This is a genomic window from Nocardioides plantarum, from assembly GCF_006346395.1.
GTDB lineage: Bacteria > Actinomycetota > Actinomycetes > Propionibacteriales > Nocardioidaceae > Nocardioides > Nocardioides plantarum.
Map to the genome: position 1 here is coordinate 799,298 of NZ_VDMS01000001.1, position 56,687 is coordinate 855,984.

The 56,687-nt window shown below is 72.6% G+C and carries 49 protein-coding genes (1 of these 49 cut by a window edge); 9 read left to right on the plus strand and 40 right to left on the minus strand.

Annotated elements, in window-relative coordinates; genetic code table 11:
• Positions 1-3: 3 nt before the first annotated feature.
• The 13 genes from FJQ56_RS03635 to FJQ56_RS03695 form a co-directional block, all read right to left on the minus strand.
• Positions 4-1,320, minus strand: a complete 1,317-nt coding sequence (locus FJQ56_RS03635) for a serpin family protein (RefSeq protein WP_140007824.1) — start codon at positions 1,318-1,320, stop codon at positions 4-6.
• 76 nt (positions 1,321-1,396) lie between these two features.
• Positions 1,397-2,230: a phosphate ABC transporter ATP-binding protein gene (locus tag FJQ56_RS03640; RefSeq protein ID WP_140007825.1), complete on the minus strand. Its 834-nt coding sequence runs from the start codon at positions 2,228-2,230 to the stop codon at positions 1,397-1,399.
• Between the two features lie 97 nt (positions 2,231-2,327).
• Entirely contained in the window at positions 2,328-3,896 is a 1,569-nt protein-coding gene (locus FJQ56_RS03645) for a substrate-binding domain-containing protein (protein WP_140007826.1), read from the minus strand.
• A 97-nt stretch (positions 3,897-3,993) separates the two neighbouring features.
• Complete coding sequence (locus tag FJQ56_RS03650) at positions 3,994-4,956, minus strand: sortase domain-containing protein (RefSeq protein ID WP_140007827.1); 963 nt, start codon at positions 4,954-4,956, stop codon at positions 3,994-3,996.
• Positions 4,957-4,958: 2 nt separating this feature from the next.
• Positions 4,959-7,616 (minus strand): hypothetical protein, encoded by a 2,658-nt coding sequence (locus FJQ56_RS03655; RefSeq protein ID WP_140007828.1) that lies wholly within the window; start codon positions 7,614-7,616, stop codon positions 4,959-4,961.
• Positions 7,616-9,310, minus strand: coding sequence for a phosphate ABC transporter substrate-binding protein PstS (locus FJQ56_RS03660; protein ID WP_140007829.1), 1,695 nt, complete (start codon positions 9,308-9,310; stop codon positions 7,616-7,618). Before FJQ56_RS03660 ends, FJQ56_RS03655 begins: the two co-directional genes overlap by 1 nt.
• Positions 9,307-10,479, minus strand: a complete 1,173-nt coding sequence (gene pstA / locus FJQ56_RS03665; RefSeq protein WP_140007830.1) for a phosphate ABC transporter permease PstA — start codon at positions 10,477-10,479, stop codon at positions 9,307-9,309. Before pstA ends, FJQ56_RS03660 begins: the two co-directional genes overlap by 4 nt.
• Positions 10,479-11,501, minus strand: coding sequence for a phosphate ABC transporter permease subunit PstC (pstC, locus tag FJQ56_RS03670; protein ID WP_140007831.1), 1,023 nt, complete (start codon positions 11,499-11,501; stop codon positions 10,479-10,481). The genes pstA and pstC overlap by 1 nt, the downstream gene beginning before the upstream one ends.
• 228 nt (positions 11,502-11,729) lie before the next feature.
• Positions 11,730-12,473, minus strand: a complete 744-nt coding sequence (locus FJQ56_RS03675) for an ECF transporter S component (RefSeq protein ID WP_140009678.1) — start codon at positions 12,471-12,473, stop codon at positions 11,730-11,732.
• Positions 12,474-12,568: 95 nt separating this feature from the next.
• Positions 12,569-14,143: an ABC transporter ATP-binding protein gene (locus FJQ56_RS03680; RefSeq protein ID WP_140007832.1), complete on the minus strand. Its 1,575-nt coding sequence runs from the start codon at positions 14,141-14,143 to the stop codon at positions 12,569-12,571.
• The gene (locus tag FJQ56_RS03685) at positions 14,140-15,243 is read right to left on the minus strand and encodes an energy-coupling factor transporter transmembrane component T (RefSeq protein ID WP_140007833.1); all 1,104 of its coding nucleotides are present in this window, start codon (positions 15,241-15,243) and stop codon (positions 14,140-14,142) included. The genes FJQ56_RS03680 and FJQ56_RS03685 overlap by 4 nt, the downstream gene beginning before the upstream one ends.
• Positions 15,244-15,250: 7 nt before the next feature.
• Positions 15,251-16,174 carry a hypothetical protein gene (locus FJQ56_RS03690; RefSeq protein WP_140007834.1) on the minus strand — a complete coding sequence of 308 codons (924 nt, stop codon included), beginning with the start codon at positions 16,172-16,174 and terminating at the stop codon, positions 15,251-15,253.
• Complete coding sequence (locus tag FJQ56_RS03695; protein ID WP_140007835.1) at positions 16,171-17,832, minus strand: hypothetical protein; 1,662 nt, start codon at positions 17,830-17,832, stop codon at positions 16,171-16,173. Before FJQ56_RS03695 ends, FJQ56_RS03690 begins: the two co-directional genes overlap by 4 nt.
• 300 nt (positions 17,833-18,132) lie before the next feature.
• On the opposite strand from FJQ56_RS03695, the gene FJQ56_RS03700 reads away from it, so the two are divergent.
• Positions 18,133-19,482: an AMP-binding protein gene (locus FJQ56_RS03700; RefSeq protein ID WP_211350737.1), complete on the plus strand. Its 1,350-nt coding sequence runs from the start codon at positions 18,133-18,135 to the stop codon at positions 19,480-19,482.
• 214 nt (positions 19,483-19,696) lie between these two features.
• Here FJQ56_RS03700 and gatB read toward each other — a convergent pair whose 3' ends face one another.
• The 3 genes from gatB to gatC are packed head-to-tail and all read right to left on the minus strand — an operon-like array spanning position 19,697 to position 23,009.
• Positions 19,697-21,190 carry an Asp-tRNA(Asn)/Glu-tRNA(Gln) amidotransferase subunit GatB gene (gene gatB / locus FJQ56_RS03705; protein WP_140007836.1) on the minus strand — a complete coding sequence of 498 codons (1,494 nt, stop codon included), beginning with the start codon at positions 21,188-21,190 and terminating at the stop codon, positions 19,697-19,699.
• On the minus strand, positions 21,190-22,677 hold the full coding sequence (gatA, locus tag FJQ56_RS03710; protein WP_211350869.1) for an Asp-tRNA(Asn)/Glu-tRNA(Gln) amidotransferase subunit GatA: 1,488 nt from the start codon (positions 22,675-22,677) through the stop codon (positions 21,190-21,192). Before gatA ends, gatB begins: the two co-directional genes overlap by 1 nt.
• 32 nt (positions 22,678-22,709) lie before the next feature.
• Entirely contained in the window at positions 22,710-23,009 is a 300-nt protein-coding gene (gene gatC / locus FJQ56_RS03715) for an Asp-tRNA(Asn)/Glu-tRNA(Gln) amidotransferase subunit GatC (RefSeq protein WP_140007838.1), read from the minus strand.
• 167 nt (positions 23,010-23,176) lie between these two features.
• Here gatC and FJQ56_RS03720 point away from each other — a divergent pair, with 167 nt between their 5' ends.
• Together FJQ56_RS03720 and FJQ56_RS03725 are read left to right on the plus strand one after the other, a co-directional pair.
• On the plus strand, positions 23,177-23,797 hold the full coding sequence (locus FJQ56_RS03720) for a sulfite oxidase-like oxidoreductase (protein WP_140007839.1): 621 nt from the start codon (positions 23,177-23,179) through the stop codon (positions 23,795-23,797).
• On the plus strand, positions 23,797-24,501 hold the full coding sequence (locus FJQ56_RS03725; RefSeq protein ID WP_211350738.1) for an FAD-binding oxidoreductase: 705 nt from the start codon (positions 23,797-23,799) through the stop codon (positions 24,499-24,501). The genes FJQ56_RS03720 and FJQ56_RS03725 overlap by 1 nt, the downstream gene beginning before the upstream one ends.
• 9 nt (positions 24,502-24,510) lie before the next feature.
• Here the strand turns inward: FJQ56_RS03725 and FJQ56_RS03730 are convergent, their stop codons facing one another.
• Both FJQ56_RS03730 and FJQ56_RS03735 read right to left on the minus strand, forming a co-directional pair.
• Complete coding sequence (locus tag FJQ56_RS03730) at positions 24,511-25,377, minus strand: hypothetical protein (protein ID WP_211350739.1); 867 nt, start codon at positions 25,375-25,377, stop codon at positions 24,511-24,513.
• Between the two features lie 25 nt (positions 25,378-25,402).
• A complete protein-coding gene (locus FJQ56_RS03735; protein ID WP_140007841.1) occupies positions 25,403-25,783 on the minus strand; it encodes a glyoxalase superfamily protein in 381 nt (126 codons plus the stop codon).
• 211 nt (positions 25,784-25,994) lie between these two features.
• On the opposite strand from FJQ56_RS03735, the gene wrbA reads away from it, so the two are divergent.
• The gene (gene wrbA / locus FJQ56_RS03740; RefSeq protein WP_140007842.1) at positions 25,995-26,588 is read left to right on the plus strand and encodes an NAD(P)H:quinone oxidoreductase; all 594 of its coding nucleotides are present in this window, start codon (positions 25,995-25,997) and stop codon (positions 26,586-26,588) included.
• A 13-nt stretch (positions 26,589-26,601) separates the two neighbouring features.
• On the opposite strand, the gene FJQ56_RS03745 is transcribed toward wrbA, so the two are convergent.
• Positions 26,602-27,285 (minus strand): TetR/AcrR family transcriptional regulator, encoded by a 684-nt coding sequence (locus FJQ56_RS03745; protein ID WP_140007843.1) that lies wholly within the window; start codon positions 27,283-27,285, stop codon positions 26,602-26,604.
• A gap of 69 nt (positions 27,286-27,354) precedes the next feature.
• On the opposite strand from FJQ56_RS03745, the gene FJQ56_RS03750 reads away from it, so the two are divergent.
• The gene (locus FJQ56_RS03750) at positions 27,355-28,515 is read left to right on the plus strand and encodes an acyl-CoA dehydrogenase family protein (RefSeq protein ID WP_140007844.1); all 1,161 of its coding nucleotides are present in this window, start codon (positions 27,355-27,357) and stop codon (positions 28,513-28,515) included.
• Positions 28,516-28,614: 99 nt separating this feature from the next.
• Here the strand turns inward: FJQ56_RS03750 and FJQ56_RS03755 are convergent, their stop codons facing one another.
• Entirely contained in the window at positions 28,615-29,133 is a 519-nt protein-coding gene (locus FJQ56_RS03755; protein ID WP_246083968.1) for a MarR family winged helix-turn-helix transcriptional regulator, read from the minus strand.
• A gap of 29 nt (positions 29,134-29,162) precedes the next feature.
• Positions 29,163-31,313 (minus strand): NAD-dependent DNA ligase LigA, encoded by a 2,151-nt coding sequence (gene ligA / locus FJQ56_RS03760; protein ID WP_140009682.1) that lies wholly within the window; start codon positions 31,311-31,313, stop codon positions 29,163-29,165.
• Between the two features lie 150 nt (positions 31,314-31,463).
• Here ligA and FJQ56_RS03765 point away from each other — a divergent pair, with 150 nt between their 5' ends.
• Together FJQ56_RS03765 and FJQ56_RS03770 are read left to right on the plus strand one after the other, a co-directional pair.
• Complete coding sequence (locus FJQ56_RS03765; RefSeq protein ID WP_246083970.1) at positions 31,464-32,129, plus strand: TetR/AcrR family transcriptional regulator; 666 nt, start codon at positions 31,464-31,466, stop codon at positions 32,127-32,129.
• Positions 32,126-33,739: an MFS transporter gene (locus FJQ56_RS03770; RefSeq protein ID WP_140007845.1), complete on the plus strand. Its 1,614-nt coding sequence runs from the start codon at positions 32,126-32,128 to the stop codon at positions 33,737-33,739. The genes FJQ56_RS03765 and FJQ56_RS03770 overlap by 4 nt, the downstream gene beginning before the upstream one ends.
• Before the next feature lie 71 nt (positions 33,740-33,810).
• Here the strand turns inward: FJQ56_RS03770 and FJQ56_RS03775 are convergent, their stop codons facing one another.
• From FJQ56_RS03775 to rplU, 8 genes are all read right to left on the minus strand, one after another.
• Positions 33,811-34,800 (minus strand): uroporphyrinogen decarboxylase/cobalamine-independent methonine synthase family protein, encoded by a 990-nt coding sequence (locus FJQ56_RS03775; RefSeq protein ID WP_140007846.1) that lies wholly within the window; start codon positions 34,798-34,800, stop codon positions 33,811-33,813.
• 7 nt (positions 34,801-34,807) lie between these two features.
• On the minus strand, positions 34,808-35,950 hold the full coding sequence (mnmA, locus tag FJQ56_RS03780) for a tRNA 2-thiouridine(34) synthase MnmA (protein ID WP_281284652.1): 1,143 nt from the start codon (positions 35,948-35,950) through the stop codon (positions 34,808-34,810).
• 13 nt (positions 35,951-35,963) lie between these two features.
• The gene (locus tag FJQ56_RS03785; RefSeq protein WP_211350740.1) at positions 35,964-37,175 is read right to left on the minus strand and encodes a cysteine desulfurase family protein; all 1,212 of its coding nucleotides are present in this window, start codon (positions 37,173-37,175) and stop codon (positions 35,964-35,966) included.
• A gap of 249 nt (positions 37,176-37,424) precedes the next feature.
• Positions 37,425-38,021, minus strand: coding sequence for a GNAT family N-acetyltransferase (locus FJQ56_RS03790; RefSeq protein ID WP_246083971.1), 597 nt, complete (start codon positions 38,019-38,021; stop codon positions 37,425-37,427).
• Between the two features lie 75 nt (positions 38,022-38,096).
• Positions 38,097-39,176, minus strand: coding sequence for a glutamate 5-kinase (proB, locus tag FJQ56_RS03795; protein ID WP_140007848.1), 1,080 nt, complete (start codon positions 39,174-39,176; stop codon positions 38,097-38,099).
• Positions 39,163-40,704, minus strand: coding sequence for a GTPase ObgE (gene obgE / locus FJQ56_RS03800; protein ID WP_140007849.1), 1,542 nt, complete (start codon positions 40,702-40,704; stop codon positions 39,163-39,165). Before obgE ends, proB begins: the two co-directional genes overlap by 14 nt.
• Before the next feature lie 95 nt (positions 40,705-40,799).
• Positions 40,800-41,054 carry a 50S ribosomal protein L27 gene (gene rpmA / locus FJQ56_RS03805; protein WP_140007850.1) on the minus strand — a complete coding sequence of 85 codons (255 nt, stop codon included), beginning with the start codon at positions 41,052-41,054 and terminating at the stop codon, positions 40,800-40,802.
• Positions 41,055-41,088: 34 nt separating this feature from the next.
• Positions 41,089-41,391 (minus strand): 50S ribosomal protein L21, encoded by a 303-nt coding sequence (gene rplU / locus FJQ56_RS03810; RefSeq protein WP_140007851.1) that lies wholly within the window; start codon positions 41,389-41,391, stop codon positions 41,089-41,091.
• A 193-nt stretch (positions 41,392-41,584) separates the two neighbouring features.
• Between rplU and FJQ56_RS03815 the strand changes: the two genes are divergently transcribed.
• Complete coding sequence (locus FJQ56_RS03815; RefSeq protein ID WP_140007852.1) at positions 41,585-41,938, plus strand: hypothetical protein; 354 nt, start codon at positions 41,585-41,587, stop codon at positions 41,936-41,938.
• Positions 41,939-41,954: 16 nt separating this feature from the next.
• Here the strand turns inward: FJQ56_RS03815 and FJQ56_RS03820 are convergent, their stop codons facing one another.
• From FJQ56_RS03820 to FJQ56_RS03830, 3 genes are all read right to left on the minus strand, one after another.
• A complete protein-coding gene (locus tag FJQ56_RS03820; protein ID WP_140007853.1) occupies positions 41,955-45,251 on the minus strand; it encodes an Rne/Rng family ribonuclease in 3,297 nt (1,098 codons plus the stop codon).
• A gap of 297 nt (positions 45,252-45,548) precedes the next feature.
• Complete coding sequence (locus FJQ56_RS03825) at positions 45,549-46,283, minus strand: TIGR03936 family radical SAM-associated protein (RefSeq protein WP_211350741.1); 735 nt, start codon at positions 46,281-46,283, stop codon at positions 45,549-45,551.
• Positions 46,284-46,294: 11 nt separating this feature from the next.
• Entirely contained in the window at positions 46,295-47,467 is a 1,173-nt protein-coding gene (locus tag FJQ56_RS03830) for a winged helix DNA-binding domain-containing protein (RefSeq protein WP_140007854.1), read from the minus strand.
• A 105-nt stretch (positions 47,468-47,572) separates the two neighbouring features.
• On the opposite strand from FJQ56_RS03830, the gene FJQ56_RS03835 reads away from it, so the two are divergent.
• Positions 47,573-48,310 (plus strand): DUF4190 domain-containing protein, encoded by a 738-nt coding sequence (locus FJQ56_RS03835; protein WP_140007855.1) that lies wholly within the window; start codon positions 47,573-47,575, stop codon positions 48,308-48,310.
• A 359-nt stretch (positions 48,311-48,669) separates the two neighbouring features.
• Here the strand turns inward: FJQ56_RS03835 and FJQ56_RS03840 are convergent, their stop codons facing one another.
• The 8 genes in view from FJQ56_RS03840 to FJQ56_RS03875 are tightly spaced (at most 28 nt apart) and all read right to left on the minus strand, a layout consistent with a single transcriptional unit that may run on beyond the window.
• Positions 48,670-50,655, minus strand: coding sequence for a TIGR03960 family B12-binding radical SAM protein (locus FJQ56_RS03840; RefSeq protein ID WP_140007856.1), 1,986 nt, complete (start codon positions 50,653-50,655; stop codon positions 48,670-48,672).
• 10 nt (positions 50,656-50,665) lie between these two features.
• The gene (locus FJQ56_RS03845; RefSeq protein WP_140007857.1) at positions 50,666-52,330 is read right to left on the minus strand and encodes an MDR family MFS transporter; all 1,665 of its coding nucleotides are present in this window, start codon (positions 52,328-52,330) and stop codon (positions 50,666-50,668) included.
• 28 nt (positions 52,331-52,358) lie between these two features.
• Complete coding sequence (gene mnhG / locus FJQ56_RS03850; RefSeq protein WP_140007858.1) at positions 52,359-52,745, minus strand: monovalent cation/H(+) antiporter subunit G; 387 nt, start codon at positions 52,743-52,745, stop codon at positions 52,359-52,361.
• The gene (locus tag FJQ56_RS03855) at positions 52,742-53,062 is read right to left on the minus strand and encodes an MrpF/PhaF family protein (protein WP_140007859.1); all 321 of its coding nucleotides are present in this window, start codon (positions 53,060-53,062) and stop codon (positions 52,742-52,744) included. Before FJQ56_RS03855 ends, mnhG begins: the two co-directional genes overlap by 4 nt.
• Positions 53,059-53,661, minus strand: a complete 603-nt coding sequence (locus FJQ56_RS03860; protein ID WP_170215246.1) for a Na+/H+ antiporter subunit E — start codon at positions 53,659-53,661, stop codon at positions 53,059-53,061. The genes FJQ56_RS03855 and FJQ56_RS03860 overlap by 4 nt, the downstream gene beginning before the upstream one ends.
• Positions 53,658-55,349 (minus strand): Na+/H+ antiporter subunit D, encoded by a 1,692-nt coding sequence (locus FJQ56_RS03865; RefSeq protein ID WP_246083972.1) that lies wholly within the window; start codon positions 55,347-55,349, stop codon positions 53,658-53,660. Before FJQ56_RS03865 ends, FJQ56_RS03860 begins: the two co-directional genes overlap by 4 nt.
• Entirely contained in the window at positions 55,346-55,777 is a 432-nt protein-coding gene (locus FJQ56_RS03870; protein WP_140007861.1) for a Na(+)/H(+) antiporter subunit C, read from the minus strand. Before FJQ56_RS03870 ends, FJQ56_RS03865 begins: the two co-directional genes overlap by 4 nt.
• Positions 55,777-56,687 carry the 3' end of a Na+/H+ antiporter subunit A gene (locus tag FJQ56_RS03875; protein ID WP_342776441.1) on the minus strand. Its footprint extends 2,008 nt past the window's final position, so the window shows 911 of its 2,919 coding nt (coding positions 2,009-2,919); its start codon lies beyond the right edge, outside the window; the stop codon is at positions 55,777-55,779. Before FJQ56_RS03875 ends, FJQ56_RS03870 begins: the two co-directional genes overlap by 1 nt.

Sequence of the window (56,687 nt, forward strand, 5' to 3'; positions counted from 1 at the left end):
CGCTCACCCGCGCGGATCGACGACCCGTCCGAGGAACAGCGGGATGCCGTGCTCGACGTCGTGGACGACGAACAGGAACGGCCGGTCGACGACCAGCGTGGTGTAAGCCGGCGGCGCCGAGGTCACCCCGGCGACGACCGCGGTCGCCGCGGTGGCCTCGGTGCCCTGCTCGTCGACGGCGATGAACACCTCGTGCTCGACGGCGCCGATCGACAGCGTGTCGTCCCCGGTCATGGCGGAGAGGTCGGCGGCGGGGGTGAAGGGAACGACGACCCCGAGGTCCCGGAGGGGCCCGACGAGCGGGCTGTGGCTGCGGAACGTCCACGACGGCAGGGTGACCACGACCTGCTCGGGCCGGAGCGCGTCGAGGTAGGTGCCCGCCTGTCCGCTCACGACGTCCTGCTCGACCTGCTCGAAGCGACCCGGGTCGGGCACCACGATCGTCATCGCCACCTCGCCGCCGGCATACGCGAGGCGGGCCGCCGTCCAGCCCGCGCCCGCGGCGTACGCGTCACCGACCGGGTCGCTGCTCGTCATCAGGGGAACGTCGACCTCGGTGTCGTCGAGCAGCGTGAAGGCGCCGTCCTTCGTGCGCCCCCGGTCGAAGGGCCGGTCCCACGGGGCCTTGAGGTAGAGCGTGTTGACCAGGACCAGCCGCGTGTCGGGACCGACGGAGTCGGGCGCCAGGATCTCGGGGATCTTGTCGCGGGTCTGCTCCGCCGTCCACGCGTTGACGGCCTGACGCGCGGCCTCGGTGGCGCCGGACCAGTCGACGACGTGGACGCCCGCGCCGTACGACGCCGCGAGGGTCTCGAGGAACGGCGCGCCCCAGGCGAACCCGCGCTGCCCGAAGAGCGCGTTGGCCGCGTCGAGGACGAGCTCGGTCGTGGTGCCCTCGGACTTCGTCACCTCCCCGGCGAGCGACTCCAGGTGGGTGGTCAGCGCGTTGAGCCCGCCGTTGACCGTCTCGATGTCGGTGCCGCCGAAGACCAGCTCGAGCTGGTCGAGGGTCGTGCCCTTCGCGCCGTTGGCGGCCAGGGCGAGGGCGGCGCTGACGGAGTACGGCGAGATCGTGAGGTTGCCGGGCTCCTCGGCCAGGCTGCCGTAGAGGGCTCCCCCGGTGGCGTGCATCGCAGCGACCACGCTCGGCACCGCCGCGGGGTCGCCGGTGCTGCGCGCGACGTCGGCCGCCACCAGCTCGACGTCTCCCCCGCTGGGCGTGCGTCCACCGGGTCCGGACCCGCAGGCGGCCAGCAGCGGGGCCGCGGTCACGGCGAGCGTCGAGAGGGACAGCAGCTTGAGCAGGTCGCGTCGATGCATGTCAGAGAGGACGGCTCGGGGACGGGTTCGGTTCCGCCGGTCCCCGTCCCGGCCTGGCGAGGCGGCGGAGGCGAGCTCAGCCGAAGCGGCCGTTGACGTAGTCGGCCGTGCGCTGGTCGCGCGGGTTGCCGAACATCGCCGTGGTGTCGCCGTGCTCGACGATGACGCCGGGGGTGCCCTGGGAGGCGAGGAAGAAGGCGCACTGCCCGGAGACGCGGGCGGCCTGCTGCATGTTGTGGGTGACGATGACGATGGTGACCTCGCGGGCCAGGTCGAGCATCGTCTCCTCGATCACCCGGGTGGAGGTGGGGTCGAGGGCCGAGCAGGGCTCGTCCATGAGCAGCACGCGCGGCTTGATGGCCAGCGAGCGGGCGATGCAGAGCCGCTGCTGCTGACCGCCGGAGAGGCCGCCGCCGGGGGCGTCGAGGCGGTCCTTGACCTCGTTCCAGAGCCCGCCCTTGACCAGGCAGGACTCGACGAGGTCGGCACGCTCGGACTTCGAGGCCTTGGTGCCGGTGAGCTTGAGACCGGCCAGGACGTTCTCCTGGATCGACATCGCCGGGAACGGGTTGGGCTTCTGGAACACCATCCCGATCTGGCGGCGGGCGTCCATCAGGCGTCGCGACGGGTCGTAGACGTCCTCGCCGTCGAGCAGCACCTCACCGGCCAGCGACGCCGAGGGCACCAGCTCGTGCATCCGGTTGAGGATGCGCAGGAACGTCGACTTGCCGCAGCCCGACGGGCCGATCAGGGCGGTGATGCCGCCGGCTGGCATGACCAGCGAGACCCGGTCGAGGACCTTGCGCTCGCCGAACCAGGCGGTGATCTGGCGCGCCTCGATCTCGGCCAGGGACGAGGTTCCCGGGTACGCCGGGGGCGGGGCGACGGGGTCGGGCAGGACGGCGGTCATCGATTCTCCGATCGGGTACGCCGGGCGGCCGCTCTGGGAGCGACCGCCCGGCGCCGGTGGGGCTGGGTTCGAGCAGGTGGAGCAGGTCGAGCAGGTGCTACTTGTTGAACGTGATGTAGAACGAGCGCGTCGAGCCGAAGCCGACGGTGTTGCCGGGGTAGCTGATCGTGAGCTTGCTCTTGCCGGTGCCGACCTTGGACTTGCTCAGCGTGACCGAGACCTTGCCGAGCGAGTTCAGGGTGCCGGAGCCGACGAGCTTGGAGCCCTCCTTGATGGAGACCTTGCCGGAGGGCTTGTTGGTGACGCCGGAGAAGACGACCGTGACGGTGCCCTTGGCCGAGGTGGCCTTGCGGGAGATCGTCGAGGCGAACGACTCGCTGACCGACGAGGAGGTCTTGACGCGCACGGTGCGCGCGGCGCTGGACGGCTCGAACGCCGTGTCGGCGGTGGGCTGGTACGACGCGGTGATGCTGTAGAGGCCGGGGGCCTTGCCGGTCAGGTTGAGCGTCGCCTGGCCGCCGATGAGGCTGGCCGTGCCGAGGGTGACGTCCTTCGCGGAGTCGATGAAGGCGACCTTGCCGGTCGGGGTCGGCGTGCCGGCCACCGTGGCGGTCAGGCGCAGGCCCTTGGCCGCCGGGCTGGTGCCGACGACGGTCGTGGTGGTCTCGATCGGGGCGACCGGCTCGTTGAGCTTGAAGTTGCTCGTGGCGCTCTGGGTGGCCTGGCCGCAGACGCCGCCGTCGGCGACGCTGTCGAGCTGCTCGAAGCCGGCGGCCTTGATCTCGTCGGCCGCGTCGTCGGAGCACACGAACCCGTTGGCCCCGAACAGCCCCTGGATCGTCGCGTTGCCGAGGTCGGTGGTGCGCACGACGTTGTAGAGCGCACGGTCGGCCTTGAAGCCGCCCTCGACGCGCAGCGCGGAGCCGGAGAGGCCAGCGCGGCCGGCCGAGTAGGGGGCGATCGCGTTGGGGTTGCTCTGGATCGAGGCCGGGTCGTTCTCCTGGACCTCCTTGACCTCCGTGCCCAGCGTGACGTCGACGTTGCCGTTGGCGGCCTTGAGCTGCGCGACGAAGAACGACCGCGTGCCGGAGCCGGCCTGCGGGATCTTGGGCTCGATCGCGCCGGCAGTCCCGCCGATCTCGCTCCAGTTCTTGATGTTGCCGCTGTAGATCCCGACCAGCTGGGCGGGGGTGATCGTGGCGGGCGCGTTCGACGCGACCGAGCCGGACACGACGGTCGCGAGCGTGTCGAGGGCGAACGGGAACTGCTGCAGACCGGCGTTGATCTCCGCCGTCGACAGCGAGGAGGACGAGCGGGCGTAGTCGACGTCGGGGTTGCTCGGGTTGTAGAGCGTGGTCTTGCCGGCACCGGAGCCGTTGGGGCGCGTGACCGCGGCGGTGGGCAGTGCGATGGTGCCGCCGCCGGTGGCCGCGAAGGTGGCGAGCTTGGGCGCGCCCGAGGCCACGGTGGCGTTGTAGGAGTTGGCCAGCAGGAAGAGCGCGTGCTGACTCGTGTCCGAGCCGACGCCGATGACATCGGAGGTGGTGGGCGTGAACGTCGTGTCGTCGGGGTCGACGGCCGCGTGGGCAGCGCCCGTGGTGAGGGCGAGGACCGACCCGGTCACGGCGAGCGTGACGGCGCCGGCAAGGGACTTGCGTACGAACATCTCGGAGGTGCTCCTTGGTTGGAATTACTGCGGGATGGTGCAGAGAGGTGGTGCGGGTGGTGCGGTGCCTCGGCGCGCCCGAGGGCGCCGCGACGGGTCAGAGGAGGTTGGGGAGCAGACGCATCGCGGTGTCGGTGGTCTGCCAGGCGAGGGTGATCGCGACCGGGCCGGCGACGATCCAGACGAGGGTGGCGGTCCAGCGCTGCCGGGCCAGGACGATCGCGACGCTCAGGCCGACGAGCAGCGCGAGCCACAGGGCCAGCAGCGGCAGCGCGGTGTCGTCGCTCTTCATCGGCTTCTCCGAGGCCGGCACCTTGCCGCCGTAGCCGCTCGGGGTCGCGAAGGCCTCGGCGGCGACGGCATCGACGTAGACGGTCGTGTCGGGGGTCAGCGCCGAGAGCAGGCCGTGGCCCTCGGCGGAGACCAGGGTGAGCACGGCCGGGTCGGTGAACACCGGGATCGGGTCGCCCTCGCGGCGTACGCCGAGCACGTCGAGGGTCTTGCGGCCCTGGGCGGTCAGCACCTCGATGTCGTCGCCCGGCCTGAGGTCGCCGATGTCGCCGAACGGGCCGCCGTAGGTGGCAGCGCGACCCATCAGGACCGAGGTGCCGCGCTGGCCGGGCAGCGGGGTCGCGCGCTGGTGTCCGGGACCGGCGAGCGTGTCGCCGGAGGCGGTGCCCTCGACGACGACCTCCTCGACGCCGATCGCGGGGATCGTCACGATGGCGACGGGGTCGCCGACCTCGACCGTCGGACCGAGCGGGGCCGTGGTCTCGGCCAGCTGGACCCGGAACTGGTCGTAGAGCAGGGTCTGCTGCCGGTCGTGGCTCAGCCCGCCGAGCAGCAGCAGCTGCAGCACCGCCCACAACGACACGAGCATGACCATGGTGCCGGCGGTGCCGAGGACGGCGCCGGCACCCTGCGGGGCCGGGCGGGGCGGACGGGGAGCCCGCGGGGCGCGCTGCGGTGGCGGCATCGGGGCGGGTACCGGCGGCGGGGCGTAGCCCGGGACCGGCACGGCCGGCTGGACCGAGGTCTGGTCGGACCGGGGGTCGGTCATCGTCACGTCAGCCTCCGCGGGGGACGGACGAAGAAGCGCATGCCGAGCTGGACGGCGCCACCGATGAGGCCGGCCAGCAGCAGCAGCGGAAGCAGCTTGCCGGCCAGGCCGGACTGCTGCACCGAGGTGGCGCTGGTGGGCGCCGGGTCGGCGGACTCGAGCACCGGGGGTGCCGTGGTCGGCACGGCGCTGGGCACGGTGTCGTCCGGGACGGTGGAGTCCGGCGGGGTGACGGCGCCGGGGTCGTCGAAGCCGGGGTCGTCGGAGGCCGGGGGCGTGTCGGTGCTCGGGTCCGCGGTCGGCTCGGCGGTCTCCGGGTCGGCCGGCAGGGGCGTCTGCGCCTGGATCGCGTCGGCCACGTCCTGGGCGGAGCGGAAGAGCTTGGCGGTGGTCCCGGTCTTGAGGATCGGCAGGTAGCCGGCGGGGAGCTCGCCGTTGCCGCTCCCGCGGCGCTGACCCTCCGTCGTGGCGATCCGGACGAACTGCGCGACCTTGTCGGCCGTCTCCTGATCCAGGTTGCGCAGCCGCGCGGCCGTGTAGACGACCATCGTGCCGGGGTAGGCGCGCCCGTCACGGGCCACGTCGGCCTGGTCGAGCACGAACGGCTTGCGCTTCGAGCGCTGCTCGGTCAGCGCGACGGCGCGGGCCAACGAGGTGTCGGACGGGGCGACGTAGGTGCCCTTCCTGGTCTGCAGGGCCGCGGTCTTGATGCCGTAGCGGGCGGCGTCCCCCAGGCTGACCACGCCCAGCACGAAGCGGGCGCCGTAGGACTGCCGGTCGACCCGGCCGAGCTTGAACAGCTTGGTGTTGGGGTCGTAGTCGCACTTCGTCTGCACGTTGGGCCAGGCGTCGAGGAGCGCCTCGGAGATCTTGCGCAGCGTCGTGACCGGCGCGGCCAGCTGGCTGAAGTAGACGGAGGGGTTCTGCTTGCGGCAGTCGTTCTCGGTCTTGGGGATGTAGGTGTCGAGCAGCGGCCACTCGGGCCGGGGCAGCGTGATGTTCTTGTACGCCGGGTTGACCTTCATGCCCCACGGGTCGGGCTTGCCCGCGAGGAACGCCGAGGCGTCCTTGTCCTGCGCGAGGTACTCGGTCAGCTGCTCGATGACGTCGGAGTCGTTGGACAGCGACAGCAGGGCCGCGCCCGCCTCCTGGGTGATCTCGCTGAGGTTCTTGTTGAGCTTCTGGAACTCGGGGTCGTTCATCATCGCGAGCGGGTTCTTGCCGATGCCGCCCGGGTGGTTGCGACCCAGGTCGGACCCCAGGTAGCTCTGGCTGAGCAGCTTGGCGATCAGGCGCGGGTTGAGCCGCAGCCGACCGAACTCCCCGGCGTTGTTCGGTCGGTCGATCTCGTAGCCGATCGCGAACCCGGTCACGGCGGTCGGTGCGTAGCCGATCGGGTCGGTGCCGGTCGAGTCCTGCTCGGAGGAGACGACCGCGGCCGGTCCCTGGCCGTTCTGCATCAGGTTGAAGCCGGCGATGTCGGAGGTCTGGTTGAGCTGGAACTTGAAGCGCTTCTGGTTCAGGCAGTACGCCGGGGACCACTGCAGGCCCGCCTGGGCGAGCAGCTCGGAGCCGTAGAACCCGGTCGGCGGCCGGGAGTCGAGCACGTCGCAGGTGTCGGGGGGCAGACCGAAGGTGACCGGGATGGTGATCCGGTTGCGCCAGTTGGACGCCGACCACCACAGCGCCGGGCCGACCGCGAGATCGATGCCCTCGCCGGCGGCGTTGCTGTCGCCCGGCCGGAAGCGACCGGTCTTGCGGCACGCGGTGTCGTCCGACGTCGGCGGCGACGCGGGCTGCTGGCAGCTGATCCCGGCGATCGGGATGACCACGATCGAGCAGGCGACCTTGTTGTTGCAGCCCAGGGACTCGTTCTCCACGTCGCTGCGCAGCTCGTAGTTGACCGAGCCGTCGCCGTTCGCGTCGGTGAACGCGGCGATCTCGGCCGGCGGGAACGCCGAGTCGACCGCCGCCTCGGGTGGCATCGTGGTCGAGCTGCACGCGTCGAAGACGGTGCCGGCGCGGGTGACGAACGGCGTCAGCGCGGTGCTGTACGACGGCACGTCGAGCGTCGGGCACTCCTTGGGCTTGACGCCCTCGGTGCCGGTGACGGCCTGCTTGTCGGCGTCGGTCGCGTAGACGTCGCGGCGCCAGAGCGCCTCACCCTGCGAGCGCAGGATCTGGGAGCGCTGGGCGACCGAGGCGGTCCAGCAGGTCTCGGGTCGCAGTCGCTGCGCGGCGGGCACGCCGGCACCGTCGCGACCGCGGCACTGCATGACGACGACGGGGTACTCCTGGGTCAGGCCCTTCTCGCCGTAGGGGTTGCTGGCGCGGCCACCGCTGGGCTGCGCCCCGCTCCAGGAGATCCGGATGCGCTGGCGACCGCGCAGGTTCGTGGTCTGGTCGGCCTTGACCGTGACCCGGTAGTCGGACACGGTCTCCTTCGCGCCGTCGGCGTCGACGAAGGTGCGGGTGACCTCCTTGGTCGCCGAGAAGCCGTCGGGGGCCTTGGCGGCGCGGGCGGGCGGCGTCGCGGCGGTGCCGCTGGTCGGGAAGGCCAGGCCGATCAGCACCACGGCGAGGGCGGCGGCCAGTCCAGCCCAACGGCGCGGGCTGTGCCGGGTGTGCCGGGTGCGCCGGGTGCGGTCGGGCGCGCTCATCAGCGGCCACCGCGGCGACGGGCCCGGGCGGTGATCAGCCCGGGCAGCAGCACGAGCGCCGCGAGGAGCAGTACCGCGGCGTAGGCGAAGGTCTTGGAGTCGAGCGGGCGGTCGTCGACCGTCGTGGCGTTGGCGTAGACGGCCTCGTCACCGGCTCCGGGCACCTCGGACCCCGGCACCGCCTCGCCAGCTCCGGGCACCTCGGCCCCGGGGACGTTGCTGGTGCCGGGCGGCGGGCTCGCCGTACCTCCTGGGTCGGTCGTGCCGCCGGGGTCGGCCGTCGCCGAGGGATCGGGACCGCCCGTGGGGTCGGCGCCGCCCGTCGGGGCGGTCGGGTCGGACTTGCCGCCGCCGTTGGGGTTGTTCTTGCCGGTGTCGGAGCCGCACGGCGCCGAGGTGGCCTTGTCGCAGGCGGGCGGGAAGGGCGCCTTCTCGGCCAGCACGTTCTTGCTGGGGTTCTTGCCGTCGAACGTCGGGTTGTTGCAGCTCTTGACGTCGCGGTTGGTGAGGTTGACCTTGGGGTCGGCCTTCTTGAGCTCGGCGATCTGCTGGAACCCGGCGGTCACCAGGTTGACCGGCAGCGGCGAGTAGCCGAAGGGCCCGGCCTTGGTCTGTCCGGCGCACAGCGAGTAGTAGACGAAGTCGGCGATCGACTGGCGCTTGGCGGTCGTCATCCGCTTGTCGTCCTTGGCCGTCGGGATGATCATGTAGGAGTACGACGAGATCGGGTAGGCCCGCGGGTCGGGGTTGCTGTAGACGCCGTCGAGGATCTGCGTGAGGTACTTCGTCGGGTCGGACTTGTTGTTGTTGATCTTGGCCCGCGTCAGCGCCACCGCGGTGTTGTACTGCGTCGGCTCGACGTAGTAGCCGCCCTTGTTGAGCACCTTGACGACGGGGTAGCCCTTGTCGAGCGGGTAGGAGTACTCGACGTAGCCGATCGAGCCGTCGCCGGCGAAGCCCGACACGGTGTTCATCACCTGGTCCGAGCCCGACTGCGCGATCATCGTCTGCCCCTTCTTGGGGTAGTACGACGTGAGGCCCGCACGGCCCGAGAACGAGCGCCAGATCGACGGGTAGGCCTTGTCGAGCCAGGCCGTGAACTGCGCCGTCGTGCCCGAGCCGTCGGAGCGCACGACCGGCACGATCTTCTTGTCGGGGAAGGTGCGTCCGCCGTTGTCCTTGGTGATCGCCGGGTCGCTCCAGCTGGTGATCTTGTTGGTGAAGATCTTGGCCAGGGTCTCGCCCGACAGCCGGAGGTTCTTGACCAGCTTGTTGCCGACCTTGAGCTGGTAGGTGAACGCCGTGCCGCCGGCGACCAGGGGCAGGTAGCGGTAGTCGCGACCGTTGCTGGTGTCGGCCTGGCCCTTCTCGTCCGAGCCCTGGTAGGGGATCTCGGAGATGGCGAAGTCGGTGGTGTTCTGGGCGAAGTCCTTGCGGCCCTTGGACGAACCGCCGCCGGTGTAGACGACCTTGATGCCGTTGGCGTCGACGTCGGAGATCCACTGCTTGACGATCAGCTCGGACCAGGTCGACCCGGTCCCCTCGATCGTGGCGTACGCCGCCCGCTGGGTCGGCGCTGCGGGGCTCTTCTCGTCGGCGGTCGCCGGGGCTCCTGTCGCGGCGGCGAGGGCGGCGACGGCGAGCGCCAGGACGGCGGCGACGAGGCGGGTGCGGCGGACGGGGCGGGTGGTCATGAGTCTGCTCTCCGGGTACGGCGTGAGGTGGTCTTGCGCGGGCGGGCCAGGAGCCGGGCCACGACGAAGAGGACGAGGACGAGGAGCAGCAGCACGAGGGCGGCTCCGTAGGCGCGCTGGATGGCGACGTCGGCACCGCTGCGGACGTTGCCGTAGATGAACAGGGGCAGGGAGTTCATCGCGCCGTCGAACGGGTTGGCCTTGGTGAAGTCGGCCGCGCCGCTGGTCAGCAGCACCGGGCTGGTCTCGCCGATGCCGCGGGCGACACCCAGGATCAGGGCGGTGGCCAGGCCCGGGCGCGCCGTCGGCAGCACGACGTGCCACACGGTGCGCCACCGGCTGGCCCCGAGCGCCAGGCTCGCCTCGCGCAGCCCGCCGGGCACGACGCGCAGGACGACGTCGGCGGCGCGGGCGATGATCGGCAGCATCATCACCGACAGGGCGAGCGCGGCCGCGAACCCCGACTTGGGCTGGCCGAGGGCGATGACCCAGACGGTGTAGATGAACAGGCCGGCGACGATCGACGGCAGGGCGGTCATCGCCTCGACCAGCGTGCGGACGACCCGGGCGAACCTCCCCCCGACCTCGGTCATGAAGACCGCGGTGCCGACCCCGAGCGGGAGCGTGATGGCCACGGCGATGCTGATCTCGATCAGCGAGCCGACGATGGCGTGGCGGATGCCGCCCTCGTCGAAGGGGTCCTTGGGGCCGACCCCGGACATGTCGTCGAACCAGAAGTTGAGGTTGAGCACGGGCTTGTAGCCCTTCACCGCGACGTAGACGACGACCGCGACGAGCGACGCGCCCACGAACAGCGCGCAGCCGGTGATGACCGAGGCGGCGACCCGGTCCTTGACGTCGACCCGGGTGCCGGTGGCCGCCGTGGAGACCGCGGTCACCGCGACGCCGCAGACGAACCACATGATCAGGAACCACGGCACGCCCGGCATCGCCAGCAGCCGCTGGGTGATCACCCAGGCCAGTCCGAACCCGGCGAACCAGGAGCCCGCGCGCACGAAGAGCTCGTCTGGCGACATCCTGCCCAGGGACGCGCGCGGCACCGGGGGCGCCGCGTCGGCGTCGTACGACGGGAGGAAGGTCCTGACGCCCTGCGGGTCGGCAGGGGTGCCGGGCAGTCCGGCGTCGGGGCGCTTGTCGAGGGTCGTCATCAGTCGGTGTCCGCCCCGGAGCGGCTGCGGTTGACCACGATCGCGGCCATCGTGTTGATGCCGAGCGTGATCAGGAACAGCACGAGACCGGCGGCGAGCAGGGCCGAGAGCTGGGTGCTCGTGGCGTCACCGAAGCGGTTGGCGATCAGCGAGCTGATCGTGCTGCCGCCCTTCTCGGTCAGGCTGGCCTTGATCTCGAAGGACGGCGAGAGGATCAGGGCGACGGCGATGGTCTCGCCGAGGGCCCGGCCCATCGCGAGCATCGTCCCGCCGATGATGCCGCCGCGACCGAAGGGCAGCACGACGGTGCGCACCATCCCCCAGGTGGAGGCGCCGAGCGCGAGCGCGGCCTCCTTCTCCCCCGGCGGGGTCTGCGAGAACACCTGGCGCATCACGGCGCAGGCCATCGGCATCACCATCATCGACACCGCGATGCCGGCGACGAAGGCGCTGAAGCCGTACTGGCTCAGGGCCGGCAGCGGTGAGTCGGCCTCGCCGCCGGGGACCGAGAAGATGGGCAGCCAACCGAGGTTGCGGTCGAACCAGATCGACAGGTCGGCGGCGTGCGGCATGATCAGCAGGAAGACGAACAGCCCGTAGATGATCGACGGCACCGCGGCCATCAGGTCGACCATCGAGACCAGGGTGGCCTTGAGCTTCACCGGCGCGTACTCGCTGATGTAGAGCGCGGTGGCCAGGGCCAGCGGGAACGCGATCACCATGGCGACCAGGGCGACCTGGAAGGTGCCGACCAGCACCGCGGCGATGCCGATGGTGTCGGTGTCGGGCGACCACTGCTGCTCGGTGAAGAAGCCGAAGCCGTAGCGCTTGAAGGTCGGGATCGCCTGGTAGCCCAGGAACAGCCCGACGCCGCCGGTGATGACGAGCACCGAGGCGCCGACCACCCGCGCGCTGTTCGCGAAGACCGCGTCGGCGCCGGTGCTGCGTCGCGAGATCGGACGCGCCTTGACGTCGACCTCGTCCGGCTGTGGCCGGTCGAGGTCGGAGAGAGTGGTGGTCACCTGTGCTTGCTGCCCCGTCGTCGCGTGTGTGCTGCGCCTGTCCCTGGCGGTCTCCGGTGGGAGCCGAGACGAGTGTCAGGAGCACGACGTAACGACCGGGGCGTCGATCGTGAACGGGAGCAGAACAGCCACCCCGGGTTGGGACAACTCGTCCGCCACCTGTGGACGGGCATGGCCCGAGATGACTAGGCGGATGACCCTGACGGGCCATCCGATGACTACCTGAGGTCAGGCGGTGGTCTGGACCACCACGGCACGGCGCGAGGCACGACGCAACGTCGTCAGCACCGCCGGACCCAGGACGACCACCGCGACCGCGGTGGTGATCGCGCGGCCGGTGTCGAAGCTGCCGGTCGAGGTGATCAGCGTGTAGGCCGCGAACGTGCGCAGGTTGTGCAGCGGTCCGGCCGTCGGGTCGAAGGTCAGGTCACCGCTGGCACCGGGCACGGCGACGCCGAGCAGGAACGGCCAGCCGGACAGGTTCATCAGCGCCCCGAACAGGTAGGCCGCCACGACGCCGTACGCCGCCAGCAGGGCGATCTCCCAGCGGCCGCTGATCGCCCGTCCGAAGGCACGGCGCGGCAGCAGGCCGGCGCCCAGGCCGACCCAGGCGGCGCACAGCATCTGGAAGGGCAGCCACGGCCCGACCCCGGCCGTCATCAGCGCCGAGGCGAACAGCGACGTCACGCCCAGCACGAAGCCGAAGCCGGCACCGAAGACCCGCCCGGCGAGGATCAGCAGGAAGAACACCAGCTCGACGCCCGCCGTACCGGCCGAGACCACGCGCATCAGCGCGTTGGCGGCCGAGAGCACCCCGAGGATCGCGAGCACCCGCGCGTCCATGCCGCCCTCGCTCATCTCGGCGACCACGACCGCGATCACCACGGGCAGCAGCAGGAGGAAGAGGAACGGCGGGTCGATGCGCGAGACGCCGTCGTCGACGCGCACCAGCAGCGGCCAGCAGAGCGTCATCAGGCCGAGCAGGGACGCGACGGCGAGCGTCGCCCGCGAGCGCGGGCTGAGCGGGATCGCCCGGGTGTCGAGGGCCGGCGTGCTCGTGGGGGCGCTCACGGCGCCACCACCTCGTCGACGCGCAGCCAGGGGGCGCCGAGCACCTTCATCACCTGGGGCGCGAACGCCGGCGACTCGGCCACGACCCGCCGGGTGGGTCCCGCGGAGACGACCTCGCCCTCGGCGAGCACGACCACCTCGTCGGCGACCGTCGCCACGAACTCGACGTCGTGGGTGGCGACGAGCACGGCGTGGCCCTCAGCGGCCAGGTCGCGCAGGATGGCGGCGAGGGCGGCCTTGGCGTTGTAGTCGAGGCCGCGGGTGGGCTCGTCGAGGAGCACGACCCGCGGGGCCGGTGCGAGCACCAGGGCCAGGGCCAGCGCGAGCCGTTGTCCCTCGGACAGGTCGCGCGGATGGGTGGTGTCGTCGATGCCGGGCACCAGGCGGTCGAGGATGGTCCGGGTGCCCGGGCCGCCGGCGGCACACTCGTCGGCGACGGTCTCGAGGTAGAGCAGGTCGGAGGCGGTCTGCGGCAGGAGCGCCACCCGGCCCCGGCGACCGGCCGGGTCGAGAGCCGCGGTGTCGTCGCCGCCGAGGTCGACCGCGCCCGTACGGCGCTTGCGCGACCCCTGCAGGGCCCACAGCAGCGTGGACTTGCCGGCGCCGTTGCGTCCCATCAACGCGGTCACCCGACCGGCGTGCAGGGTGACGTCGACCTCGCGCAGGGCGACGGTGCTGCCGTGCACGACCCCGAGCCCCGCGGCGCGGAGGAGCGGCTCGTCGTGCAGGGGCGCCGCCACCGGCAGGGCGGGCAACGCCAGGCCGCGCGCCGCGCGCCGGGCGTCACGGACGGTCAGCGGGAGCGGCGTCCAGCCGGCCCGGCGCCCCAGCTCGACGATGGGGGGTACGACGGGCGAGCGGCCGAGCAGGTCGGCGGGCTCCCCCACCTCGCAGGTGCCGTCGCCCCGCATCAGCACCATCCGGTCGGCGAAGGGCACCACGCGCTCGAGGCGGTGCTCGGCCAGCAGCACGCTGACACCCACGTCGTGCACGAGCCGGGTCAGCGTCGCCAGGACGTCCTCGGCGGCGGTCGGGTCGAGCGCCGAGGTGGGCTCGTCGAGCACCAGCAGCCGCGGGTGCATGGTGAGGACCGACCCGATCGCGACCCGCTGCTGCTCGCCCCCGGAGAGCGTGTGGAGGTCGCGGTCACGCAGGTGCGCGATGCCGAGCAGGTCGAGGGTCTCCTCGACGCGGCGCCGCATCGTCTCGCCGGGCAGTCCCAGCTGCTCCATGCCGTAGGCCAGCTCGTCCTCGGCGGTGTCGGTCACGAACGCCGCGGCCGGGTCCTGACCGACGTAGCCGATCGCGTGCGCGCGCTCGCGGGGCGGGGCGTCGATGATGCTGACGCCGTCGAGCAGCACGTCGCCGCTCAGCACTCCCCCGCTGAACCGAGGCACCAGCCCGGTGACGACGCCGAGCAGGGTCGACTTGCCGACGCCGGTCGGGCCCGAGACGAGCACCAGCTCGCCCTCCTCGATCGTGAGGTCGACGGCGTCGAGGACCGCGGTCTCGTCGTAGGCCAGGGTGACCCGGCGCAGGTCGAGCAGCGGGGTGGTCGTCGGGGTGGTCATCGGGGCGTCCCGGCGACGCGCGGAGGTGGGGTGACGGCGACGGCGGCCAGGCCGAGCAGCCCGACGAGGAGCGCCAGGACGCTGACCTCCGGGACCGTGGTGACCGCCGGGTAGGCGATCCCCACCTCGTGCTGGTTGAGCCACCAGCCCAGCCCGCCGACGACGAGGCCGACGACGACCACGGCCAGCTCGGCGGCGCGCCACCGGTCGGGGCGGTAGCGGGTGCGCTGCACCCGGCGTCCGGCGTTGACCAGCCCGGCGACCGCGACGAGCGTGCCGACCACGAGCATCGGCCCGGCCAGCAGCCGGGGGGCGGTCTGGTCGAGCAGGGCGTAGACGCCGACCACGACGCCGCAGAGCCCGGCGAGCACGAGGGCCCCCGTCGTACGCCGCTCGGCGGCGGTCGCCGTGCCCGCGCGGCCGTAGCCGCGGGTGTCCATGCCGGCGGCCAGGGCCAGCGAGCGGTCGAAGGTGTCCTCGAGCACGGGCACCAGGAGGCGCCGCAGCCGCTTGACCCGGCCGGTGTCGCCGGCGCGCAGGGCCTGGGCGGCGCGGACCCGCTGGAAGCTCAGCGTGAGCTGGGGCAGCACGGTCACCGCGACGACCAGCGCGGTGCCGATCTCGTAGAGCGCCGGCGGCAGGCTGCGCAGCAGGCGCTTGGGGTTGGCCAGCGAGTTGGCGGCGCCGACGCAGATCACCAGCGTGGCCAGGCGCAGGCCGTCGTACAGCCCGGAGACCAGCGCCTCCCGCGTGACCGGCCCGAGCAGCGTGACGCCCAGCACGAAGTCGGGCAGCGGTACCTCGGGCAGGTCGAGCACCACCTCGCCCGGGTAGCCGCCGCCCAGGACGACGCGCCACAGCACCCGCAGCACGATCGCCGCGACGCCGAGCCAGACGTAGAAGCGGAACGAGCGCGCCCACGGGTGGTCGGTGCGCCGTGCGGTCACCACGACCGCCACGACACCCACGATCATCAGCAGGAGCAGGGGGTTGGTCGTCAACGACGCCGCAGTCGCGAGACCGATCGCCCACAGCCACCAGGCGACGGGGTGCAGGTCCCGCGGCAGGTGACCGGGCAGGTGACCGGGCAGGACGCTCATCGCGCCGTCACGGGGCCGTCCGCCGCCGTTGGAGGAGCAGGAACCCCCCGGCGAGTCCGAAGAGCAGCACGATCATCAGCGGCGCGAGCCACCCGGGCAGGCCGCCGTCGTCGCCGTCGGTGTCGGCCGAGGTCGGCGCGACCGGGTCGGCGAGGTCGGTCACGGCGTCGGTGGGCGTGGCTCCCGGCGTGGGTGCCTCGGGGTCGGTCGGCGTGGGGGTGCCGGTCGGCGTCCCGGTCGGGGTGCCGCTCGGCGTGCTGGGCTGCGAGGTGGACGCGCTCGACGGTGCGCCCGGGCCGGCCGTGGACGGCGTGGCCGGGGCGCCCGACGGCGGCGTGCTCGGGTCCGGCTGCCGGGTGGGCTGGCTCGAGGGCGAGGCCGGCTGCTTCGTCGGCTGCTGGGTCGGCTGAGCGCTGGGCGACGAGCTCGGGCTCGGCGCGGGACTCGTCGGGGCCGCGTGCGCTGCCGGCGTGTACGACGGGAGCTCGCTGCCCGGGACCTGGTCCCAGGCGAACGCGACGTAGCCGCCGTCGGGCACCTTCAGCGACCCGGCCCCGAGACTGGAGTAGGTCCACAGGCCCTTGCTGGACGGCTTGCCGTCGGACCACCACAGGCCCCAGTAGCGGTCGCTGTCGGGCGGTGTGCAGCCGGCCGGCCTGCCGCTGACCTGGCAGACGTAGCCGGGGTTGCCGGGCGCGTTGGCGTTGAGCGGGAACCCCGCCGCCGCGAACAGCGATGACGCGGTGTCGCCACCGCCCCCGGTGACGCATGCGCCCTGCACGGCACCGCCGAGCTCGTTGGGGTCGACGACGACCGTGACGCCGGTGCGGCCGGTGCACCCCGCGGCCTGGGCGGGTGCGGCGGGCAGCCCGACCCAGGCCGCCGCGACCAGGAGCATCGCGACGACCGGGCGGGCGGCCCGTCGGGTCACTTGACGACCGTGAACTTCGCCGAGGCCTTGCGGTCGGCGAACTGCCCGACGACGGTGACGGTCTTGGTACCGGTGATCGTCGAGGCCTTGAACGTCACGTTGAAGACGCCCTTGGCGTCGGCGACGCCCGACTTGGTCGTCGCGCCGGAGCGCACGGAGACCTTCTCGCCCACGGCGAGGCCGGTGACGATGGCCCGCTGGGTGGCGCCGCGGGAGACCTTGGCGCGGACCCGGAGGCCGAGCGTCTTGGCGCCCAGCGACTTGACGACCGCGGTCGCCGGCGAGCCGTCGACCCCGGTGAAGGTGAACGTCGTCGTCGCGGTCTTGGCCGGGGCCTTGACGGAGAACGCGACGCTGCCCGTGATCGAGCTGTACTTCTGGACCTTGCCGGTGCTCAGGCAGACCGCGGAGCCGGGGGTCGCGCCGGTGACCCGGACGGTGCTGGTCGAGCCGTCGGCGACGTACGTCGTGGGGCCGGCCGCCTCGAGGACGGTCGGGTCGGTGGGTGCCGACAGCAGGCCCTCGGCGGACTGGGCGGTGGCCTTGATGAACTGGCCCTCGCTGGCGGTGGTGATGCCGTCGGTCACCGCGTCGTCACGGGCGGCGTCGTCGAAGGCGACGGCCCCGAGCTCGGCGGCGGCGTACGGCGTGCAGGAGCCGACGTTGTCGAGCTGGTGGGCGCGCAGCCAGGCGGCACCCTTGACCGCCAGCGGCGTCGCGTAGTGGTCGAACGTCGGGTTGACCGTCGCGAGCTGGCGCAGCGCGGCGGTGGCCAGGCCGGTGCTGTTGGCGTTGGGCGCGCCACCGGTCGTCGTGCCGAAGCCGCCGTTGCCGCGCTGGGCGTTCTGCAGGAAGCCGACCGCCTTGGTGAGCACGTACGCCGCGCCGCCGCCGCTCGAGTCGTCGGTGTAGAGCGGGACGAAGGCGCTCACGGCGAGCGCGGTCGCGTCGACCGACGCGGCCGCGGGGTCGGCGCAGGCCGCGCTGGGGACGACGAAGTCCTGGGTGAAGGAGCCCGTGTCGGCGCACTGCTGCTGCGCCAGGTAGGCGGCGGCGGCCGGTGCCTTGCTGCTCCCGGCCGTGCTCAGCGCCGTCACGGCGAAGGACTGGCCGAAGTTGTTGGCGAAGTCGCCCTCGGGGTAGGCGGCGCCACCGCGGGTGACCTGGTCGGCGATCCGGCCCTCGGCGGACACGAGGCCCTCGAGGCGGGTGACGAGGTTGCCGTCGGGGTGCGTGGTCGGGTCGAGCCCGGCGGTCTGCAGGCCGACGATCGCCTTCGCCGTACCGCCGGCGGAGCGGCCCTCGACGAGGGGACCCGGGGTCGGGGGGTTCGTCGAGTAGTCGTCGTCGTTGTACTGGTAGTCGGTGTAGTCGCTCAGCCGCGAGGAGATCGCGTTGCCGATCGCGTCGACGTCGGCCGAGTGGCCGCCGATCGTGGCGAGCGCGACCTCGGCGTCGATGCTGCCGCCGAAGTCGGTGTAGGGGCCGAAGTTGTCGTAGCTCAGCAGCCCGCCGTCGAGCTGGCTGGACAGGTAGGCGGCGGCGTCGTCGGCCTGCGCCTGGCCGCGCTGCGGCGCCGGGGCGGCCTGCGCCGGGAGTGCTCCGAGGACGAGGGCCGGGACCGCGACGAGCGCGCCGGCACGGAGGAGACGTGACATGGGGTTCCTTCCCGCTGCACACAACGGGAGTCCCAGGGGGCCACCCGCTGCTTTTCCGCGACAGCGATGGTGAGGACGCGTCGCGTTGGGTGCTCCGGCTCGCGGCCGCCGTCCCTGGTTGCTGGACGGGCGGACACCTACGGTTGCGGGTCAGCGCCGGACTTCGACCGGCTTCCCCCGCCACGGGCGTGATGAATGATTCGCCGGAGCGTAACCCGACCCGATGGCACCCGGTTAGTCGTGACCGTGGTGTGCCCGTGGTCGTCACCGGCGTCGTGACCGGCGTGCAAGGCTTCCCCGGTGCTGACCGCCCTCCTCGCCCCCTCCGCTGACGACGCGGCCGCGGCGGTGACGGTCGGCGGCTCGGTGCTGACCCGCGGCGCCCTGCTCGAGGCGGTGTCGGCGATCGCCGGCGGGCTCCGCGCGGCCGGCGGACCGGTCGCGGTGCACGCCACCGCCTCGGTCGAGACGGTCGTGGCCGTGGTCGGCGGCCTGCTGACCGGGGTGGCCGTCGTCCCCGTGCCGCCCGACAGCGGGCCGGTCGAGCGCGAGCACGTGCTGCGCGACTCCGGCGCCACCGCCTGGGTGGGACCGGCCGAGCTGGCCGGCGGGCTGCCTCCGGTCGCCCGGCGCGCGGGCGACCTGGCGCCGTACGACCCCGACGCGACGGCGCTGGTGCTCTACACCTCCGGCACGACCGGGCTGCCCAAGGGCGTGCCGTCGACGGGACGTCGGCTGACCGCGTGCCTCGACGGGCTCGCCGAGGCGTGGGCCTGGACGCCGGACGACACCCTCGTGCACGGGTTGCCGCTGTTCCACCTGCACGGCCTGGTGCTCGGGCTGCTCGGCCCACTGCGGGTCGGGTCACCGCTGGTCCACACGGTGCGCCCCTCCCCCGCCGCGTACGCCGCCGCGCCCGGCACCGTCTACTTCGGCGTCCCCACGGTGTGGCACCGCGTGGTCGGCTCGCCGGCCGACGCGGCGGCCCTGCGGGGCGCGCGGCTGCTCGTGTCGGGCAGCGCTCCCCTGCCGGTCTCGACGTTCACCGCCCTCCAGGAGCTGACCGGGCTCGCGCCGCTCGAGCGCTACGGCATGACCGAGACCGCCATCACCCTGGCCGCCCGGGCCGACGAGCCACCGCGGGCGGGGTGGGTCGGGCGACCCGTGGGCGTGACCGAGACCCGCATCGTCGCGGCCGATGACGAGGGCATGGGCCGCCTGCAGGTGCGCGGCCCGTCGGTGTTCACCGGCTACCTGGGCAGGGCGTCCGACGACCTGGGCGACGACGGCTGGTTCGCCACCGGAGACCTCGCCGTCCGTGACCCCGACGGCTGGCACCGCCTCGTCGGGCGCGAGTCGACCGACCTGATCAAGACCGGCGGCTACCGCGTCGGCTCCGGCGAGGTCGAGGCGGTGCTCCTGGACCACCCGGCCGTCGAGGAGGCCGCGGTCGTCGGCGTACCCGACGACGACCTGGGCCAGCGGATCGTCGCCTACGTCGTCGGCTCCGGCGCCACCGGGCGCGAGGCCGAGCTCGTCTCCCTCGTCGCCGAGCGGCTCTCGTGGCACAAGCGCCCCCGCGACGTCGTCGTGGTCGACGAGCTGCCGCGCAACGCGATGGGCAAGGTCCAGAAGACCCTGCTCGGCTGACGTCGTCGGACCGAGGTCGCCCGGTGGCGGTGGCGGCGGCGGTGGCGGTGCGGCGGTGGCGGTGGCGGTGGCCAACTCGTTCAATCGAACGAGTTGGAGGCCGACGGGCCGCCCTCAGGCCCCGAACTCGTTCGATTGAACGAGTCGGAGGCCGTCAGCGCCCCGAGAGACCAGCAACTCGTGCGATTGAACGAGTGAGGTCCGGGGACCAACCTCAGCTGAGCCGCTCGAGCACCAGCTCGCGCACCCGACCGGCGTCGGCCTGGCCGCGCATCTCCTTCATGACCGCACCGATCAGCGCGCCGGCCGCGGCGTGCTTGCCGTCGCGGATCTTCTGCGCGACGTCGGGGTTGGCCTCGATGGCCTTGTCGACAGCCGCGCCGAGGGCGCCCTCGTCGGAGACGATGGCGAGGCCGCGGGCGGCCACGATCTCCTCGGGGGTGCCCTCGCCGGCCAGCAGCCCGTCGAAGACCTGGCGGGCCAGCTTGTCGTTGACGGTGCCGGCGTCGACCAGCGCCTGGACGGCGGCCACCTGGGCCGGGGAGACCCCGAGGTCGGCGATGTCGACGCCCGACTCGTTGGCGCGGCGGGCCAGCTCGGTCAGCCACCACTTGCGGGCGGCCTGCGGCGCGCAGCCCTCGGCCACGGTCGCCTCGACGAGCCCGAAGGCGCCGGCCCCGACGGTGTCGCGCATCTCGAGGTCGGTGAAGCCCCACTCGGCCTGCAGCCGGGCGCGCTTGACGGTGGGGTTCTCGGGGAGCGTGCCGCGCAGCTCGTCGACCCACTCGCGCGAGGGGGCGACGGGCACCAGGTCGGGCTCGGGGAAGTAGCGGTAGTCGTCGGCGTCGGACTTCTCGCGACCCGAGGTCGTCGTACCGGAGCCCTCCTGCCAGTGCCGGGTCTCCTGCAGGATCGAGCCGCCATCGTTGAGGATCGCGGCGTGGCGGCGCATCTCGTAGTGGGCCGCGCGCTCGACGGAGCGGTAGGAGTTGACGTTCTTGGTCTCGGTGCGGGTGCCGAGCACGCCGGAGCCCTTGGGCGAGAGCGACAGGTTGACGTCGGCGCGCAGGTTGCCCTGGTCCATCCGGGCCTCGGAGACGCCCAGGGCGACGATCAGCTCGCGCAGCTGGGCGACGTAGGCCCGCGCGACGTCGGGCGCCTTGGCGCCGGCACCGAGAATCGGCCGGGTGACGATCTCGATGAGGGGGATGCCGGCGCGGTTGTAGTCGACCAGCGAGTAGTCGGCGCCCTGGATGCGCCCGGTGGAGCCGCCGACGTGCAGCGACTTGCCGGTGTCCTCCTCCATGTGGGCGCGCTCGATCTCGACCCGCACGATCTCACCGTCGACGTCGACGTCCATGTAGCCGTCGAAGGCGATGGGCTCGTCGTACTGGGAGGTCTGGAAGTTCTTCGGCATGTCGGGGTAGAAGTAGTTCTTGCGCGCGAAGCGGCACCACTCGGCGATGTCGCAGTTGAGCGCCAGCCCGATCCGGATCGCCGACTCGACGGCCTTGCCGTTGACGACCGGCATCGCGCCGGGCAGGCCCAGGCAGGTGGGGCAGGTCTGCGTGTTGGGCTCGCCGCCGAAGACGGCGGGGCAGCCGCAGAACATCTTGGTGTGGGTGTTGAGCTCGACGTGGACCTCGAGCCCGAGGGCCGGGTCGTACGCCGCCAGCACGTCGTCGTAGTCGACCAGAGCGTCGGCCATCACAGGGTTCCTTCCAGGTCGGGCGCCTTGTCGAGCAGCGGTCCGCCCCACGCGTCGAGCAGCGCGGCCTCGAGCGCCGCGCCCACGCGGTAGACCCGGTCGTCGGCGAGGGCCGGCGCCAGGATCTGGATGCCGGCGGGGAGGCCGTCCTCGTCGGCGAGGCCGCTGGGCACCGAGATGCCAGGGACGCCGGAGAGGTTGGCGGGGATGGTCGCGAGGTCGTTGAGGTACATCGAGAGCGGGTCGTCGAGCTTCTCGCCGAGCTTGAACGCCGTGGTCGGCGCCGTCGGCGACAGCAGCACGTCGGCCTGCGCGAAGGCGGCCTCGAAGTCGCGGGTGATGAGCGTGCGGACCTTCTGGGCCTGCCCGTAGTAGGCGTCGTAGTAGCCGCTGGACAGCGCGTAGGTGCCGAGGATGATGCGGCGCTTGACCTCGTCGCCGAACCCGGCGTCGCGGGTGGCGCGCATGACGTCCTCGGCCGACGGCGACGCGACGCCCTCGGGCAGCACCCGCAGGCCGTAGCGCATCGCGTCGAACTTGGCGAGGTTGCTCGACGCCTCCGCCGGCAGGATCAGGTAGTAGGTCGCCAGCGCGTGCACGAACGTCGGGCACGACACCTCGACGACCTCGGCGCCCATGCCGACCAGCAGGTCGACCGACTCGGTGAACCGGGCCATCACGCCCGGCTGCCAGCCGTCGCCGGCCAGCTCGCGGATGACGCCGACCTTGAGGCCCGACAGGTCGCCGTCGGCACCCCGGCGCGCGGCGCCGACGAGGTCGGGCAGCGGCACGTCGGCCGAGGTGGAGTCGCGCGGGTCGTGGCCGCCGATGAGCTCGTGCAGCAACGCGGAGTCGAGCACCGTGCGGGTGACCGGGCCGACCTGGTCGAGCGAGTTGGCCAGCGCCACCAGCCCGTAGCGCGAGACACCGCCGTACGTCGGCTTGACGCCCACGGTGCCGGTGACCGCCCCGGGCTGGCGGATCGAGCCGCCGGTGTCGGTGCCGAGCGCGAGCGGCGCCTCGTAGGAGGCCACCGCGGCCGCGGAGCCACCGCCGGAGCCGCCGGGGATGCGGTCGAGGTCCCACGGGTTGTGGGTCGGTCCGTAGGCGGAGTGCTCGGTGGAGGACCCCATCGCGAACTCGTCCATGTTGGTCTTGCCGAGGATCGGCAGCCCCGCGGCCTTGAGGCGCGCGACCACCGTGGCGTCGTACGGCGGGATCCAGCCCTCGAGGATCTTGGAGCCGCAGGTGGTCGGCAGGCCCTCGGTCACCAGCACGTCCTTGACCGCGATCGGGACGCCGTCGAGCAGGTGGAGCGGGGAGCCGGCGGAGCGGCGCTCGTCGGAGGCCGCCGCCTGCGCCAGGGCGCCCTCGGCATCGACGTGCAGGAAGGCGTGGACCGCGCCGTCGACCGCGGCGATCCGGTCGAGGTGGGCCTGGGTGAGCGCGACGGAGGTGGTGGTGCCGTCGGCGAGCGCGCCGGCCATCTGCGCCGCGGTCTGCTTGATTACGGGGTCGCTCACTGCTCGTCCCCCAGGATCCGCGGGACGGCGAAGCGCTGCTGCTCCTGCTCGGGCGCACCCGACAGCGCCTGCGCGGCGGTGAGGCCGGGCACGACGACGTCGTCGCGGAAGACGTTGGTCAGCGGCAGCGGGTGCGAGGTCGGCGGTACGTCGGCACCGGCCACCGCGCTGATGGAGGCGACGGACTCGAGGATGACCGACAGCTGCGGCGCGAGGTGGTCGAGCTCCGCGTCGTCCAGGTCGATCCGGGCGAGCGTCGCCAGGTGGGCGACCTCGTCACGGGTGATCTCAGGCATGGCACGAGCCTAGTGGCGCCGGCCTTCCCCGCGTCGGTCGAGGTGCGACGAGCGCTGGCGACGAGCCTCGAGACCACCGCAGGTGCGGCGCGAGTCGCCGTGGTGCTGCGGAGGCCTCGAGGCTCGCTGCGCTCGCACCTCGACCGACGTGTGGGCAGACTGGACCCATGCCCGTCACCCGCGGATTCACCGGCAAGCGCCGCGGCGAGGCCGCCGGGCGCTCCGACCGCCTCCCGCCCGGCCAGTACGACGTCGGGCGCGAGTGGCCCACGCTGACCGCCGAGGCCACGCCCCATCTCGACCCCGAGCACTGGTCGATCACCGTCGACGGCCTCGTCGAGAAGCCGGTGACCTGGTCGTGGCGCGAGCTGCACGCGCTGCCCGGCGACGCCTACTTCGGCGACATCCACTGCGTCACGACGTGGAGCCGCTTCGACGTGACCTTCGCCGGCGTCAGCGTCGACGTGCTCCTCGAGGCGGCGGGCCCCCTGCCCGAGGCGGCGTACGTGATGGCGCACTCGACGACCGGCTACACGACCAACCTGCCGATCGCCGACCTCACCGGCGGCAAGGCGTGGGTGGTGTGGGAGGCCGACGGCAAGCCGCTGAGCGACGAGCACGGCGGGCCGGTGCGGCTCCTGGTGCCGCACCTCTACTTCTGGAAGTCGGCCAAGTGGGTCACCCGGCTCGAGCTAATGGCGCGCGACCGGCCGGGGTTCTGGGAGCAGAACGGCTACCACGACCGCGGGGACCCGTGGCTCGAGCAGCGCTACCAGGGCGACCCGTAGTGGCGACCTCGACGAGCTGGTCGACAGCCACCGTCGCCGAGGTCGACCGCCCCGACGGCCGCCTCGCGCGCGTTCGCCTCGACGTCGCCGACCGCGTCGCGCACCGCCCGGGCCAGCACTACGTCGTCCGCCTGCGCGCCCCTGACGACTACACCGCCCAGCGCTCCTACTCGATCGCCTCCGACCCGGCCGACCCGCTGGTCGAGCTGATGGTCGAGCGGCTCCCCGACGGCGAGGTCTCGGGCCACCTGCACGACGTCCTCGAGCCCGGCGACCAGCTCGAGGTCCGCGGGCCCCTCGGCGGCGACTGGTTCACCTGGGCCGGCGAGACCACCGCGGTGGCCGTCGGCGGCGGCAGCGGGATCGTGCCGATCGTCTCGATGCTGCGGTACGCCGCGCGCACCGGTCAGGCCGACCGGCTGCGGGTGATCGCGGTCGGGCGCAGCCTCGACGAGCTGCCCTACGCCGAGGAGCTGCTGGCCGCCGGCGCCTTCGTCGCGCTGACCCGCGAGAACCTCGGCAGCCGGGTCGCGGCGCCGCCGTACCCCGAGGAGGTCCGCGACCTCGTCGACCTGCCGACCCCCGCCGAGCGGGCCTACGTCTGCGGGTCGGTCGGCTTCGCCTCGTTCGCGACGCGGGTGCTGGGCGAGGCGGGCATGCGGGTGAGCGAGATCCGGGTCGAGCAGTTCGGCGCCAGCGGCTGATCCACCGACCTACTCGCGGACCAAGGTGACGGTGCGCTCCCCCGGCTCGAAGCCGAGGCCCCGGTAGAGCACCCTGGGCACGGGGTAGTCCTGGTCGCCGCGAGGGCACACCAGCGCCTCGGTGGCTCCGGCCGCGCGAGCGGCGTGCATCGCGGCCAGGCTGACGGCCGCTGCCAGCCCGCGCCTGCGGTGGCCCGGCGCGCACCCGACCGGCTCGATCAAGGCGACCCCGGTGGCGACGTCGAGCCACACCAGGCAGGACGCCACCCAGGCGCCGTCGGGCCCGATCGCCACCCAGTCGAGGTCGGCCCGGTAGGGCTCGGTCCCCATCAGGGCGTCGTACGCCACCGTCGAGACGCGCGAAGTCCCGCCGGGCGGCGTCCAGGCGGCGCGGTGGCAGGCCGACCGCGGCGCGGCCTCGCCCTCCCGCACCGCGCGCAGGCGGTATCCCGGCACGTCGGGCACCGGCCGCAGCCTGGCCAGGTCGGCCGGGCCGAGGTGGTGGTGGGTGAACCACGGCGCCTTCTCGGGCACGAACCCCGCCTCGCCCAGCACGGTCAGCGCCAGGTGGTCGGACGCCATCACCATCGTGCGGGTCGGACCCTCCGGCGCCCGGTCGACGAACCACGCGACGATCTCGCGCGCGACGTCGGTGGCGTAGACGTGGGCACCGTCCACGCAGAGCTCCAGCCAGTCGGGCTCCTCCGCCCAGCCCCAGCCGACGACCTCGCCGCCCTCGACCCAGGTCCGCACCACGTCCGAGGTCGCCTCGGCGTACCGCGAGCTCCACGCGAGCTGGCCCGGGTGATGTCGAGCCGTGCGCGACCACGTCCGCGACGCGAGGGCCTGCATGGCGTGGAGGTCGTCGTCACGCATGGCGTGACCCTAGTGGCGGCGAGCGCTACGAGGGCTCGCCCACGTCGATCCGGTTGCCGTCGGGATCGGCCATCACGAAGGTGCGCAGCCCGAAGTCGGCGTCGCGCAGTCCCTTGACGATCCGGACGCCGTGCGCGGTGCAGTGATCGTGGAACGCCGACACGTGCTCGACCATCAGGTGCGCCACGTTGGCGGCGCTCCCCCGGTGCCCGGTCCGGAGCGTCAGGTGCAGCTCGGCCGCGTCGCGCTCGAGGATCACGAAGCCGACCGGATCGCCGTTGCAGAAGACGACCTCGAAGCCGAGCACGTCGACGTAGAAGGCCAGGGCGCGGGGCAGGTCGGACACCGAGATCGTCGGTGCGACCCGACCGAAGGCGAACGCGGGGGTGACGGGACGGTGGGTCATGGGCGCTCCTCGTGGTGAGGACCGGCGTCGCTCCGAGAGCGGGACGGTGCCCACCCCGGTGCTCGGTCCCAGGGAGCGGAGCGGTGTCCGCGCGATGGACCGATCATAGGACGGTTCGGTGACGTGTCACCTCCCGACGGGTGGTTGAAGATTCACCCTTGCCCTCCCCAAGGGTGAGTAGGGCGTAGGTCGGCGTCGATAGCGTCGGGGCATGACGAAGCTCGCGATCATCTACTACTCCAGCTACGGCACCGGCCACGCGATGGCCACCCGCCTGGCCGCCACCGCCGAGGCCCAGGGCGCCGAGGTGCGCCTGCGGCACGTGCGCGAGACGGCTCCCGACGAGGCCGTGCAGAGCCAGGAGCCCTGGGCCGCCCACGTCGCCGAGATGAAGGACAAGCCCGTCGCCCAGCCCGACGACCTCGACTGGGCCGACGCGGTGATCATGGGGTCGGGCACGCGCTACGGCCACATCACCAGCCAGCTGCAGTCGTTCATCGACACCCTCGGACCGCTCTGGGGCCAGGGCAAGCTCGCCGACAAGGTCTACGCCGCGTTCACCTCCAGCCAGACCAAGCACGGCGGCCAGGAGACGACGCTCGAGGCGATGAACACGACGTTCGCCCACTTCGGCGGCATCATCGTGCCCCCCGGCTACACCGACCAGGTCAAGTTCAACGACGGCAACCCCTACGGCGTCGGCAAGGTCACCGGCGAGTCGCCGGAGCTCAACGACACCGACAACGCCGCGCTCGACCACCTGGTCACCCGGGTGCTGACGATCGCCGGCAAGCTCAACGCCTGACCCACCGCAGCGGTCAGGGCTCCAGCGCTCGACGCACCGCCTGCACGACCTCCTCGACGGGCCGGTCGCCGCGCAGCACCACCACCGTGGTGTCCTGCGCAGCGGCCGGCCCGCCCGTCGTGTCGCCCGCCGCCGCCAGGACGCTGGACATCGCGTCGTCGTACTCGTGCCACGGGTCGGTGGTCTCGCCACGCAGCCAGCGCCGCAGCACGACGTTGTGGGCGGTGACGACCGAGGCGGCCAGCAGCTCGGCGTGCAGGTCGACGTCGGGGCCGCCCACCTCGGCGAGCCAGCGGCGCAGGTGCTCGCGGAAGAGCCGCTGGTAACCGACCATGCTGGCCACCTCACGGTCGCGCAGCGCCGGCACCGACCGGGTCAGCCGGTAGCGGCTCAGCGCCACCTGGCCCTCGGCGAGGTACTGCGCCAGCACCAGCCCGGCCGCCTCGCGCAGTGCCACCCGGTAGGTCTGGGAGGTGCCGGTGTCGAGGCGCGCCTCGATGCGCGCCTGCAGCTCGTCGTGCCGCGGGAAGATCACGTCGTCCTTGGAGCCGAAGGCACGGAAGAACGTCGAGCGGCTCACCGCGGCTCGCTCGACGATCTGCTCGACCGTGGTCGCGTCGTACCCCTGCTCGTCGAAGAGCGCGAACGCCGCATCGACCATCCGCTCGCGCGATGTCCTGGGGTTCCTGGCTGCCATGTTGGGATTGTGCCGCCTGCCGTGTGAGACTCGGTATCGCCGAGACGATACCGAGTTCCAGGGGCATTGATGACCAGCACCGCGTTCGACCTGTTCCGCACCTCCGACGACCACGAGGAGCTGCGCGCCGCGGTGCGCGAGCTCGTCGCCGACAAGGTGACGCCGTACGCCGCCGAGGTCGACGAGTCCGCGACCTACCCCCAGGCCGCGCACGACGCGCTGGTCGCCTCCGACTTCCACGCGCCCCACGTCCCCGAGCAGTACGACGGCGTCGGCGCCGACGCGCTCGCCACCTGCATCGTCATCGAGGAGGTCGCCCGCGGCTGCGCGTCGTCCTCGCTCATCCCCGCGGTCAACAAGCTCGGCTCGCTGCCCGTCATCCTCGGCGGTGGCGAGGAGATCAAGCAGAAGTACCTGCCGCGGCTCGCCCACGGCGAGGGCTTCTCCTACGGCCTGTCCGAGCGCGACGCCGGGTCCGACACCGCCTCGATGAAGACCCGCGCGGTCCGCGACGGCGACGACTGGGTGCTGACCGGGCAGAAGTCCTGGATCACCAACGCCGGCGTCTCGGAGTTCTACACCGTCCTGGCCGTCACCGACCCCGACGCCCCGCGCGGCAAGGGCATCAGCGCCTTCGTGGTCGAGAAGTCCGACCCGGGCTTCACCTTCGGCGCCAAGGAGCGCAAGCTCGGCATCAAGGGCTCCCCCACCCGTGAGCTGCTGCTCGACGGCGTGCGCATCCCCGGCGACCGGATCATCGGCGAGCCGGGCACCGGCCTGCCGCTGGCCCTGCGCACCCTCGACCACACCCGCGTCACCATCGGCGCCCAGGCCGTCGGCATCGCCCAGGGCGCCCTCGACCTCGCCGTCGACTACGTCAAGCAGCGCCAGCAGTTCGGCAAGCGGATCGCCGAGTTCCAGGGCATCCAGTTCATGCTCGCCGACATGGCCATGAACCTCGAGGCCGCCCGCCAGATGGTCTACGTCGCCGCCGCCAAGTCCGAGCGCAACGACCCCGACCTGCCGTTCTTCGGCGCGGCCGCCAAGTGCCTGGCCTCCGACACCGCGATGGCGATCACCGTCGACGCCGTCCAGCTGCTCGGCGGCTCGGGCTACACCCAGGACTTCCCGGCCGAGCGGATGATGCGCGACGCCAAGATCACCCAGATCTACGAAGGCACCAACCAGGTCCAGCGTCTGGTGATGGCCCGCCAGCTCCTCGGCCGCTGATCCACGACGGCTCGATCCAGCCCTCACACGCTGACCCGTCGCCCATGGGCGACGGGTCAGCGTCATCTCGTCGGTGACCCGTCGCCCGTGGGCGACGGGTCAGCGTGAGGGCTGGAAGTCGCCGCGGTTGGCGCGGAACCGACCGAGGATCTCGACCAGGGTCGTGATGTCGTCGGGCTCGAGGCCGACCTGCTCGAAGACCTCCTCGTTGAGCGCCTTCGTGGCGCGCTCGACGAGCTCGAGGCCGGCCGGTAGGAGCACCAGGATCGCGGAGCGGCGGTCGTCGGGGTTGATCACCCGCTCGACCAGGCCGTCGTCCTTGAGCCGCGAGGCCAGGCTCGTGAGGGAGGTCGGGTGCACCTGGAGGCGGTGGCCGGCGCGGAGCATCGTCATCCGCTGCTCGGAGGCGAAGCTGAGCAGCCGCAGCAGCTCGAAGCGGGCGAAGGTCAGCTCGAAGGGGCGCAGCAGTGCATCGATCTGGGTCAGCAGCAGCTGCTGGGCCCGCATCACCGAGGTCACCGCGGCCATGCCCGGCGCGGCGTCGTCCCAGCCGTGCACGCACCACTGACGGCGGGCCTCCGCGATCGGGTCGCGGCCGGGCAGGGCGGGCGTGCTCACCGGCCCGACTGTAGTGAAGGCCGACGGGGTCAGTCGGTGGCGTCCGGCGACGTCTCGTCGGCTGTGACCTCGACGACAGGGGGCGGACCGTCGGCAAGCAGGGCCTTGAATCCGTCCTCGTCGAGCACGGGTACGCCGAGCTGCTCGGCCTTGTCGGCCTTGGTGCCGGCGTTGTCGCCGACGACGACGAAGTCGGTCTTCTTCGACACCGACCCGGAGGCCTTGCCGCCGCGGGCGAGGATCGCCTCCTTGGCCGAGTCGCGGCTGAAGTCGACCAGCGAGCCGGTGACCACGACCGTGAGGCCCTCCAGGGTGCGCTCGACCGACTCGTCGCGCTCGTCCTCGAGCGAGACCCCGTCGCGCTCCCACTTGTCGACGATCTCGACGTGCCAGGGCGTCTGGAACCACTCGATGACGGCCGCGGCGATGGTGGGGCCGACCCCCTCGGCCGCGGCCAGGCTCTCCTCGCTCGCGTCACGGATCGCGGCCATCGAGCCGAACTCCTGGGCCAGGGCCCGCGCGGCGGAGGGGCCGACGTGTCGGATCGAGAGCGCCACGAGGACCCGCCAGAGCGGGACCCGCTTGGCCTGGCCGAGGTGGGCCAGCAGTCGCTCGCCGTTGGCGGACAGCTGCGGCCCCTCCTCGCCCTTCCTGGGCGCCCGGGTGAACAGCGGCGCCCGGGTGATCTGCTCCTCGTCGAGCGCGAACAGGTCGCCCTCGTTGGCGATCACGCCGGCCTCGAGCAGTGCGGCCGCCGCCTCGTAGCCCAGCCCCTCGATGTCGAAGGCGCCGCGGCCGGCCACGTGGAAGACCCGCTCGCGGACCTGGGCGGGACAGAACCGGTGGTTGGGGCAGCGCAGGTCCTTGTCGCCCTCCTTCTGCTGCACCAGACGTGCCTCGCACGCCTCGCAGGTGGTCGGCATGACCCACTCGGGCAGCCCCTCGGGCCGCAGCGCGAGCACGGGGCCGAGGATCTCGGGGATCACGTCGCCGGCCTTGCGCAGGATCACGGTGTCGCCGGGGCGGACGTCCTTGCGCTTGACCTCGTGGGCGTTGTGGAGCGTGGCGTTCTCGACGGTGGAGCCGGCGACGAGCGTGGGCTCCATGACGCCGTACGGCGTGGCGCGGCCCGTGCGGCCGATGTTGACCCGGATGTCGAGGAGCTTGGCGTTGACCTCCTCGGGGGGGTACTTGAAGGCGATGGCCCAGCGCGGCGCCCGGCTGGTCGACCCGAGCCGGCGCTGCAGGGACACGTCGTCGACCTTGACCACGACCCCGTCGATCTCGTAGGGCGCGATCGTGTGGCGGCGCTCGCCGGCGTCCTCGATGAAGCCCTGCACGGCCTCGAGGCTCGGCAGCACCCGGACCAGGTCGGAGGTGGGCAGCCCCCACTGCCGGAGCGCGGCGTAGGCCTCGGACTGGGCGGCCGGCTCGAAGCCCCGACGGGCGCCGATGCCGTGGCAGACCATGCCGAGGGCGCGGGTGGCGGTGACGCGGGGGTCCTTCTGGCGCAGCGACCCGGCGGCGGCGTTGCGCGGGTTGGCGAACATCGGCTTGCCGGCGTCGACCATCGCGGCGTTGAGCCGCTCGAACGCCATGCCCGGCAGGAACACCTCGCCGCGCACCTCGAGGAGGTCGGGCACCGGGTGGTCGCCCCCGGTCACCAGCCGGTGCGGGATCGAGTCGATCGTCTTGACGTTGGGCGTGACGTCCTCGCCGGTGCGACCGTCGCCGCGGGTCAGCGCACGCACCAGGCGGCCCTTCTCGTAGAGCAGGTTGATCGCCAGCCCGTCGACCTTGAGCTCGCACAGCAGCGCCGGCGCCTCGATGCCGTCACGGGCCAGGCGCGCGTGCCACGCGGCCAGCTCGTCGTAGGAGAACGCGTTGTCGAGGCTCTCCATGCGCTGCAGGTGGTCGACGGCGGTGAACTCCGTGGACACCGCTCCCCCGACGGTCTGGGTGGGCGAGTCGGGGGTGCGCAGCTCGGGGAACTCGGCCTCGAGCGCCTCGAGCCGGCGCAGGCGGGCGTCGAAGCCGGCGTCGTCGAGCGTCGGGTCGTCGAGCACGTAGTAGCGCCAGCGGGCGTCCTCGACCTGCTCGCTGAGCGTGCGGTGCTCCTCGCGCGCCTCGTCGGTCGCAGGGGTCGGTGCGGCATCAGGCTGGTCGGGCACGGGCCCCATCTTGCCGCCCGCCACCGACATTGCGGCAGACCCTCCCGCCACCCGCCGTCTGCCAGCTCGTCGAAGTTTTTTCGCTTGCCGGGAATGGAACGAGTCCGTACCGTCTTGATGGAACGAAACGGTACCGTTCCATCCAGTGACGAAGGACACATGACCATGACCCCACCCGTCGGCAGACCGGCCCCCGAGGCCGTCTCCCGACCGCGCGTCGAGGGCGACCGCGAGCAGGAGATCCTCGCCGCCACCCTCGACGTCCTCGCCGACGTCGGCTACGACCGGCTCACCATGGACGCCGTGGCCGCCCACGCCCGGGCCTCCAAGGCCACGCTCTACCGACGCTGGAGCACCAAGCCGGCGCTGGTCATCGACGCCCTCCTGTCCGAGAAGGAGGCGATGGAGCTGCCCGACACCGGCACCCTGCGGGGCGACCTGCTCGGCGCCTACTGCGGCATGGGCGGGCTCACCGACACCCGCCAGGTCGCGATCCTGGCCAGCGTGATGACCGCGATCTCACGCGACGCCGACTTCGCCGAGGCGTTCCACCGCGACTTCATCGGCCCCAAGGTCGCCCTCACCCGCACGATCTACGACCGGGCCAAGGAGCGCGGCGAGATCTCCCCCGACGTGGACGTCGACCTCATCGGGACCGCACTGCCCGGCATCGTCCTGCACCGCCAGTTCCTGCTCGGCACCCCGCCCGACACCGAGTTCATCGTCCAGGTCCTCGACCACATCATCCTGCCCGCCGTCGCCGCCGTGGCAGCCAGCCCCCTCCCGCAGCACACGCCCCACCAGACCACGAAGGAAGACTCATGACCGACCTCTCCCACCCCGAGGCCCCCGCCCCGGACACGCACCCCGAGGAGGGCAAGCAGCTCCACCTCGGGTGGGCGCTCGTCCTGATCTCGATGGCCCAGCTGATGGTGGTCCTCGACGCCTCCATCGCCAACATCGCCCTGCCCTTCATCGGCAACGACCTCGAGATCGCCGACGCCAACCTCACCTGGATCGTCACGGGGTACGCCCTGGCCTTCGGTGGCCTGCTGCTGCTCGGCGGCCGTCTCGGTGACCTCTACGGTCGCCGTCGCGTCTTCATGATCGGCCTCGCCGTCTTCGCGGTCGCCAGCTTCATCGGCGGCTTCGCCCAGAACGAGGCCATGCTGCTCGCGTCGCGTGGCCTGCAGGGCCTGGGCGCCGCTCTCGCCTCGCCTGCCGCCCTCGCCCTGATCACCACGACGTTCCCGGCCGGCCCGGCCCGCAACCGCGCGTTCGCGGTCTACGCCGCCATGTCCGGCGCCGGTGCAGCCGTCGGCCTCATCCTCGGTGGCTGGCTCACCGGGCTCGACGACGTCGTCGGCCTCGAGGGATGGCGCCTGACGTTCCTCATCAACGTCCCGATCGGCCTGATCGCCGCCTTCCTGGCCCCGCGCTTCCTGCGGGAGTCCGAGTCGCACCCCGGCGAGCTCGACGTCCCCGGCGCGATCACCGGCACGCTCGGCCTGCTCGGCCTGGTCTACGGCTTCAGCCGCGCCGGCGAGGAGGCCCACGGGTGGGGCGACACCTGGACCATCGCGTCGCTGGTCGCCGGCATCGCGCTGCTCGTCGTCTTCGCCGTCGTCGAGTCCCGCGTCAAGCACCCGCTGCTGCCGGTCCGCGTCTTCAACAACCGCACCCGTGCCACCAGCTTCCTGGTGATGGCGCTGGTCCCCGCGGCCATGTTCGCGATGTTCTACTTCCTGAGCCTGTTCATCCAGCTGGTCATCGGCTACAGCCCGCTCCACACGGGCTTCGCGTTCCTGCCGTTCTCCGTCGGCATCGTGATCGGCGCGGGGCTGTCCTCCAACCTGGTCAACCGCATCGACCCCCGCTACATCGCCGGGGTCGGCACGCTGATGGCGGCGGTCGCCCTGTTCGGCTTCTCCCGGCTCTCGGTGCCCACCGGCACCGACGACCTGCTCGCCGTGGCCAACAGCGGCGGCTTCCTCGGGGCCGACGTCAACTACTGGTCGTCGATCTTCCCGTTCATCGTCCTGATGTCGATCGGCATGGGCATGACCTTCGTGCCGCTGACCCTGACCGCGGTGCACCACCTGCGCTCCGAGGACTCCGGCATCGGCTCCGGCGTGCTCAACACGATGCAGCAGGTCGGTGGCGCCCTGGGCCTGGCGATCCTGGGCACCGTCTCGCTGCACTTCGCCGACGGCACCAAGACCGACCTGGCTCGCGACCTCGCCACCAAGGGCGTCCCGCCCGAGGGTGCCAAGGGACTGGCCTACATCGGCTCGTTCACCGAGGGTGCCACGGCGGCCTTCCTGGTCGGCGCGGTCCTGATCGCGATCGGCTCGGCCGCGATCTGGCTGTTCCTCAACGTCAAGCACGAGGAGCTGGCCACCGACGGTCCCGAGACCCCGGTGCACGTGGGCTGACGCCCACCCGCCGTACGACGGCCCGTCGCCTCTCCGAGAGAGGCGGCGGGCCGCAGTGCGTCCGGCGTCCCTCAGGCCTCGGACAGGTGGCGGGCCGTGCTCGCGGCCAGCACGAGCGCGCGCCGGGCCCACCCGGGCGTGGCACCCGCCATCCCGCAGCTCGGCGTCACGACCAGGCGGTCGCGCACGACATCGGGGTCCAGGCCGAGCATGTCGAGCCAGCGCACGACGCGCTCGACCAGCTCGGACTCCGTCGGCGCCACCCCGTCCACCGCGGGTACGACGCCCAGCGCGACGCTCTCGCCGGCCTCGAGGGCCGATCCGAGGGCGTCGTGACCGGTCGCGTCGATGACGCCGAGGTCCACCGACAACCCCTGGGCCCCGGCCCCGCGCAGCAGGTCGAGCGGGGTCCCGGGCGCACACGAGTGCACCCACGGGACGGCGCCCTCGGCGGTGACGGCCTCGAGCACCCAACCGAGGTGCTCGGAGAGCTCGGGCGGGTGCACGACGCGGTGCCGCCCGAAGCCCGAGGCGGTGCGGATGCCGCCGGCGGCGACGGCGGCGAGCGCGGGCTCGTCGACCTGGACGATCAGGGTCTCGACGCCGCCGACGCGCCGGCGTACGTCGCGCACGTGGGTGCGCACCCCCTCGGCGAGCGACTGCGCCAGGTCGCGGCGCGCCCCGTGGTCACTGACGACCTTGTCGCCGCGGGGCTTCTCGACCGAGGCGGCCAGGGTCCACGGACCGGCGACCTGCACCTTGAACGGACCCGTCCAGCCCTGGGAGAGCTCCTCGAGCACGTCGAGGTCCTGCGCGAGCCGGCTCTGCGCGCGGCGGTGGTCGATGCCGCTGGCGTCGGTGAGGCGCCAGCCGGCCGGCTGCAGGTCGACCCCGATGGCGCCGACCAGCGCGAGCGACCGGGCGACCATGCCGGAGTGGATGCCCCGGTCGGGCAGCTCGACGAGGTGCGGCAGGTGGTCGGCGAGCTCGTCGAGGACCAGCCGCTGGGCGGCGGCGAGGTCGTCGCCGGGCATCGACCCGACACCGGTGGCCGTGCTCATCGCGCCCTCATGCGGTGGCCGCGATGGTGGCCGAGCCGACGACGCGGGTGCCGTCGTAGACCACGGCGGCCTGCCCGGGCGCGATGCCGTAGGCCGGCTCGTGCAGCTCGACCTCGACCGCCTCCCCCGACACCACGACGGTGGCCGGCAGCTCGGAGCCGTGCGCGCGCAGCTGGACCGTGCCCTGCAGGCGCGTCGGCGCGCTGCCGCACCAGCGCGGCCGGATGCCGGTGAGGCGGCGTACGGCGAGGCGCTCGTGGGGCCCGACGGTCACGGTGCCGGAGACCGGCTCGATGTCGAGCACGAAGCGTGGCTTGCCGTCGGGGGCGGGCCGGCCGATCCGCAGGCCCTTGCGCTGGCCGATGGTGAAGCCGTAGGTGCCGGCGTGACGGCCGAGCTCCTCGCCGGTCTCGGCGTCGACGATCGGGCCCTCGTGGTTGGGCGCACGGTCGCCGAGCTTGTCCTGCAGCCAGCCGGCGGTGTCGCCGTCGGCGACGAAGCAGATGTCGTGGCTGTCGGGCTTGTCGGCGACCAGCAGCCCGCGCTCCGCGGCCTCGAGCCGCACGTCGGCCTTGGTCGAGCCGCCGAGCGGGAACAGCGAATGGGCCAGCTGGCGCTGGTCGAGCACGCCGAGCACGTAGGACTGGTCCTTGCCGTCGTCGACGGCGCGGTGCATCTCGACCAGCCCGTCCGGGCCGGTCGCCAGCTGCGCGTAGTGGCCGGTCGCGACGGCGTCGTAGCCCAGGGCCAGGCCCCGCTCGAGGACCGCGGCGAACTTGATCTTCTCGTTGCAGCGCAGGCACGGGTTGGGGGTGCGCCCGGCGGCGTACTCGTCCATGAAGTCCTCGACCACGTCCTCGTGGAAGCGGTCGGAGAGGTCCCAGACGTAGAACGGGATGCCGATGACGTCGGCCGCGCGGCGGGCGTCGTTGGCGTCCTCGATGGTGCAGCAGCCGCGGGCGCCGGAGCGGTACGACGCGGGGTTGCGCGACAGGGCGAGGTGGATGCCCGTGACGTCGTGGCCGGCGTCGTGGGCGCGTGCGGCGGCGACGGCGGAGTCGACGCCGCCGGACATCGCGGCGAGCACCCTTCGAGGGGCGCCGGTGGGGCCCTCCGGGCGGGAGGCGCCCACCTCAGGGACCGCTCTCACGACGCGGTCACCCTCACAACCGCCGGGCAGCACGGGCGCGGTCGACGACGGGCACGATCGCCTCGACGACGGCGTCGACGTCGGCCGGGGTGGAGGTGTGGCCGAGGGAGAAGCGCAGCGAGTGGCGGGCGGCCTCCTGCTCGCAGCCCATGGCCAGCAGCACGTGGGAGGGCTGCGCGACGCCGGCCGAGCAGGCCGAGCCGGTGGAGCACTCGATGCCCCGGGCGTCGAGCAGCATCAGCAGCGAGTCGCCCTCGCAGCCGGGGAAGCCGAGGTGGGCGTTGCCGGGCAGCCGCGTCTCGACCCCGCCGGCCCGTCCGCCGAGCACGTCGGGGCCGTGGAGGTGGGCGTCGGGCACGACCTCGATCACCCGGCGGACGAGGTCGTCGCGCAGGGCGGCGACGTGGACGGCGTGCTCGGCCTGGTGCTTGACGGCCAGCTCGACCGCGGCGGCGAACGCCGCGATGGCCGGGGTGTCGATGGTGCCGCTGCGGATGTCGCGCTCCTGGCCCCCGCCGTGGACGAGGGCGGTGACGGCGAGCTCACGGCGGACGAGGAGGGCCCCGACGCCGAACGGGCCGCCGACCTTGTGGCCGGTGATGGTCATGGCGTCCACGCCGGAGGCCGCGAAGCCCAGGGGTACCGACCCCAGCGCCTGGACGGCGTCGGTGTGGACCGGGATGCCGTGGGGGCGACAGATCTCGACGACCTCGCACACCGGCTGCAGGGTGCCGACCTCGTTGTTGGCCCACATCACCGAGACGACGGCGACGCTCTCGGGGTCGCGCTCGATGCTGGCGCGCAGCGCGTCGAGGTCGAGGCGACCGGTGCCGTCGACGGGCAACAGCTCCACCTCGGCGCCGTCGTTGTCCCCCAGCCAGTGCACCGGGTCGAGCACGGCGTGGTGCTCGACGGCGGTGGTGAGCACCCGCACGCGGCGGGCGTCGGCCGTACGGCGGGCCCAGAACACGCCCTTGATCGCGAGGTTGTCGGACTCGGTGCCGCCGGAGGTGAACACGACCTCGCCGGGACGGCAGTCGAGGGCCTGCGCGATCGTCTCGCGCGACTCCTCGACGACCCGCCGCGCGTGCCGCCCGGAGGCATGCAGCGAGCTCGGGTTGCCGACGTCGCGCAGGTGCGCCGTCATCGCCTCCACCGCCGCACCCACCATCGGGGTCGTGGCGGCGTGGTCGAGGTAGTGCACCTGCCCGTGGATCGCTGTCATGTCATCTCCAGAGTACGGCGCGCTCCCCCGTCGGGCCGCACCGAGACCACCATCCGCGCAGGTCAGGGCACCATGGCTCACCCGCACGGCCTACGGGGCGGGTGACCAACCCGTGCAATCGAACGAGTTGGGGTCCTGGCGGGCCCGATTACCAGCCCAACTCGTTCGATCGAACGGGTTGGTCGCTCCGGAGCCGCGCATCCCCACCCAACTCGTTCGATTGCGCGAGTTGGCAGCCGACCCCGCTCCTCAGGCGGGCGCGACCTCGAGCCGCACCACGCAGTTGCCCATCCCCTTGGGGCGGTCGTAGGTGAAGCCCACGCGCTCGTACATCGTGCGGGTGCCGTTGTAGAGGAAGGACGACGAGGTCTTCTTGCCCAGTGCCTTCTTCTCGGCCAGGTCGTGGGGGTAGCCCTCGACGACGCCGCCCCCGGCGGCGGCGATGAGCTCGAGCGCACCGCGCAGGGCGGCCTCGGCGAGCCCTTGCTTGCGGAACCGCTTGTCGACCTGGATGCAGGTGACCCGCCAGTCGGTCGACGGGGCGCCGAGGGCGACCTCGGCGTCGTACTGCTTGCGGTGGTGGATCGTCGGGAGCTCGCACGGAGTGCCGTACTCCGCCCAGGCCAGCGCCTCGCCGTCGCGGACGACCAGAGCGGCGTGGGCGACCCCGTCGTCGACCATGCGCCGCTTGAAGTCGCGGTTGCCCTCGGCGGTGACGCCGCGGTCGTCGCTGTGGGGGTGGAACCACGAGCACCAGCAGCTGCTGAACAGTCCACCCTGGCGCTCGACCAGGTCGGCGAACAGGTCCCAGGTCCGCGGGGTCAGGGCCACGATCGTGTCGTCCACCCCTCGCACGCTAGACCCTGATGCGGACGGGACGAGGTAGCGAGACCGGGTGCCCCTCAGCGACTCATCGGGCGGTCACAGCAGCACCAGGTCGTCGCGGTGCACGACCTCACGCTCGTGGGAGCGCCCGAGGAGCGCCGGAAGCTCGTCGGCGTCGAAGCCGACCAGTCCGCGGGCGACCACCGAGCCGTCGGGCCCGGCCAGGTCGACCGGGTCGCCGGCCACGAACTGCCCTGTCACCGCGGTGATGCCGGCGGCCAGGAGCGAGGCTCGGCGCTCGACGACGGCGCGCACGGCGCCCGCGTCGAGGGTGAGCGTCCCGTGCGCCTGGGTCACGTGGGCCAGCCACAGCAGCCGGATCGGGCGCTTGCGGCCGGTGGCGTGGAAGAGGGTGCCGACCGGGTCACCGGCCAGGGCCGCGGCGGCGTGCGGCGCGGAGGTGAGGACGACGGGGATGCCCGCGCCGGTGGCGATCCGGGCCGCCTCGACCTTGGTCGCCATGCCGCCGGTGCCGAGACCGGCTGCGCCCGGCTTGCCGAGGCGTACGCCGTCGAGGTCGGTGTCGACCGCGACCTCGGCGACCAGGGTGCTCGACGGGTCGTCGGGAGGGCCGTCGTAGAGCCCGTCGACGTCGGAGAGCAGGACGAGCAGGTCGGCGTGGACCAGGTGCGCGACGAGGGCGGCGAGGCGGTCGTTGTCGCCGAAGCGGATCTCGGAGGTGGCGACGGTGTCGTTCTCGTTGACGATCGGGAGCACGCCGAGCTCGAGGAGCTTGCTGAAGGTCTGGTGGGCGTTGCGGTGGTGGGCGCGACGGGTCACGTCGTCGACGGTGAGCAGCACCTGGCCGGCGACGATGTCGTGCCGGGCCAGCTCGGCGGTGTAGCGGTGCACGAGGAGCCCCTGGCCGACGGCGGCCGCGGCCTGCTGGGCGGCCAGCGCAGAGGGCCGGCGCTTGAGCCCGAGCGGGGCCAGGCCGGCGGCGATGGCTCCCGACGAGACGAGCACGACCTCGACGCCGCGTGAGCGCAGCGACGCCAGGGCGTCGACGAGCGCGCCCAGGCGTGCCGGGTCGAGGCCCCCGGCCGTGCTGGTCAGCGAGGAGGAGCCGACCTTGACGACGACCCGTCGGGCCCCGGTGACCTCAGTCCTGGGCACCGGGGTCTTCCTCGGCCCAGTCGGGATCGTCGGGCGACTTGATCTCGTAGGACGTCGGCCCGTAGACCTCGGGCTTGTCGAGGCGGCGGGCCACGTCGGCGCGGGTCTCGGCCTCGGTGCGGTCGGGCATGTTGGCAGCGATCGCGCGACGACGGCCCACGGCGGCCCGCTCCTCGCGCATCCGGGTGTCCTCGCCACGTCGGGCGAGGTTCTCGGCACCGGCGTCGAGACCCGGCTTGAAGTCGAAGACGACCGAGTTGTCGGGGTGACCGATGAGCACGGTGTCGCCCTCGACCGCGCCGAGCTCGACGAGCTTGCGCTCGACGCCGAGCCGGTCGAGCCGGTCGGCGAGGAACCCGACGGCCTCGTCGTTGCTGAAGTCGGTCTGGCGGATCCAGCGCTCGGGCTTGGCGCCGCGCACGCGCCAGCCGTCGCTCTCCTGGGCGATGGTGAAGTCTCCGGCCCCGTCGACGCTGGGCGGGCGCAGCACGATGCGGGTGGCGACCTCCTCGGCCTCCTCGACGCGGGCGGCCAGCACGATCTCGGCCATCGCGAAGGTCAGGGCCCGGGTGCCCTCGCCGGAGGCCGCCGAGACCGGGAACACCTTCAGCCCGCGGGCGGTGAGCTCCTCGATGACCATGTCGGAGATGTCGCGCCCGTCGGGCACGTCGACCTTGTTGAGGGCCACGAGCCGGGGCCGGTCCTCGAGCCCGCCGTAGCGGCTCAGCTCGAGCTCGATGATGTCGAGGTCGTCGACCGGGTTGCGGCCGGGCTCGAGGGTCGCGGTGTCGAGCACGTGGACCAGCGCGGCGCACCGCTCGACGTGGCGCAGGAAGTCGTGGCCCAGGCCGCGGCCGTCGCTGGCCCCCTCGATCAGACCGGGTACGTCGGCGACGGTGAACGTCGTCTCGCCGGCGGTCACCACCCCGAGGTTGGGGACCAGGGTCGTGAACGGGTAGTCGGCGATCTTGGGCCGGGCGCGCGAGATGGAGGCGATCAGGCTCGACTTGCCGGCGCTGGGGAAGCCCACCAGCCCGATGTCGGCGACGACCTTGAGCTCGAGGACGACCTCGATCTCGTGGCCCGGCTCGCCGAGGAGCGCGAACCCGGGGGCCTTGCGCTTGGAGCTGGCGAGCGCGGCGTTGCCGAGGCCGCCGCGACCACCCTCGGCGACCACGAGCTCGGTGCCGGCGCCGACCAGGTCGGCGACGACCTCACCGGTCTTGAGGCTGACCACGGTGCCGCTGGGGACCGGCAGCACCAGGTCGGCGCCGTGCCCGCCGTTCTTGTGGGCACCGGCGCCGTGGCCGCCGTGCTCGGCCTTGCGGTGCGGGCTGTGGTGGTAGTCGACCAGCGTGGTGACGTTGGGATCGACCCGCAGGATCACCGAGCCGCCCGGGCCGCCGTTGCCGCCGTCGGGGCCGCCGAGCGGCTTGAACTTCTCACGGTGCACCGAGGCGACACCGTGCCCGCCGCGCCCGGCGCTGACGTTGAGGGTCACGCGGTCGACGAACGTGGGGACGGCCATGAGGGTGCTCCTAGAGGCTACGAAAAGCCACGAAGGACGCCCCGGTGCGGGACGCCCTGTCGTGGTGGTGCAGGTGAAGCGGGGTGAGCGTCAGCTCACTCCGACGGCAGAATGTTGATGACGCGACGGCCGCGCTTGACGCCGAACTCGACCGCGCCGGGCTGCAGCGCGAACAGGGTGTCGTCGCCGCCCCGACCCACGCCGCTGCCCGGGTGGAAGTGCGTGCCACGCTGGCGGACGATGATCTCGCCGGCGTTGACGAGCTGACCGCCGAAGCGCTTGACGCCGAGTCGCTGGGAGTTGGAGTCGCGGCCGTTCTTGGTGGACGCGGCGCCCTTCTTGTGAGCCATGTCAGTAGTCCTTCAGTCTCAGTCAGGGATCGGGTCAGGCGGAGATGTCGGTCACGCGGACCTGGGTGTACTTCTGACGGTGGCCCTGGCGCTTCTTGTAGCCGGTCTTGTTCTTGTACTTCTGGATGACGATCTTGGGGCCCTTGGTGCCGCCGAGGACCTCGACGGTGACCGAGGCCTTCTCGAGGCCGGTGGCCTTGATCGTCTCGCCGTCGACGGTCAGCACGACCGGCAAGGTGAACGTGTCACCGACGGGGGTCGTGACCAGGTCGATCTCGATGACGTCGCCGACAGCGACCTTCTGCTGCTTCGCGCCTGCGCGCACGATCGCGTACACCGCGGTCTCCTTCGTCTGTCACTGCTCGGTCTTGAGGCCTGCGGCACGGCCGACCGCGCTCGAGGACGAGGGTGGGTGCCGGGCAGGGGCGTTCCGTTGCCGGACGCACAAGGAGCCATCGTACGGACGCCGCACCGCGAGGGCAAAACGACCGGGCTCCCCGGACACCCCTGCGGGACCGTAGGGTCGCCGGATGAGCGGTGCCCCCTTCTCCTTCGAGCCCTACCCGTCCCCCGGCCCGACGGCGCCGCCGCCGTCCGAGACCCGCACCGGCGACGTCGTCGTCACGATCGTCGAGCTCGTGGCGCTGCTGCTCGGGGCGTTGCTGGTCACCCTGATGGCCGCGATCGTCGGCCTGTTCGTCGAGGCCGGCGACGGCGACTCCAGCGGGCTGATGGCGTTGGTGCTGGTGCCGACCTGGGGCCTGTGGCTGGTCGCCGTCGCCGCGTCGGTCGCCCTGATGAGCGCCAAGAAGCTGGCGTTCTGGGTGCCGATGGTCGCGTTCGCCGTGTGGGTGGTCCTGCTGATCGTGGTCACCCACGTCTGAGTCCGGCTGAGCCGCCTCAGCGCTTGCGGGCGCCGCCCTTGCGCTTGATCGGCACGTGCAGGCCCGACTCGCCGTCGACCTCGGCGTCGCCGCCGACCTCCGGCTCGGTGGGCTCGCCCGGCTCGGTCGACTCAGTGGGCTCAGTGGGCTCGGTGGGCTCCGCCGCCACCGCCGTACGACGGGCGCCACCGCGGGTGCGGGTGACCACCTTCGGCGGCTCGGGCGCGGCCTCGGGAGCCGCGACCGGCGCGGGGGCCGGGACGACGACCTCGACGGGCGCCACCGGCGCCGTCGTGGTCACCGAACGGCTGACGCCGCGACGGGTCCGGGTGATGACCTTGGGCTCGGCCGGGACGACCGGCGCCACGGGCTCGGCCTCCTGGGCGGACAGCTCGGGCGCCTGCTCGACGATCTCGACCGTCGGCTCGGACACCTCCACCGTGGGCTCGACCGCGTCGAGGGCCTCGGCGGCATCGAGCGCCGCGAGCTCCTCCTTGTGGGTCTCGGCCTTGGCCATCGCGGCGAACTCCGCCGGCGTCGGCTTGTGGGCCGAGGCGGCGGGAGCCGCGACCGGGGCGGCCGGGGCGTCGTCGCCGCGGCCGCGGCCACCACGTCGACGTCCACGACGCTCGCCGTCGGCCTCGGTACCGGCGTTGCCGCCGTTGCTGCTGGTACCACCGCCACCGCCACCGTTGCCGTTGCCACCGCCGGTGTTGCCGTTGGCGTTGCCGCCACCGTTGCCGCCACGACCACCGCTGCGACCTGAGCCGCCGTGGCCGCCGTCGTCGGCACTCCGCTTGGGCTCGACGGGCAGGTCGTGGATGATCACGCCGCGGCCCTGGCAGTGGTCGCAGGTCTCGCTGAAGGCCTCGATCAGGCCGGTGCCGATGCGCTTGCGGGTCATCTGCACCAGGCCGAGCGAGGTGACCTCGGCGACCTGGTGGCGGGTGCGGTCGCGGCCCAGGCACTCGACCATCCGGCGCAGCACCAGGTCGCGGTTGGCCTCGAGGACCATGTCGATGAAGTCGATGACGATGATGCCGCCGATGTCGCGCAGCCGGAGCTGGCGCACGACCTCCTCGGCGGCCTCCAGGTTGTTCTTGGTGACCGTCTCCTCGAGGTTGCCGCCGGAGCCGGTGAACTTGCCGGTGTTGACGTCGACGACCGTCATGGCCTCGGTGCGGTCGATGACCAGGGAGCCCCCGGAGGGCAGGAAGACCTTGCGGTCGACGGCCTTGGCGATCTGCTCGTCGATCCGGTAGGTCGAGAACAGGTCGACGCCGTTGTGCTCGGTGGGGTCGTACTTCTCGACGCGCTCGAGCAGGTCGGGGGCCATGCCCTCGACGTAGCCGTGCACGAGGTCCCAGGCGTCGTCGCCCTGGATGACGAGCCGGGCGAAGTCCTCGGTGAAGAGGTCGCGCACCACCTTGAGGGTCAGGTCGGGCTCGCCGTGCAGGAGCTGGGGGTTGCCGCTCTTGCTCTTGGCCTTGGACTCGATCTCCTCCCAGCGCGCCTTGAGCCGCTCGACGTCCTGGGTGAGCTCCTCCTCGCTGGCGCCCTCGGCCGCCGTCCGGACGATGACACCCGCCGTGGACGGGACGACCTCCTTGAGGAGGGTCTTGAGGCGGTTGCGCTCGGTGTCGGGCAGCTTGCGGGAGATGCCGGACGTCGTGCCGTCGGGCACGTAGACGAGGAACCGGCCGGCCAGGCTGATCTGGCTGGTCAGGCGGGCGCCCTTGTGGCCGACGGGGTCCTTGCTGACCTGCACGAGGATCGTCTGGCCCGAGGAGAGGACCGACTCGATCTTGCGCGGCTGGCCGTCCTTGTGGCCCAGCTGCGACCAGTTGACCTCGCCGGCGTAGATGACGGCGTTGCGGCCCTTGCCGATGTCGATGAACGCAGCCTCCATCGAGGGCAGCACGTTCTGGACCCGGCCGAGGTAGATGTTGCCGATCAGCGAGGTCTGCGACTCGCGGGCGACGTAGTGCTCGACCAGGATCTTGTCCTCGAGGACGCCGATCTGGGTCAGCTCGTCGCGCTGACGCACCACCATGACGCGGTCGACCGACTCGCGTCGGGCCAGGAACTCGGCCTCGCTGACGATGGGGGCGCGGCGACGGCCGGCCTCGCGCCCGTCGCGGCGGCGCTGCTTCTTGGCCTCGAGACGGGTCGAGCCCTGGATCGAGGTGATCTCGTCCTCGGCGTTGCGGGCGCGACGCACGCGCGTGGTCGTGCCGGGCTCGTCGGAGCCACCGTCGTCGCCCTCGCGGCGACGCTTGCGGCGACGACGGGTGGACGTGCCACCCTCGGCCTCGCCGGACTCGGAGTCAGCACCCTCGGCGGAGTCAGCACCCTCGGCGCCCTCGGCCTTGTCACCCTGCTCGGACTTCTCGGTCCTGTCGGCGCCCTGGTCCTGCTGGGCGCCGCGGCCGCCACGGGCGCGGTCGCCCGTGGGCTCGTCGCCCTCGGTCGCGTCGGCGTCGGCGTCGCCACCCTCGCCGGACCCGCTACGACGACGACGGCGGCCGCCTCGGCGGCGGCGGCGGCGGGGTCCGGTGTCGCCGGCGGCCTCGTCGTCGGAGTCGTCGTCCGACTCGTCGTCGGACTCGTCACCGGCGCCGTCGTCCGAGCTCTCGCCGGCGGTGTCGGCAGCGGTGGCGGTGTCGGTGGCGGTGGTGTCGGTGGCGTCGGCGGCCGGGAGCGTCCCGTCGGCTGCGGCCTCCAGTGCGTCCCAGGTGGCCTCGGTGTCGTCCTCGTCCTCGTCCTCGTCGAGCTCGACGGGCTCGACGGGCTCGACCGCGGGGGGCTCCTCGACCGGCGGGGGGACCGCGGCCTTGCGGGTGCGGGTGCGCTTGGCCGGGACGACCTTCTCGGGCACCTGGAAGAGCGGCATGACGCCCTGGTCGGCCACGTCCTCGCCCTCGGCCGAGCCAGCCGGCTCGACGGCCTCGACAGCGGTGGCCTCGGCGGCTGCGGCCTTCTTGGTGGTCTTCTTGGCCGCGGCCTTCTTGGCAGGAGCCTTCTTGGCTGCCGCCTTCTTGGTCGCGGTCTTCTTGGCGGGCTTCGCCTGGTCGGCGTCGGCCACCCCGGTGTCGGTGGAGGCGGGCTCGCCGGGCTCGGCGGCCGGGGTCACGTCGGTCCCGGGAAGGGCGTCCGCGCTCGCCGCTGCCTTCTTGGCAGCCGCCTTCTTGGCGGGCGCCCGCTTGGCCGGGGCCTTCTTGGCGGCCTTCTTGGCCGGGGCGGCGGTCGGCTCCCCGGCCGGCGTGTCGCCGGTCTCGACGGCGGGGACGTCCTGGGTGTTGTCGTCAGCCATGTGCTGCTCCTCGCCCGGCGAGCGCCGGGCTGTCCGGTGGCTGATCCGCACAGGGCGGGCGCCACGAAGTCTGATGGGCGGCGGCGCCACTCGGTGTCCGACGCTGGGACTGTCCTCACCTGCCGCGGTCGCTGTGCCCGGGGCTGCTGTCACCCGCCCGGGACCGCGTCGCGGTCTGGCGACGATCGTCCCACCGTGCCGTCTCGATGTGCCGAGGCGGCGGAGGAGCCGTCGGGGCCACTATCGCACACGGCCCCGGGCCCGGTGCGATCACCGGGCGGGCGCGTTCGGGGTCGCTCAGCGGGCGAACGGGTCGCCGACGGTGCCGTCGGCCTCGTCGAGCGGCCCCTGCAGCAGCCGGGTCAGCAGCGGCGCCGGGCCGACGTCGAGGGTCGTGGACCGGCTCAGACCGGTGAGCACGTCGTCGGGTCGTACGGCGGGGACGGCGTGGCGCAGGACGAGGTCGAGGCGGGCCCCGTCGCCGTCGGCCTCGGCGGTCCCGACCACGGCGAGGGAGACCACGGCCGCACGGCAGTCGAACTCACGCAGGCCCTTCTTGGTCATCCGCTCGACGATCACGGACTCCTCGGCCAGGAACGTCGCCACCGCCGCCTCGGCCTCCAGCGGCAGGGCCGCGGTGTCGATGATCCACCGGCTGGCGGTGAGCAGGTCGGCCAGGCTGCCGCCCGGCAGCTCGGCGGCGTCGACCACCTCGAGGACGTCGAGCCCGTCGGGCAGCGCCTCGTCGAGCAGGACGTGGATGGCGGCGGTGTCGACGACCTCGGCGAGGGCGATCTCGAGGTACTCCGCCTCGCTGGCCGACCCGGTGGGTGCGGCGCCGGCGTACGAGATGCGGGGGTGGGGGTTGAACCCCGACGAGTAGGCCATGGGCACCCGGGCCCGGAACACCGCCCGCTCGAAGGCGCGGCTGAAGTCACGGTGGCTGGTGAACCGCAGCCGGCCACGCTTGGTGTAGCGCACCCGGAGCCGCTGCACGGGGGGCAGCTGCTGCTCGGGCGGTTGTCGGCTCACGGAGGACGAGGCTAGTCCGCCGCCCGCGCGGCCTTCATGGCCGGGCTGGGATAGACCGTGCCGACGCGTACGCCGTCCAGCCAGGTCGTGAGCCGGGCGGCCTCGGCGTCGAGCGCGGCGCGTGCCGCGGCCGGCACCGGCTCGAGCAGGTGCACCGAGACCACTCCCCCGTCGTCCTGCACCCAGGCCCCGACGACACGCCCGTCGACCCAGGCCGTGGTGCCGGCGTTGCCGTTGCGGTCGAAGAGGTCGGGACCGTGGTCGCCGAGGTACCAGGCGCGCTCCTTCCACCCCATCACCGTCGGGTCGAGGACCGGGAGCAGCGCCGCCCACGGATCCGCGGCGGGCTCGGGCTCCGCGTCGTCGGGCAGCACCCACCCGGTGCCGCCGCCGTCGAGCGACACCTCGACGGCCTCGACCGAGGCCAGGGCGGACCGGACGGCTCCCTTGGTGCCGCCGAGCCACCAGACCAGGTCGGCCTCGGTGCCGGGACCGAAGGTGCGCAACCAGCGCCGGACGATCTCGGCGTACCCCTCCTCGAGCGACAGCGGTGCCTCCGGCGAGCCGAGCCAGTCGGACATCAGGGTCCACCGCGGCCGGGAGAGCCGCCAGTGCTGGGTGTTGGTGCCCCGCACGAGGTCGGCGGTGAGACCGAGGTGGGTGAGCACGCGACCGTGGTTCCACACCGAGCCGGCGGTCACGTCGAACCTCACCGCCACGTCGGGCAGCAGGCCGCGGACCTCGACCGCGGTCAGGCCGTCGGGCCGGGTCGCCAGCTCGGCCAGGATCGCGGCCCGGGCCTCGTGCACCCACCGGGCGCCGTCCGCGGCGATCCCCGCCTTCTCGACGTCCTTGGCCATCCGCTTGAGCTCGGCCTCGGCCACCCGGGCCGAGGCGCTCCCCCACGCCGCCGCCAGCAGGTCGCGGGGGAAGACGAACAGGGTGCGGCGCATGGCGAGCTGCTTGACCAGGGTCCGCTCGACGTGCAGCGCCCGGTCGACGTCGGCCACGGCGAGCCCGTCGACGCGGGCCCAGCAGGACAGGTAGACGGTGGCGGGCTCGGTCGAGTGCAGGACGGTCATCGCGCGGGTCGCGGCCTCGGCGTCGCCGACCCGGGACCAGGGCGCCACGGCGTGTCTCCGGGCCAACCGGGCTCGCCGCTCGTCGTCGGTGATGTGACGCACCCGCGTCATCCTGCCCGACCTGCCGCCGGCGCGGGCCGGGCCTGACACACTGTCGTCCACCTCGACCCGGCGACCCGTCGGGCCTGCGCGCTAAGGACTGCCCCGATGAGCAACCCGTATGACCCCAACGCCGGCAACAACCCCTACGAGCCCAACGCCAGCAACAACCCCTACGGGAGCCCGGCCTCGTCCGGCGGCTACGGCCAGGGCGGTGGCTACGGCGACCCCTACGGCCAGCAGCCCAACCCCTACGGCGAGGGACCGAAGAAGACCGACGCGGTCTCCATCGTCGGCTTCGTCCTCAGCCTCACCTGCTGCCTGTCGATCGTCGGCGCCATCCTCGGCTTCGTCGGCCTGAGCCGCACCAAGGGCGGCAAGCGCAAGGGTCGCTGGGCGGCCGTCTCCGCCGCGATCATCGGCATCATCGGCACCCTGGTCGCCGGTGGCGTGATCGTCGCGATCGTCTTCTTCGCCAACTCCGTCGTCGACGTCGACGAGGCCAAGGTCGGCGAGTGCGCCGACGTCTCCAACGACAACGGCGACTCCGTGCTGCTGACCGAGCAGGACTGCGACGGCAAGCACGACGCCGAGATCACCTGGGTCGGCAAGGTCAGCGACGTCGAGAACCTCGACGTCGCCCCGTCCAACCCCGACGACTTCACCGACGCCGGCGCGTCCCTCCTCATCTGCACCGCGCTGATGGACCCGGCCGACGTCACCACCCTCGGCGACGACGTCGAGTACCAGTACGTCACCCAGGACACCAGCCCGAAGAGCACCGACGCGGCGCTCTGCTACGCCGAGAAGAAGAGCGGGTCGTTCACCGAGAAGCAGCTGAACTAGCCGCTCCCCCAGCACCCCCAGCACGCCGCGGCCGCGGCGGCGAGGTCCCTCGGACCTGCCGCCGCGGCCGCGTCGTCGTTCGGTCGTACGACGACCGCACGGCGGTCGAGGTGCGAGGAGCCCCGGCGACGAGCCTCGAGACCACCGCAGGGGCAAGCAGCCCGCGTCGCGTAGTCCCCGCTGTCGTCCACGGTCGACGAACCTCCGTCTTCCACGACGACGTTTGTCGTGGACGAGCCAGGTCCGCCGAGCCGAGAGGTGTCCGAGCTGGACGAGGGCGCGGCGCAGAGCGTCGGCTGCCGGGGTCTCGAGGCTCAGGCCTGGCGGCCTTCGCACCTCGAACGACGTGGTGGTGGAGCTCAGACGACGGCGAGCGGCAGCAGCCGCTGGCCGGTGGGCCCGATCTGGATCTCGGTGCCCATCTCGGGGCAGACGCCGCAGTCGTAGCAGGGGGTCCAGCGGCAGTCCTCGACCTCGACGTCGGAGCTGCCGTCGGCGACCGCGAGGGCGTCCTCCCAGTCGGCCCACAGCCAGTCCTTGTCGAGGCCGGAGTCGAGGTGGTCCCAGGGCAGGGTCTCGTCGTAGCCGCGCTCGCGGGTGGTGAACCAGTCGAGGTCGACGCCGGTGCCGCCCAGGCCGGCCTCGGCGGCGGCCATCCACCGCTCGAAGGAGAAGTGCTCGCTCCAGCCGTCGAAGCGGCCGCCGTCGCGCCACACGGCCTCGATGACGCGGCCGACGCGACGGTCGCCGCGCGAGAGCAGTCCCTCGATGATGCCGGGCTTGCCGTCGTGGTAGCGGAAGCCGATGGCGCGGCCGTAGCGCTTGTCGTCGCGTACGACGTCGCGCAGCTTCTTCAGCCGGGCGTCGGTGGTCTCGACGTCGAGCTGGGAGGCCCACTGGAACGGCGTGTGCGGCTTGGGCACGAACCCGCCGATCGAGACGGTGCAGCGGATGTCGTTCTTGCCGGTGACCTCGCGGCCCTTGGCGATCACGGCCTTGGCGAGCTCGGCGACCTGCATGACGTCCTCGTCGGTCTCGGTGGGGAGGCCGACCATGAAGTAGAGCTTCACCTGGCGCCACCCGTGGGAGTAGGCCGCCGCGACGGTGCGGATCAGGTCCTCCTCGGTGACCATCTTGTTGATCACCTTGCGCATCCGCTCGCTGCCGCCCTCAGGGGCGAAGGTGAGCCCGGAGCGACGGCCGTTGCGGGAGAACTCGTTGGCCAGCGTGATGTTGAAGGCGTCGACGCGGGTGCTGGGCAGGGACAGCGAGACGTTGGACCCCTCGTAGCGGTCGGCCAGGTCGGTGGCGAGCTCGCCGATCTCGGTGTGGTCGGCGCTCGAGAGCGAGAGCAGGCCGACCTCCTCGAAGCCGGTCTTGCGGATGCCGTTCTCGACCATCGCGCCGATCGTCTCGATGCTGCGCTCGCGCACCGGGCGGGTGATCATCCCGGCCTGGCAGAAGCGGCAGCCACGGGTGCAGCCACGGAAGATCTCGACGCTGAAGCGCTCGTGGACGGTCTCGGCCAGCGGCACCAGCGGCTTGGCCGGGTAGGGCCAGGCGTCGAGGTCCATCAGCGTGTGCTTGGTGACGCGGTGCGGGACACCGGGGCGGTTGGGCGTGACCGCGACGACGGCGCCGGTCCCGCCCGGGGCGTCGTCATAGGAGACGTCGTAGAAGCGCGGGACGTAGATGTTGCCGGTCACCGCGAGGCGGCGCAGCAGCTCGTCGCGCCCACCCGGCTCGCCCTGGGTCTTGAACTCGCGCACGACGTCGGAGATCGCGAGCACGACCTCCTCGCCGTCACCGAGGACGGCGGCGTCGATGAAGTCGGCGATCGGCTCGGGGTTGAACGCCGCGTGGCCACCGGCGAGCACGATCGGGTCGGCCTCGGTGCGGTCGGCGGCGTGCAGCGGGATGCCGGCCAGGTCGAGGGCGTTGAGCATGTTGGTGTAGCCGAGCTCGGTGGAGAAGCTCAGCCCGAAGACGTCGAAGTCCTTGACCGAGCGGTGGGCGTCGACGGTGAACTGCGGGATCGGCCCGGCCTCGTCGCCGGCCCGCAGCACGGCCTCCATGTCGGGCCACACGGCGTACGTGCGCTCGGCGAGGATCCAGTCGCGCTCGTTGAGCACCTCGTAGAGGATCTGGACGCCCTGGTTCGGCAGGCCGACCTCGTAGGCGTCGGGGTACATCAGGGCCCAGCGGACCGTCGGGCCACCCTCGCCCGACGTGGTCGCGCAGTCCCAGTCCTTGACGGTGGAGTTGAGCTCGCCACCGACGTACTGGATCGGCTTGGACACCGACGGGAGGTGGGGCTCGAGGCGGGGGAAGACGCTGGCGGACATGGGATCCAGGCTACGCGGGCCCTGGTCCTGCTCCCGATTCGCTGCGCACGGCCGCGGCGGCCGAGGTCGCCCGCAGCTCGACCTTGGGCATCATCAGCAGGATCAGGAACGCCAGCACGCCGGCACCGGCGGCGATCAGGAACACCGTGTCCATGGACTCGGCGAAGCCGACCTTGATCGGGTGGGCCACGGCCGGGTCGAGCGTCTCGATCACCGAGGAGTCGTCCTGGACCCCGGCGATGGTGTCCTGGAACGACGGGTCGCGCAGGGCGGTGGCGACCTCGGGGTTGTCGGCCTCGTCGGCGAAGGCGGTCGAGATGTTGGCGCCCACGGTGCCGAACAGCACCGACAGCAGGACCGCGACGCCCAGGGTGCCGCCCATCTGGCGGAAGAAGGTCGCCGAGGAGGTCGCCACGCCGATGTCGCTGGGCGGCACGGCGCTCTGCATCGTCAGCAGCAGCGGCTGCATGCACTGACCGAGCCCGAGGCCCAGCACGAACATCGCCAGCATCACCCACAGCAGCGACGTGTCGGCGGTGGTGAAGGACAGCGCCACGAGGGCCACCACGACCATCGACGAGCCGATGATCGGGAACACCCGGACCTGGCCGGTGCGGCTGATGATCCGGCCGGAGCCGATCGAGGCGATCATCAGCCCGCCCACCATCGGCAGGGTCAGCAGACCCGACTCGGTCGGCGAGGCGCCGTGGACGATCTGCATGTAGAGCGGCAGCAGCATGATGCCGCCGAACATCGCGACGCCGACGACGACGCTCGCGGCGATGGTGACCACCGCGGCGCGGATCTTGAAGAGCTTGGGCGGGATCAGGGCCGCGTCGCCCATCGCCCGCTCGGCCAGGACGAACGCGACGAGGCCGAGGGCACCCACGACGTAGCAGGTGAGGGAGCGACCGGAGGTCCAGCCCCACTCACGACCCTGCTCGGCCACCGTCAGCACCGGGACGAGGGCGACGACCAACGACAGGGCGCCCCACCAGTCGATGCGGACCTTGCCGACGGGCTTCGGCGTCTGCAGGTGGAGCGTGCGGGTCACGACGACGAGGGCGGCCAGCCCGATCGGCACGTTGACCAGGAACACCCAGCGCCACCCGGTCACGCCGAGGATGGAGTCCTGGCCGGCGAAGAACCCGCCGATCAGCGGGCCCAGGACGCTCGAGGTGCCGAACATGGCCATGAAGTAGCCGGTGTAGCGGGCCCGCTCCCGCGGGCTGACCAGGTCGCCGATGATCGCCAGGACGAGGGTGAACAGCCCGCCCGCGCCGAGGCCCTGCAGGGCGCGGAACATCGCGAGCTGGGTCATCGAGCCGGCGAACGAGCACAGCGCCGACCCGGCGATGAAGACCGAGATGGAGAACAGGAAGAGCTTCTTGCGGCCGTAGAGGTCGCCGAGCTTGCCGTAGATGGGCGTCGTGATCGTGGCGGTGATCAGGTAGGCCGTGGTCGCCCAGGCCTGGATCGACAGGCCGTTGAGGTCGTCGGCGATCGTGCGGATCGAGGTGCTGACGATCGTCTGGTCGAGCGCGCCGAGGAACATGCCCATCATCAGGCCGGCCAGGATCGCGAGGATCTGGGTGTGCGAGTAGTCGCCGGACTCGGTGGTCCCGGCGGGCCCGGCAGCCGCGCCGCCGGTCGCCTTGGGGTCGGTGGTTGTCATCGACAACCAGCCTAACGGTCACGCCCGCTCAGCGTGGCGGATCGATCTCGCGTCCCGGATCGGGCCGGCGTCCGAGGTCGGGATCGAGGGCGCCGGTGAGCTCGTCGACCAGGAGCAGGTCGTCGCGCACCTGACCGGCGCGGTACGACGCCCGGCCGACCATGTGGGCCGCGACCGGGGCGGTCGCCATCTGGGCCAGGACCACGAGCACCGCCAGCACCGCGGCGCCGGGGTCGCGGAGCACCAGCGACACCCCCAGCAGGACCAGCATCAGGCCGAGCACCTGCGGCTTGGTGGCGGCGTGCATGCGGGTGAGCAGGTCGGGCAGCCGCAGGACCCCGACCGCGGCGACCAGGCTGAACAGCGACCCCAGCAGGATGCAGACGGCGCCCGCCACGTCGAGCACGTCGTTCACGGCGTCCCCTCCTCGTCGGTCTCGTCGGTCTCGTCGGTCTCGTCGCGCTCGGCGTCCACGTCGTCGCTGCCCGGGCTGAACCGGGCCAGGCTGATGGACCCCACGAACCCCAGCAGGGTGGCGACCAGGAGCAGCGGCAGGTTGTCGGAGGTACGCCGGACCGCGGCGTCGACGGCGATCGCCGCGATCGAGATCGAGACGATCACGTCGAAGGCGATGGCCCGGTCGAGCATCGTGGGACCCATGGCCATGCGCAGGGTCACGAGCAGGGCCGACAGCGCCAGGACGCCGCCCGCCACGACCAGCACCGCGGTCATCGTCGTGCCCCCTCGTCGTCGGCTGTGCCGTCGACTGGGCCGTCGACTGGGGTCGACGGGTCGTGACCCAGCGCGTGGAGCACCCTCGTCTCCTGCTCCCAGACCCGGCGCCGTACTCGCTCGACGTCGTCGAGCGAGCGCACGTCGAGGGCGTGCAGGTAGAGGGTGAAGGAGCTGCGCTGCACCTCGACGACCACGCTGCCGGGCACCAGCGAGGTCAGCTCGGCGACGAGCACCAGCACGAGGTCGGAGTCGGTGCGCATCGGCACCCGGACCAGCGCGTTGCGCAGCCCGGGCGGCGGCCGCAGCACGGTCCAGGCGACCTGCAGGCTCGCCACCACGACGTCGCGCACGAAGCAGCCGACCAGGACCACGACCCCGAACGGGCGGATCCGGACGTCGAGGTCGAGCGGGGGCAACGGGAACAGCAGCAGGGCGAGCGTGGCGACGATGACGCCGCCGACCAGCGACATGGCCGACCAGGTGCCCCAGAGCACCCACCAGACCACGGTCAGCCAGAGCACCATCGGCCACTGGACGCGGCGGCGTGAGCGGCGCGAGCGGGGAGACGGGTGCGCGGCTCCGGCGGGCCCGCTCACTCGGCGGCCTCCGCGACGGCGGTGACGTAGGTGCTGCGGTCGATCACGTCGCCCGCGGCCCGCTCGGTGAACGCGTAGAGCGGGCCGGCCACGACGGTGATCGCGACGCTGATCGCGACCAGCACGGCCGTGGTCCAGGTCATCAGCGCGGGCAGGCGGGTCGGCATGCCGTCGTCCTCGAGGCGCTGGTGCAGGTCGCGGTCGGGCCGGTCGCTGTCGACGATGGCACCGGCCTGGCGCACCAGCCCGGCGTCGTACGACGTCGTGTCGAGCCGGACCTGGCCGCGGCGGCCCACCGCGGGTGCGTCCGGCGCGGCCGGCCCGTGCGAGGCGTCGGCGGCGGCGAGCTCCTCGGCCATGGCGTGCGCCTCCTGCGGGGAGCGCCAGAAGGCCAGGGCCCAGGTCTTGGCGACGGCGTACAGGGTCAGCAGGCTGGTGACGGTGCCGCCCACGACGAGGGTCCAGGCCAGGGCGCCCCCGTCGGCGATGCCGGCCTCGAGCAGGCCCACCTTGCCCAGGAAGCCCGAGAGCGGGGGGATGCCGGCGAGGTTCATCCCGGCCACGAAGAACAGCACGCCGAGCACCGGGAAGAGCCGGGCCAGGCCACCGAGCCGGAGCAGGGAGGTGCTGCCGGCCTGTCGCTCGATGAGGCCGACGACCAGGAACAGCGCGGTCTGGATGGTGATGTGGTGGGCGACGTAGAAGATCGCCCCGGCCATGCCGGCCTGGCTGGACAGCCCGATGCCGAAGATCATGTAGCCGATGTGGCTGACCAGCGTGAAGGAGAGCAGGCGCTTCATGTCGGACTGCGCGATCGCGCCGAGGATGCCGATCAGCATCGACAGCAGCGCGACCACCATCAGCAGCTCGGACAGCCGGCCGCCCGGGAACAGCAGCGTCTCGGTGCGGATGATGGCGTAGACGCCGACCTTGGTGAGCAGGCCGGCGAACACCGCCGTGACCGGCGCCGGCGCGGTCGGGTAGCTGTCGGGCAGCCACAGCGACAGCGGGAACACCGCGGCCTTGATGGCGAAGGTGACCAGCAGCAGCAGGTGCAGCATCAGCGAGGTCGAGTCGGGCAGGTCGTCGAGCCGGACCGCGATCTGGGCCAGGTTGAGGGTGCCGACCGCGGCGTAGACGGCCGCGATGGTGATCAGGAAGAGCATCGAGGACAGCGCGTTGACGACGACGTAGATCGTGCCCGCCCGGATCCGCCCGGCGGTGCCGCCCAGGGTCAGCAGCACGTAGCTGGCGAACAGCAGGATCTCGAAGCTGACGAACAGGTTGAACAGGTCGCCGGCCAGGAAGGCGTTGCTCACGCCGGCGACCAGCGTCAGGAACGTCGGGTGGTAGATCGACACCGGGGCCGACCGGTTGCTGTCGGAGATGCCCTGGCCGAGGGAGTAGAGCATCACGGCGAGCGTCACGATCGACGACACCAGCAGCATCAGGACGGCGAGGCGGTCGGCGACCAGGGCGACGCCGATCTCGGTCCACCCGCCGAGCCACACGACCTGGGTGCCCTCGCGGTCGACGACGACGAGCAGCGTCGCCGACACCAGGACGACCAGCGCGAGCACCACCACGCTGACCAGGCGCTGGGCGCGCGGGAAGCGGAACAGCATCAGCGCGGCGCCCGACCCCAGCAGGGGCAGCAGCACGGGCAGCGGGACCAGGGAGGTCATCATCCGTCCTCCCGGTAGTCGTCCTCGTCGTCACGGTCGGCGGTCATGTCGTAGCTGTCGGAGGTCGCGTCGTCGACGGCCAGCCGGCGGATCCGGGCGTCCTCGGTGTCGTCCTGGACGTCGTCGTGGCCGGCCAGCTGCCAGTTGCGGTGGGCCATGGCGAGCAGGAACGCGATGGTGCCGAGCGTGATGACGATGGCGGTGAGGACCATCGCCTGCGGCAGCGGGTCGGACATGTCGTCGACGTCGGCCGAGCCGTAGAACGGGGCCTCCCCCGCCCGGCCGCTGGTGGCCAGGATGGCGACGTTGACGCCGTTGCTCAGCAGGACCAGGCCCACGAGCACCCGGGTCAGGCTGCGCTCGAGCAGCAGGTAGGCGCCGCAGCCCACCAGGGCACCGGCCACCACCACCAGGGTCAGGTTGACGTCCATCAGGGACTCACCTCCGCGGGCTGCTGGGACCGGTCGGCCTCGCGCTGGGCGGTGAGGATCTGGCGGTCCAGGCGGGCCCCGAAGGTGCGCAGCAGGTCGAGGACCAGCCCCGTGACCACCAGGTAGACGCCGATGTCGAAGCCGACGGACGAGACCAGGTGCAGCTCGCCCAGCAGCGGCAGGTCGACGTAGACGTCGGCGGTCTGCAGCACCTCGCCGCCGAAGGCGACCGGGCCCAGCCCGGAGACCGCGGCCACGAACAGGCCGGTGCCGATGATGACGCCGGCGTCGATCGGCAGGGCCTCGGCGAGCTCGTAGCGGCCGCCGGCGAGGTAGCGCACCATCAGCGCCAGCCCGGCGACCATCCCGGCGGCGAACCCGCCCCCGGGCAGGTTGTGGCCGGCGATCAGCAGGTAGACCGAGAAGACCAGGATGCTGTGGAAGATCAGCCGGGTGACGACCTCGAAGACGATGGAGCGGCGGTCGGGGCTCAGCGTGCCGGGAGCCGGCAGCCAGGTCCGGGCCGTCGGGGCGCTGGCGGCGTGGGCCTCCTGCGTCGCCGGGTCGGCGTCGGCCAGTCGGCGTACGCCGCCGCTGCGGGTGTCGAGGAAGACGAGGCTCGCCACGCCCGTCGCCGCGACGACGAGCACCGAGATCTCGCCGAAGGTGTCCCAGGCGCGGATGTCGACGAGGGTCACGTTGACGACGTTGCGTCCGTAGCCGAACTCGTAGGCGGCCTTGGCGAACCGGGTCGAGACGGCCTCGGCGGTGCGGGAGCTGCCGGCCACGACCAGCACCCCGGAGACCACGGCGCCGATCACGGCGGCCAGGGCCATCCGGGCGTAGCGGATCGGGTGGAGCGGCTTGTCGGAGAAGTAGTCGGGCAGGCGACGCAGCACCAGGACGATGA

What these genes read in the sequence shown, in the direction of transcription:
- FJQ56_RS03640 (WP_140007825.1), bottom strand. Translation starts at nt 2,230, where the DNA reads ATGACCGCCGTCCTGCCCGACCCCGTCGCCCCGCCCCCGGCGTACCCG.
- FJQ56_RS03650 (WP_140007827.1), bottom strand. Translation starts at nt 4,956, where the DNA reads ATGACCGACCCCCGGTCCGACCAGACCTCGGTCCAGCCGGCCGTGCCG.
- FJQ56_RS03645 (WP_140007826.1), bottom strand. Translation starts at nt 3,896, where the DNA reads ATGTTCGTACGCAAGTCCCTTGCCGGCGCCGTCACGCTCGCCGTGACC.
- FJQ56_RS03635 (WP_140007824.1), bottom strand. Translation starts at nt 1,320, where the DNA reads ATGCATCGACGCGACCTGCTCAAGCTGCTGTCCCTCTCGACGCTCGCC.
- gatB (WP_140007836.1), bottom strand. Translation starts at nt 21,190, where the DNA reads ATGGCCGACGCTCTGGTCGACTACGACGACGTGCTGGCGGCGTACGAC.
- gatC (WP_140007838.1), bottom strand. Translation starts at nt 23,009, where the DNA reads ATGCCTGAGATCACCCGTGACGAGGTCGCCCACCTGGCGACGCTCGCC.
- FJQ56_RS03865 (WP_246083972.1), bottom strand. Translation starts at nt 55,349, where the DNA reads ATGATGACCTCCCTGGTCCCGCTGCCCGTGCTGCTGCCCCTGCTGGGG.
- FJQ56_RS03675 (WP_140009678.1), bottom strand. Translation starts at nt 12,473, where the DNA reads ATGACGCTCTGCTGGCCGCTGCTGGTGCGCGTCGACGACGGCGTCTCG.
- FJQ56_RS03870 (WP_140007861.1), bottom strand. Translation starts at nt 55,777, where the DNA reads ATGGACGTCAACCTGACCCTGGTGGTGGTGGCCGGTGCCCTGGTGGGC.
- FJQ56_RS03720 (WP_140007839.1), top strand. Translation starts at nt 23,177, where the DNA reads ATGCCCGTCACCCGCGGATTCACCGGCAAGCGCCGCGGCGAGGCCGCC.
- wrbA (WP_140007842.1), top strand. Translation starts at nt 25,995, where the DNA reads ATGACGAAGCTCGCGATCATCTACTACTCCAGCTACGGCACCGGCCAC.
- FJQ56_RS03770 (WP_140007845.1), top strand. Translation starts at nt 32,126, where the DNA reads ATGACCGACCTCTCCCACCCCGAGGCCCCCGCCCCGGACACGCACCCC.
- FJQ56_RS03775 (WP_140007846.1), bottom strand. Translation starts at nt 34,800, where the DNA reads ATGAGCACGGCCACCGGTGTCGGGTCGATGCCCGGCGACGACCTCGCC.
- FJQ56_RS03750 (WP_140007844.1), top strand. Translation starts at nt 27,355, where the DNA reads ATGACCAGCACCGCGTTCGACCTGTTCCGCACCTCCGACGACCACGAG.
- FJQ56_RS03695 (WP_140007835.1), bottom strand. Translation starts at nt 17,832, where the DNA reads ATGTCACGTCTCCTCCGTGCCGGCGCGCTCGTCGCGGTCCCGGCCCTC.
- FJQ56_RS03765 (WP_246083970.1), top strand. Translation starts at nt 31,464, where the DNA reads ATGACCATGACCCCACCCGTCGGCAGACCGGCCCCCGAGGCCGTCTCC.
- FJQ56_RS03745 (WP_140007843.1), bottom strand. Translation starts at nt 27,285, where the DNA reads ATGGCAGCCAGGAACCCCAGGACATCGCGCGAGCGGATGGTCGATGCG.
- FJQ56_RS03735 (WP_140007841.1), bottom strand. Translation starts at nt 25,783, where the DNA reads ATGACCCACCGTCCCGTCACCCCCGCGTTCGCCTTCGGTCGGGTCGCA.
- FJQ56_RS03835 (WP_140007855.1), top strand. Translation starts at nt 47,573, where the DNA reads ATGAGCAACCCGTATGACCCCAACGCCGGCAACAACCCCTACGAGCCC.
- obgE (WP_140007849.1), bottom strand. Translation starts at nt 40,704, where the DNA reads ATGGCCGTCCCCACGTTCGTCGACCGCGTGACCCTCAACGTCAGCGCC.
- FJQ56_RS03840 (WP_140007856.1), bottom strand. Translation starts at nt 50,655, where the DNA reads ATGTCCGCCAGCGTCTTCCCCCGCCTCGAGCCCCACCTCCCGTCGGTG.
- gatA (WP_211350869.1), bottom strand. Translation starts at nt 22,677, where the DNA reads ATGGCCGGCGCGCTCGCCGACGGCACCACCACCTCCGTCGCGCTCACC.
- FJQ56_RS03655 (WP_140007828.1), bottom strand. Translation starts at nt 7,616, where the DNA reads ATGAGCGCGCCCGACCGCACCCGGCGCACCCGGCACACCCGGCACAGC.
- FJQ56_RS03855 (WP_140007859.1), bottom strand. Translation starts at nt 53,062, where the DNA reads ATGACCGCGGTGCTGGTCGTGGCGGGCGGCGTCCTGGCGCTGTCGGCC.
- FJQ56_RS03685 (WP_140007833.1), bottom strand. Translation starts at nt 15,243, where the DNA reads ATGAGCGTCCTGCCCGGTCACCTGCCCGGTCACCTGCCGCGGGACCTG.
- FJQ56_RS03815 (WP_140007852.1), top strand. Translation starts at nt 41,585, where the DNA reads ATGAGCGGTGCCCCCTTCTCCTTCGAGCCCTACCCGTCCCCCGGCCCG.
- FJQ56_RS03660 (WP_140007829.1), bottom strand. Translation starts at nt 9,310, where the DNA reads ATGACCACCCGCCCCGTCCGCCGCACCCGCCTCGTCGCCGCCGTCCTG.
- rpmA (WP_140007850.1), bottom strand. Translation starts at nt 41,054, where the DNA reads ATGGCTCACAAGAAGGGCGCCGCGTCCACCAAGAACGGCCGCGACTCC.
- FJQ56_RS03845 (WP_140007857.1), bottom strand. Translation starts at nt 52,330, where the DNA reads ATGACAACCACCGACCCCAAGGCGACCGGCGGCGCGGCTGCCGGGCCC.
- FJQ56_RS03820 (WP_140007853.1), bottom strand. Translation starts at nt 45,251, where the DNA reads ATGGCTGACGACAACACCCAGGACGTCCCCGCCGTCGAGACCGGCGAC.
- FJQ56_RS03680 (WP_140007832.1), bottom strand. Translation starts at nt 14,143, where the DNA reads ATGACCACCCCGACGACCACCCCGCTGCTCGACCTGCGCCGGGTCACC.
- FJQ56_RS03730 (WP_211350739.1), bottom strand. Translation starts at nt 25,377, where the DNA reads ATGCGTGACGACGACCTCCACGCCATGCAGGCCCTCGCGTCGCGGACG.
- ligA (WP_140009682.1), bottom strand. Translation starts at nt 31,313, where the DNA reads ATGGGGCCCGTGCCCGACCAGCCTGATGCCGCACCGACCCCTGCGACC.
- FJQ56_RS03785 (WP_211350740.1), bottom strand. Translation starts at nt 37,175, where the DNA reads ATGACAGCGATCCACGGGCAGGTGCACTACCTCGACCACGCCGCCACG.
- pstA (WP_140007830.1), bottom strand. Translation starts at nt 10,479, where the DNA reads ATGACGACCCTCGACAAGCGCCCCGACGCCGGACTGCCCGGCACCCCT.